Source organism: Clostridium amylolyticum (assembly GCF_900142075.1).
Taxonomy (GTDB): Bacteria; Bacillota; Clostridia; order Clostridiales; family Clostridiaceae; genus Clostridium_AA; species Clostridium_AA amylolyticum.
In genome coordinates, this window is the sequence record NZ_FQZO01000009.1 from 1 (window position 1) to 57671 (window position 57671).

General features: G+C 30.7%; 47 protein-coding genes, 2 tRNA genes, 1 other RNA gene and 1 pseudogene. 9 read left to right on the forward strand and 42 right to left on the reverse strand.

Features of this window, described 5'->3' with window-relative positions; genetic code table 11:
• Positions 1–200: 200 nt before the first annotated feature.
• The 10 genes from BUA82_RS16905 to glsA form a co-directional block, all read right to left on the reverse strand.
• Positions 201–2384: a type IA DNA topoisomerase gene (locus tag BUA82_RS16905; protein WP_073011093.1), complete on the reverse strand. Its 2184-nt coding sequence runs from the start codon at positions 2382–2384 to the stop codon at positions 201–203.
• Positions 2385–2403: 19 nt separating this feature from the next.
• Positions 2404–3558, reverse strand: a complete 1155-nt coding sequence (locus BUA82_RS16910) for an amidohydrolase (RefSeq protein ID WP_073011096.1) — start codon at positions 3556–3558, stop codon at positions 2404–2406.
• Positions 3559–3648: 90 nt separating this feature from the next.
• A complete protein-coding gene (locus tag BUA82_RS16915; protein ID WP_073011098.1) occupies positions 3649–5367 on the reverse strand; it encodes an ABC transporter substrate-binding protein in 1719 nt (572 codons plus the stop codon).
• 374 nt (positions 5368–5741) lie between these two features.
• Positions 5742–6239: a TspO/MBR family protein gene (locus tag BUA82_RS16920; protein ID WP_073011102.1), complete on the reverse strand. Its 498-nt coding sequence runs from the start codon at positions 6237–6239 to the stop codon at positions 5742–5744.
• Between the two features lie 315 nt (positions 6240–6554).
• Positions 6555–6636 (reverse strand) — tRNA-Leu (locus BUA82_RS16925).
• Positions 6637–6721: 85 nt separating this feature from the next.
• Positions 6722–7324, reverse strand: coding sequence for a lytic transglycosylase domain-containing protein (locus tag BUA82_RS16930; protein ID WP_073011105.1), 603 nt, complete (start codon positions 7322–7324; stop codon positions 6722–6724).
• A 17-nt stretch (positions 7325–7341) separates the two neighbouring features.
• The gene (coaE, locus tag BUA82_RS16935; protein ID WP_073011108.1) at positions 7342–7938 is read right to left on the reverse strand and encodes a dephospho-CoA kinase; all 597 of its coding nucleotides are present in this window, start codon (positions 7936–7938) and stop codon (positions 7342–7344) included.
• A 14-nt stretch (positions 7939–7952) separates the two neighbouring features.
• Positions 7953–10580, reverse strand: a complete 2628-nt coding sequence (polA, locus tag BUA82_RS16940) for a DNA polymerase I (protein WP_073011111.1) — start codon at positions 10578–10580, stop codon at positions 7953–7955.
• 2 nt (positions 10581–10582) lie between these two features.
• Positions 10583–11737 (reverse strand): chorismate synthase, encoded by a 1155-nt coding sequence (aroC, locus tag BUA82_RS16945; RefSeq protein WP_073011114.1) that lies wholly within the window; start codon positions 11735–11737, stop codon positions 10583–10585.
• Between the two features lie 161 nt (positions 11738–11898).
• A complete protein-coding gene (gene glsA, locus BUA82_RS16950) occupies positions 11899–12816 on the reverse strand; it encodes a glutaminase A (protein ID WP_073011404.1) in 918 nt (305 codons plus the stop codon).
• Between the two features lie 123 nt (positions 12817–12939).
• On the opposite strand from glsA, the gene BUA82_RS16955 reads away from it, so the two are divergent.
• Positions 12940–13021, forward strand: a tRNA-Leu gene (locus BUA82_RS16955).
• Positions 13022–13119: 98 nt separating this feature from the next.
• On the opposite strand, the gene BUA82_RS16960 is transcribed toward BUA82_RS16955, so the two are convergent.
• Complete coding sequence (locus tag BUA82_RS16960; RefSeq protein WP_073011117.1) at positions 13120–13533, reverse strand: hypothetical protein; 414 nt, start codon at positions 13531–13533, stop codon at positions 13120–13122.
• A 194-nt stretch (positions 13534–13727) separates the two neighbouring features.
• The gene (locus BUA82_RS16965) at positions 13728–14174 is read right to left on the reverse strand and encodes an N-acetylmuramoyl-L-alanine amidase CwlD (RefSeq protein WP_073011119.1); all 447 of its coding nucleotides are present in this window, start codon (positions 14172–14174) and stop codon (positions 13728–13730) included.
• A 140-nt stretch (positions 14175–14314) separates the two neighbouring features.
• Between BUA82_RS16965 and BUA82_RS16970 the strand changes: the two genes are divergently transcribed.
• The 4 genes from BUA82_RS16970 to BUA82_RS16985 all read left to right on the forward strand — a co-directional run bounded on the left by BUA82_RS16970 (position 14315) and on the right by BUA82_RS16985 (position 21953).
• Positions 14315–14791: a DUF4883 family protein gene (locus BUA82_RS16970; RefSeq protein WP_073011122.1), complete on the forward strand. Its 477-nt coding sequence runs from the start codon at positions 14315–14317 to the stop codon at positions 14789–14791.
• Between the two features lie 106 nt (positions 14792–14897).
• Entirely contained in the window at positions 14898–19808 is a 4911-nt protein-coding gene (locus BUA82_RS16975; protein ID WP_073011125.1) for a cytidyltransferase, read from the forward strand.
• A gap of 4 nt (positions 19809–19812) precedes the next feature.
• Positions 19813–21057 carry a lactate/malate family dehydrogenase gene (locus BUA82_RS16980; RefSeq protein WP_073011128.1) on the forward strand — a complete coding sequence of 415 codons (1245 nt, stop codon included), beginning with the start codon at positions 19813–19815 and terminating at the stop codon, positions 21055–21057.
• Between the two features lie 56 nt (positions 21058–21113).
• Complete coding sequence (locus BUA82_RS16985) at positions 21114–21953, forward strand: PHP domain-containing protein (RefSeq protein WP_073011131.1); 840 nt, start codon at positions 21114–21116, stop codon at positions 21951–21953.
• An 81-nt stretch (positions 21954–22034) separates the two neighbouring features.
• Here the strand turns inward: BUA82_RS16985 and BUA82_RS16990 are convergent, their stop codons facing one another.
• The 3 genes from BUA82_RS16990 to BUA82_RS17000 form a co-directional block, all read right to left on the reverse strand.
• Complete coding sequence (locus BUA82_RS16990) at positions 22035–23435, reverse strand: aminopeptidase (RefSeq protein ID WP_073011134.1); 1401 nt, start codon at positions 23433–23435, stop codon at positions 22035–22037.
• Between the two features lie 101 nt (positions 23436–23536).
• Positions 23537–24454, reverse strand: a complete 918-nt coding sequence (gene hprK / locus BUA82_RS16995; RefSeq protein ID WP_073011137.1) for an HPr(Ser) kinase/phosphatase — start codon at positions 24452–24454, stop codon at positions 23537–23539.
• A gap of 18 nt (positions 24455–24472) precedes the next feature.
• A complete protein-coding gene (locus BUA82_RS17000) occupies positions 24473–24649 on the reverse strand; it encodes a DUF896 domain-containing protein (RefSeq protein ID WP_073011141.1) in 177 nt (58 codons plus the stop codon).
• A 314-nt stretch (positions 24650–24963) separates the two neighbouring features.
• Between BUA82_RS17000 and BUA82_RS17005 the strand changes: the two genes are divergently transcribed.
• Entirely contained in the window at positions 24964–25221 is a 258-nt protein-coding gene (locus BUA82_RS17005) for an aspartyl-phosphate phosphatase Spo0E family protein (RefSeq protein WP_073011144.1), read from the forward strand.
• A 46-nt stretch (positions 25222–25267) separates the two neighbouring features.
• Here the strand turns inward: BUA82_RS17005 and ssrS are convergent.
• The 4 genes from ssrS to helD all read right to left on the reverse strand — a co-directional run bounded on the left by ssrS (position 25268) and on the right by helD (position 28667).
• A non-coding RNA gene (gene ssrS, locus BUA82_RS17010) (6S RNA) lies at positions 25268–25452 on the reverse strand.
• A gap of 43 nt (positions 25453–25495) precedes the next feature.
• Complete coding sequence (locus BUA82_RS17015) at positions 25496–25906, reverse strand: hypothetical protein (protein WP_143148654.1); 411 nt, start codon at positions 25904–25906, stop codon at positions 25496–25498.
• Positions 25907–25928: 22 nt separating this feature from the next.
• Positions 25929–26183 (reverse strand): DUF1292 domain-containing protein, encoded by a 255-nt coding sequence (locus BUA82_RS17020; RefSeq protein WP_073011148.1) that lies wholly within the window; start codon positions 26181–26183, stop codon positions 25929–25931.
• Positions 26184–26369: 186 nt separating this feature from the next.
• On the reverse strand, positions 26370–28667 hold the full coding sequence (helD, locus tag BUA82_RS17025; protein ID WP_073011150.1) for an RNA polymerase recycling motor HelD: 2298 nt from the start codon (positions 28665–28667) through the stop codon (positions 26370–26372).
• A 170-nt stretch (positions 28668–28837) separates the two neighbouring features.
• On the opposite strand from helD, the pseudogene BUA82_RS21270 reads away from it, so the two are divergent.
• Positions 28838–29603, forward strand: a pseudogene (locus tag BUA82_RS21270) (SDR family oxidoreductase).
• A gap of 22 nt (positions 29604–29625) precedes the next feature.
• Here BUA82_RS21270 and BUA82_RS17035 read toward each other — a convergent pair.
• From BUA82_RS17035 to BUA82_RS17115, 17 genes are all read right to left on the reverse strand, one after another.
• Positions 29626–30144, reverse strand: coding sequence for an ECF transporter S component (locus BUA82_RS17035; protein WP_073011151.1), 519 nt, complete (start codon positions 30142–30144; stop codon positions 29626–29628).
• 126 nt (positions 30145–30270) lie between these two features.
• Positions 30271–31443: a LiaF transmembrane domain-containing protein gene (locus BUA82_RS17040; protein ID WP_073011152.1), complete on the reverse strand. Its 1173-nt coding sequence runs from the start codon at positions 31441–31443 to the stop codon at positions 30271–30273.
• Positions 31444–31448: 5 nt separating this feature from the next.
• Positions 31449–32219: a hypothetical protein gene (locus tag BUA82_RS17045; protein ID WP_073011156.1), complete on the reverse strand. Its 771-nt coding sequence runs from the start codon at positions 32217–32219 to the stop codon at positions 31449–31451.
• Between the two features lie 127 nt (positions 32220–32346).
• Entirely contained in the window at positions 32347–32799 is a 453-nt protein-coding gene (locus BUA82_RS17050) for a hypothetical protein (protein ID WP_073011159.1), read from the reverse strand.
• A 93-nt stretch (positions 32800–32892) separates the two neighbouring features.
• Complete coding sequence (locus tag BUA82_RS17055) at positions 32893–33930, reverse strand: LCP family protein (protein WP_073011162.1); 1038 nt, start codon at positions 33928–33930, stop codon at positions 32893–32895.
• A 165-nt stretch (positions 33931–34095) separates the two neighbouring features.
• Positions 34096–34737 (reverse strand): V-type ATP synthase subunit D, encoded by a 642-nt coding sequence (locus tag BUA82_RS17060; RefSeq protein ID WP_073011165.1) that lies wholly within the window; start codon positions 34735–34737, stop codon positions 34096–34098.
• A 1-nt stretch (position 34738) separates the two neighbouring features.
• The gene (locus BUA82_RS17065; RefSeq protein WP_073011169.1) at positions 34739–36127 is read right to left on the reverse strand and encodes a V-type ATP synthase subunit B; all 1389 of its coding nucleotides are present in this window, start codon (positions 36125–36127) and stop codon (positions 34739–34741) included.
• Positions 36120–37895: a V-type ATP synthase subunit A gene (locus tag BUA82_RS17070; protein WP_073011407.1), complete on the reverse strand. Its 1776-nt coding sequence runs from the start codon at positions 37893–37895 to the stop codon at positions 36120–36122. Before BUA82_RS17070 ends, BUA82_RS17065 begins: the two co-directional genes overlap by 8 nt.
• Before the next feature lie 64 nt (positions 37896–37959).
• Positions 37960–38274: a V-type ATP synthase subunit F gene (locus BUA82_RS17075; RefSeq protein WP_073011411.1), complete on the reverse strand. Its 315-nt coding sequence runs from the start codon at positions 38272–38274 to the stop codon at positions 37960–37962.
• On the reverse strand, positions 38267–39268 hold the full coding sequence (locus BUA82_RS17080; protein ID WP_073011172.1) for a V-type ATP synthase subunit C: 1002 nt from the start codon (positions 39266–39268) through the stop codon (positions 38267–38269). Before BUA82_RS17080 ends, BUA82_RS17075 begins: the two co-directional genes overlap by 8 nt.
• A 14-nt stretch (positions 39269–39282) precedes the next feature.
• Positions 39283–39957 carry a V-type ATP synthase subunit E gene (locus BUA82_RS17085; RefSeq protein WP_073011175.1) on the reverse strand — a complete coding sequence of 225 codons (675 nt, stop codon included), beginning with the start codon at positions 39955–39957 and terminating at the stop codon, positions 39283–39285.
• Between the two features lie 17 nt (positions 39958–39974).
• Entirely contained in the window at positions 39975–40466 is a 492-nt protein-coding gene (locus tag BUA82_RS17090; RefSeq protein ID WP_073011177.1) for a V-type ATP synthase subunit K, read from the reverse strand.
• A gap of 16 nt (positions 40467–40482) precedes the next feature.
• On the reverse strand, positions 40483–42435 hold the full coding sequence (locus BUA82_RS17095; protein WP_073011178.1) for a V-type ATP synthase subunit I: 1953 nt from the start codon (positions 42433–42435) through the stop codon (positions 40483–40485).
• On the reverse strand, positions 42422–42748 hold the full coding sequence (locus BUA82_RS17100) for a hypothetical protein (RefSeq protein WP_073011181.1): 327 nt from the start codon (positions 42746–42748) through the stop codon (positions 42422–42424). Before BUA82_RS17100 ends, BUA82_RS17095 begins: the two co-directional genes overlap by 14 nt.
• Positions 42749–42950: 202 nt before the next feature.
• On the reverse strand, positions 42951–44630 hold the full coding sequence (locus BUA82_RS17105; protein WP_073011183.1) for a B12-binding domain-containing radical SAM protein: 1680 nt from the start codon (positions 44628–44630) through the stop codon (positions 42951–42953).
• Positions 44539–45141 (reverse strand): hypothetical protein, encoded by a 603-nt coding sequence (locus BUA82_RS17110; protein ID WP_073011185.1) that lies wholly within the window; start codon positions 45139–45141, stop codon positions 44539–44541. The genes BUA82_RS17105 and BUA82_RS17110 overlap by 92 nt, the downstream gene beginning before the upstream one ends.
• A 59-nt stretch (positions 45142–45200) precedes the next feature.
• Entirely contained in the window at positions 45201–45929 is a 729-nt protein-coding gene (locus BUA82_RS17115; protein ID WP_073011187.1) for a zinc dependent phospholipase C family protein, read from the reverse strand.
• Between the two features lie 329 nt (positions 45930–46258).
• Here BUA82_RS17115 and spoVB point away from each other — a divergent pair, with 329 nt between their 5' ends.
• Positions 46259–47761: a stage V sporulation protein B gene (gene spoVB / locus BUA82_RS17120; protein ID WP_073011190.1), complete on the forward strand. Its 1503-nt coding sequence runs from the start codon at positions 46259–46261 to the stop codon at positions 47759–47761.
• Between the two features lie 51 nt (positions 47762–47812).
• Here spoVB and BUA82_RS17125 read toward each other — a convergent pair whose 3' ends face one another.
• From BUA82_RS17125 to BUA82_RS17145, 5 genes are all read right to left on the reverse strand, one after another.
• Positions 47813–49423: a putative polysaccharide biosynthesis protein gene (locus BUA82_RS17125; protein WP_073011192.1), complete on the reverse strand. Its 1611-nt coding sequence runs from the start codon at positions 49421–49423 to the stop codon at positions 47813–47815.
• 10 nt (positions 49424–49433) lie between these two features.
• Positions 49434–50402 (reverse strand): RluA family pseudouridine synthase, encoded by a 969-nt coding sequence (locus tag BUA82_RS17130; protein WP_073011195.1) that lies wholly within the window; start codon positions 50400–50402, stop codon positions 49434–49436.
• Positions 50403–50427: 25 nt separating this feature from the next.
• A complete protein-coding gene (locus BUA82_RS17135; RefSeq protein ID WP_073011198.1) occupies positions 50428–51627 on the reverse strand; it encodes a M20 metallopeptidase family protein in 1200 nt (399 codons plus the stop codon).
• Between the two features lie 17 nt (positions 51628–51644).
• Positions 51645–53645 (reverse strand): cell division protein FtsA, encoded by a 2001-nt coding sequence (locus BUA82_RS17140; protein WP_073011201.1) that lies wholly within the window; start codon positions 53643–53645, stop codon positions 51645–51647.
• 122 nt (positions 53646–53767) lie between these two features.
• Entirely contained in the window at positions 53768–55768 is a 2001-nt protein-coding gene (locus BUA82_RS17145) for an ATP-dependent helicase (RefSeq protein WP_073011205.1), read from the reverse strand.
• A 132-nt stretch (positions 55769–55900) separates the two neighbouring features.
• On the opposite strand from BUA82_RS17145, the gene BUA82_RS17150 reads away from it, so the two are divergent.
• Positions 55901–57376: a nicotinate phosphoribosyltransferase gene (locus BUA82_RS17150; RefSeq protein ID WP_073011208.1), complete on the forward strand. Its 1476-nt coding sequence runs from the start codon at positions 55901–55903 to the stop codon at positions 57374–57376.
• Positions 57377–57426: 50 nt separating this feature from the next.
• Here the strand turns inward: BUA82_RS17150 and BUA82_RS17155 are convergent, their stop codons facing one another.
• A complete protein-coding gene (locus tag BUA82_RS17155) occupies positions 57427–57621 on the reverse strand; it encodes a hypothetical protein (protein ID WP_073011211.1) in 195 nt (64 codons plus the stop codon).
• Between the last annotated feature and the right edge of the window lie 50 nt (positions 57622–57671).

The window sequence follows — 57671 nt, forward strand, 5'->3', positions numbered from 1 at the left end:
GAACTCCTTATGGGTTCTATAATCTAAAAGATAGCAATTTTAAGAGTAAGTTAGTAATTCGAATATAAAGTCCCATTTGAAGGGGTCCATCCGAGAATGAAGGATAGTTTTTCTGAAAAAGAATCAGAAAAGCTTACAAATAAGCATAAAAACAAAGTAAAAAAGAAGCTTCGATGAAGCTTCTTTTTTAATAGATAAAGTTAATCAATAAATTCTATCTTCCAGTTAAAATATCCTGTTTCTTCGTCTCTTTCATATTTAAAATAAGCACTGAAGGTGTTGCCTTTTTTGCTTTTAAGATTTCTAAAGCCTACCTTACCGTTTTTAAGCAATAGCTTAACCATATCTTTGGATACTGTCTTGCCAAAGGAAGTTATATATTTATCATCTTTCCATATGGTAAATTTACATCCATTTTTCCAATTATTACAACCAAAACCTTTTCTACCTTCAATAACCGCATTGCCGCATATAGGACATTTCCCTATCTCTTCGGCCCCTTCGGGTATTTCCACATTGAATTTATGAAGCATAGAATTATCATTCTTTATTTTTTCTACGGATTGTTTTGTAAAATCAAAAATTAAATCTAGAAAGTCTACCTTTTTAAACTTTCCTCTTTCTATGTCTGAAAGAGTTTTTTCTAATCTACCGGTATACTCCAAGTCCAAAAGTTCTTTGGCTGGAAATATCTCAACTATAGTTCTACCAAGGTCTGTAGTGGTTAAGCTTTTACCTTTTGCAGTTATGTAGCCTATATCCTTTAGCTTCTTTATAGTTTCAGCCCTAGTGGCAGGAGTTCCAATACTAAATCCGCTTAAAATGCTATTCATCATTTCTTCTGAATTGCTTTCATCATCTTCTCTTTCTTCTTTAAACTCTTTTCCACAGGTTTCCATCACCCTTAAAAGTGTTTTTTCTGTGTGATACTTGGGAGGTTTTTTAGTAACCTTATTTACCTTACTATGAGTAACTTGTAATGTTTCCCCTTTTTCCACTAAAGGTAAAATAGTATCCTTTGTTTCAATCTTCTCTACGATTCTCCAACCTTTAATTATTTCAACTTTTCCCTTTGAAATAAATTCACCTGGGATATTTTCATCATTTACCTTTATGGTGATCTTTGTTTCTTCAAATTCTGCCACTGGCATAAATTGCATTATAAATCTATTCTTTATAGCAGTATAAACATTTTCCTCCTCAGAGCTTAATCCCTTAGGAATTACATAAGTAGGAGTTATGGCACTATGACTTTCTACCTTTGAATTATCAAAAACCCTCTTACTTTTAAGAAATTTGATATCATCTTCATAAGGCAAACCTTTTTTTAAATTATATAGCACCTTCTCAGCCCTGCCCATTAGGCTTTCTTCTAATACCACACTAGCTGTTCTTGGATAAGTAATGTATTTCTTCTCGTAAAGGTTTTGTGCCACCTTTAATACTTTATCCGAAGTCCATCCCTTATATTTGCTAGTTATATATCCTTGTAAGTTTGATAGATTAAATAAGGGCTGAGGATATTCTTTTCTCTTTTCAATTTCTTTATCTATTACCAATCCATTCTTATCAACTAGAGCCGTACTTATCTTGTCTAAATATTCTTTCTCATCAAACTTTTCACTGTTATTTTCATAATAAAGGCTTTCAAATTCAGAATTATCTTTTGACTTGAAGTTAGCAGTTAATTTATAGTAGGAGGTAGCTTCAAAATTTTCTATTTCTTTGTCTCTATCATAAATTATCTTAAGGGTAGGCAGTAATACCCTGCCTATATTTAATGTTTTTCTTTCTTTACCTGTGCCGCCATACCTTAAAGTTGCTACGGAGGTTAAATTTATTCCTATAACCCAATCTGCTAATTGTCGTCCTATGCCAGCATCTTGTAATGGTTGCATTTCCGAGTTTAACTTTAAGTTTTCCATTCCTTTTTTTACTTCGTCTTCAGTCCACTCATTAAGTAAAAGTCTATATATAGGTTTATTTACATTTAAATGAATAAACAATTCATCAGAAATAACCTGACCTTCTCTATCGAAGTCTGTGGCAGATATTATTTTGTGTACATCTTCTCTATGTATTAAACTTTTTATTATGTTTATTTGTTTTTCTGCACCTTTATCTATAGCAGCTCTATTATGACCATCCCCTTTGATTTTATACCTAAACTTCTCTGGTATAAAAGGAAATCTCTCCATTCTCCAAGAGGACATGCTTTTATCATAATCCTTAGCATCGTAAAGCTGAAGGAGATGTCCAAAGGCCCAAGTAACGATATATTCATTGCCTTCAATAAAACCATCTTTTCTGGATTTTATATTTAAAGCTTCTGCTATGTTTCTTGCTACGGAAGGTTTTTCTGCAATTATTAGACTTTTACTCATAAATAATATTCACCAACTCTTAAAGGTTTTTATATACAATTTCTCCATCTACAATAGTATATAATGTTTCAGTGAAATTGTCTAAAGGATTTCCATTAAATATAACCAAATCAGCATCTTTGCCCTCTTTAATGCTACCTACTCTGTGATCTATACCCGCAATCTCAGCAGCATTTATGGTAATAGCCTTTAATGCCTCTTCTTCAGACATCCCCGCCTTTACACAAAGGGCAGCGGATAATGGTAAATACTGAATTTCTACCACTGGGTGGTCAGTGATAATGGCCACCTTCACTCCCATTTTAGTTAATATAGCTGCAGCTTCAAAGCTTCTATTGCTTAGTTCTACCTTAGCGTTATAATGCATTCCTGGCCCCAAAAGTACGGGTTTACCAGAGGCCTTTATTTGCTCCTTCACTAAATGTCCTTCGGTACAGTGATCTAAGGTAATGTCCAAATCAAATTCTTTAGCTATTCTTAAAGCAGTTAGTATATCATCTGCTCTGTGGGCATGCGCCTTAAGAGGGATGCTTTTATCTAATACTGGAAGAATGGCCTCCATTTTTAAATCTTTTTCAAAAAACTCATTATTTTCTCTGGCTTTTTGCTTTTTATTCTTATAGTTTATGGCTTTGGTTAAAGTTTCTCGTAGTAGTGCTGCTGTTCCCATCCTAGTAATGGGCATCTTTCCTTTTGCATTATAAAATCTCTTAGGATTCTCACCAAAAGCCACCTTTAGCGCTACAGGAGCTTTAATGATCATTTCGTCTACAGATATACCGTAGGTTTTTATGGCTGCGAACTCTCCTCCCATAACATTGGCGCTGCCAGGTCCTGTTAACACTGAGGTTACTCCAGCTTTTACAGCTCTTTTAAAACATCCATCCATAGGATTTATACCATCTATTCCTCTAAGATGAGGGGTAATAGGATCAGAGGTTTCATTAAGATCATTACCTTCAAAACCCATATTTTCTTCCAGTATGCCTAAATGAGTGTGAGCATCTATAAACCCTGGATAAACTGAGGCTCCTTTTAAGTCTATGATGTCTTCTCCCTCTAAACAATAATTGTATTCTGTAATCTTGTCAATTTTCTTATCTTTTATATGTATACTACCCTTTTCAATAACTTTTCCTTCCATGGTATAAATCTTACAGTTAACTAATATCATAATAATCCCCCCAATTTTTATTCGGATAAATTAATAGTCGTTAAAAAAGACTTCATTCTTGAGAATGAAGCCTTTTTTATTATTTTAATACTATTGTGCTAATTCAACTTTATGAATATCTACTGTCCAATCTATATAAGATGCAAGGTTCATGTTCTTAACCCTTGAACTTACTGCCCACATATTCTTGTTGTTGTTTAAGAATAGGTATGGTAGCTCTTCATTTATTAAAGCGCCCCACTCTTTGTATATTTCAGCTCTCTTTTTAAGATCTGTTTCTACTAGGCCTTTTTTCATAAGCTCTTCACTCTTATCTGGATGCCAACCAACTGAGTTGAATCCACCCATAACGTCTTGTGAAGCACCAAATATTCCTGATGGGTCTGGATCTATAGATAAGGTCCATGCCATGTTGTACATTTCAAAGTCTTGTTTGTCATAAACTTTTTCAGACAATGTAGCAAATTCTACTAATTCTGGCACTACTTCTATGCCTAATTTACCCCAGTTATCTTTAACTATAGGAATCAAGTTGTCAACATATTTTGACCCAGTATAAGTTTTCCAGTGGATTACAAATTTCTTACCATCTTTTTCTCTGGTCTTTCCATCTGCTCCAACCTTCCAACCAGCTTCATCAAGTAATTTTTTAGCTTTTTCCATGTCATATTCATACTTATTAACTTGGTCATTATATGCCCATGAAACAATAGAAATTGGAACGTTACATGGCTCAGCATAACCGTTGTAGTATGAATCTAAGAAGGATTTTCTGTCAAGACCATACATAAGAGCTTGACGAACTTTCTTATCTGAGAACATAGGTAATCTTGTATTTAATCCAATATATCCATATCCATTATCTGGGAATAATTGCAAATCTAAGAAACCTGATTGTTTAAGCATAGTTATATTCTTGTTATTTGGAGGAATTCTGTCCATATCAACAGTTCCTGCTTGTAATTCTTGAATATTAGTTTGAGCGTTAGTAACCTTCATTATTATGTTAGGTATCTTTGGAGCACCCTTCCAGAAACCATCATTTTTAGCAAAGGAAACGGTGGAACCTGGTTTATAATCAGTAAGCTTATAAGCTCCAGAACCCATAGGTTTTAAGAAGTTATCCTTAAGTTTTTGTATTCCGCCTTTTTCAAAGCCATAATACTTTTTGCTCATTATACCATAAATAAAATCACCTAATATAGCAGGTGCTTTAACATCTGTTAAAGTAAAGCTAATGTTATATTTATCGATAACTTTTATACCTGAAACTGTAGTGGCACTACCTTCTTTGTACTCTTTGTATCCAACTAACTTTTCAACAGCATCCATTCTTGGTCCATCATATTTAGGATCGCAAAGCGCAGTATAAGTAAAGGCTACGTCATCAGCTGTTAGTTCTTCCCCATTTGTAAACTTTATGCCTTGATTTAATGTAAAGGTGTAAGTTTTGTTATCCTCTGAAACCTTCCACTCTTTAGCAACATTGGCAATTGGCTTACCTTCTTTATCGTTAGTCACTAATCCATCAAAAATAAGTGATGTAACATATGAATCATATACAGAATCACTATATATTGGATTGAACTTTCCTGAAGGTGCAGTAATACCAACTATTAAGGTATCCTTTCTTTCCTTAGCAGTAGCTGGAAGTTTGGAAGGATCCTCAGCCTTAATAATTTCATTTACCTTCTTGTCTTTATCTGGTTGTCCTGGTTTTTTACTATCGCCTTGAGGCTTTGAGCAAGCACTAAGAACCATAGAACCAGCCAATAAAGAACTTAATAAAGCAATTGACTTTCTCTTCATGTTTTTCTACTCTAAAGCTAAATAAAACTTAACCTCGAGTAGATTCACCCCCCTTTATTTATATATATTTTTATTTATATAGAACCTGAAGAAATTCTCCAGGTTTTCTACTCCGTAAATAATAAGACAGTTTTCATAACCGTTCTATTAATAATTGCAATATTTCATATATGAATATTAACAAATTTTTAATGTATATATATTATATATCATAAATTCCATACTAATACAACTATTTTTTTTAAAACTAATATTTTTTTTTACAATCCGATATTTTTTTTGAATGTTAAATTATCTTTTCTTTCACTTTTAGCATTTGCCATAATTATACAATGCATATTTTGCAACTTTCAAATTTGCTTTATTTCATTTAACTACATTTCATAAATAAACCAAATAAAAAAATTTAATACTCCGGCATAAATTAACCATAAAATATAGGGTATCATTAATATTCCAGAAAATTTATCTAATTTGATAAAAATTATCGCAGTGTATATTAAAAATACTAATAGTATCAAAAGTAGGAAAAAAGCTAGTCCATATAATTGAAAATGAAAGAATACAAATGGCCAGGCAAAATTTATTATAAGCTGTACACTATAAAAGGTTAAAGCCTTAACAGCATTACCCCCTTCGCTCCTAAGCATCCATATCCTATAAGATGCAATTCCTATTAATACATATAATACCACCCACATCACAGGAAATAAAGCTGCAGGAGGAAAAAAAAACGGTTTCTCAAATTCATTATACATTTCCACCATTTTAAAATTAAGTTTAGTAGAAACAAATCCCAAGGTAATGGGAATCATTATAGCAATAATTAAATCCCCCCAATTAAATTTACCCCTTACTTTAAAAACATTCATACTCTCACCCTCTATTATTCAATAATTCTATAATTTACTTAATAAAATATATTATAATAATTTAGAATTTAGAATGTAGAATGAAGGAACTTTTTTCTGAAAACCCACCAGAAAAAACCTCAATATATAAAAAAAGCTGATAATAAAATTCCTTTAGGAATTTTATTATCAGGATAAAGAAAAAAAGAATTGCCTTTATGAATTTCTTTTTTAACTACATTCTAAAGTTTTTCTGATGCTTTTTCAGAAAAACTGACCTTCATTTTAAATTCTAAATTCTAAATTAAAAACCACGGATTACTCCGTGGTTTTTTCTGGTGCGAAAGACGGGACTTGAACCCGTACGGTCTCCCACACGCCCCTCAAACGTGCGCGTCTGCCATTCCGCCACTCTCGCATATGGGCAAGCTAAATGTTACATGTGATATTATATCACTGAACATTTATATTTGTAAAGAGGAAAATAGCTATAGAGTTTATAGCTATTTTTCTCTGGTTACATATCTTATTGGAATTAAAGAGGGAAGCTTCCTATATAAAAATACATATACGTTATAATTTACCCTTATTCTCTTTACATACTTATCAGTTTCAGGAAAAGGTATGTAGTGAAGGGTCTTCCCATCTTTTGAATAATCTTTATTGTTAAGCCACTTTTTCACATTACCCATGCCTCCATTGTAGGAAGCTAATGCAAGTTCTGTATTTTTAAACTCCTTTATTAAGAAATTTAAATACCAGGTACCCATGCTTATATTAAATTCAGGATTATATAGCATATTAACTTCAAAATCATCTATTTTCATCTCTCTAGACGCCCATTTCCCTGTACTTTCTGTTATTTGCATCAAACCATAGGCATCTTTATGAGATAAAGCTTTTTCCTTAAAATTGCTTTCAGCTTTTATTAAAGCAAGTACTAACAGTGGATCTAAATTGTTTTCCATACTATACTTATTAACATATTCCTTATATTTATAAGGGTACATCTTTGTATAAGCAAAGTAAGGCACTATTAATACTGCAAATATTACAACAATAAATATTACAATCATTTTTTTTAACATAACTTTTTTAAATTTCATCCTTATCCTCATAATTATTAATACATATTTAAAATTTGAACTATATCATTAACTTGCTGCCTTGTACTTTCAAGATTACCACCATTATCGATGATAAAATCTGCATAAAGCTTTTTCTCTTCTAAGGAAATTTGAGAATTAATCCTACTCATTATTTCACTATGAACTAATTTATCTCTATTTTTCACCCTTTGTATTTGAGTACTTTTATCTACCCATACTAAAATCACATAATCCATTTCATCATGTATATTATTTTCTATAAGAGTAGGGGCATCAATGATGACTAAAGCTGTGTTAGCATCATTATATTTTTTTATTTCATTAAATATGTCCTGCTTTATATATGGCATTATCTTCTCTTCATATTTTATTCTTTCTTTTTGATACTTAAATATATAGTTTCCAAACTGCCTTCTTAAAAAATTCCCCTGCCAATCAAAAAATCCATCCCCAAACTCTTTTCTTATCCATTGAAGAATTTCAGGATACTTATCTAAAACCGTTCTAGATATTACGTCTGCATCAATAATAGGAAATCCTGCTCCTTTGAACATAGCGGAGACAGTACTCTTACCGGAACCAATACCTCCTGTTAATCCTATTTTAAGCATTTTAATTATCCCCCTTACTTAGCTTCGTACCAGTCCTTGCCTATATTCATGTCTATTTCCAATGGCACTTTAAGCTCTAGTACCTCTTCCATGGCTTTTTTAACTATGAACTTTACCTTTTCCAGCTCATCTTCATGTACATTTAAGATTAATTCGTCATGTACCTGTAGTATAAGTTTACTCTTAAGTTTCCTATTTTCAAGTTCTTCATATACTCTAACCATGGCTAGTTTAATAATATCTGCTGCGCTGCCTTGTATTGGCGCATTCATGGCTAATCTTTCCCCTAATGATTTTACTATTTTATTTGAAGAGCCTATCTCAGGAATGAATCTTCTTCTATTTAGTATGGTGTTAACGTATCCTTTATTCTTAGCCTCTTCTACTATATCGGTAAGATAAGATTTTATAGCAGGATATCTTTGAAAATAAATATCTATATATTCTTTAGCTTCCTTTCTAGGTACTTTTATATCTTTTGAAAGACTAAAGTCACCTATGCCGTAAACTATTCCAAAATTTACTGCTTTAGCTCTTCCCCTCATTAATTTAGTTACCTCATCTAAAGGAACTTTAAAAACCTCTGAAGCGGTTTTAGTATGGATATCAATTTTATCTCTAAAAGCAGAAATCATGTTTTCATCAGAGGCTATATGAGCTAGTACCCTTAATTCTATTTGAGAATAGTCAGCTGATAAAATCAAATTATTTTCATGAAAAGGCACAAATACTTTTCTTATTTCTCTCCCCATTTCATACTTAATAGGGATATTTTGAAGGTTAGGTTCTGTACTTGATAGCCTTCCTGTAGAAGTTACTGTTTGATTAAAGCTTGAATGTATGCACCCATCATCATCTATAACATTTTTTAAGCCTTCTATATAGGTAGAATTCAATTTAGTAAGCTGTCTATAATAAGTTATTTTATCTATAATAGGATGTTTTGGGGAAAGTTGTTCCAAAACCTCAGCATTAGTGGAATAACCGGTTTTTGTTTTCTTTATAACAGGTAAATCCAGCTTTTCAAAGAGTATTTTACCCAATTGCTTAGGTGAATTTATATTAAATTCTTCATCTGCCATAGAATATATTTCTTTTTGAGTACTTTCTATCTCTAATTTAAACTTATCTCCTAATTCTTCCAACTTGCTTCTATCTACTTTAAAGCCTAAAACTTCCATGGATGACAGCACTTCCGTTAATGGAAGCTCTACATCATAATATAGCTTTTTCATATCATCCTCATGAATTTTATTGCTTAAAATATGGTATAGCTTTGGTAAGTAATAATTTTCTTCTGCCATAATTTCATTTTCATTTCCCTGTGGGTCTTCTCCTAAATACTCATTGATAAGCGTAATAAGAGGATATTGGCCTTTAGATGCATCTACAAGATAAGCTGCTACCATAACATCAAAAATTACCCCTGATAGCTTAACTCCAGCTTTATGCAAAGCGGTAAAAGCATTTTTCGCATCATAGCATACCTTCTTGTAGTTATCATTTTCAAGGTAGCTTTTTAATAAATTCATAGCTTCATTACTTTTTAAAATAGTTTCTATTTCTAATACGTATACTTTTTCCTTATAGGTTACATATATTTCATGAATTGCTGTCTTTGTATAAAATTCTTTGTTAGAAATATCAAAATTTAAATAGCTTATTTCATTAACTTCTAAGGATTTTATAAATTCATCTAAATCTTTACCATTATTTATTCTAGTAATATCTATTTCTTTATTAGGCTTAATACTAACTGTATTGGTTTCTGCCATAGCTGGTTGTGGTATTTTATCCACTAAAGACTTAAATTGAAGTTTAAAAAATAACTTTTTAATTCCTTCTATATCAAATTTTTCTTTAGATTTAATATCTTCTAAATCCATTTCAATAGGTACTTCTGTCATAATTGTTGCTAGTTTTTTGCTAAATATTGCTTGTTCACTATAATTTTGCAAGTTTTCTTTTACTTTCTTTCCACTGACTTCATCAATATTCATTAATAAATTTTCTATACTTCCATAACTTTGTATAAGTTTAAAGGCCGTCTTTTCACCTATTCCTGGAACTCCCGGTATGTTATCTGAAGCATCTCCCATAAGTCCTTTAACATCAATAAATTCAGCGGGAGTGACCCCCATATCTGAAATCATTCTATTTTTATCATAAATTTCTTTTTCTGAAACACCCTTTTTAGTTATTATTACCTTAACATTATCAGTGGCTAACTGAAGGGCATCTTTATCTCCAGTTAGGATATATACTTCCATACCTTCCTTTTCTGCAAAGGTAGATAAGGTTCCAATGATATCATCTGCTTCAAAGCCATCTATTTCAAATATATTTATTGCTAAAAGTTCCAGAAGCTCCTTTACCACTGGAAATTGCTCCGCTAGCTCTGGAGGCATCTTTTTCCTGCCAGCTTTATAATCTGCATATTCAGTGTGCCTAAAGGTTGGTGCTTTTCTATCAAAAGCCGCCACTACATGATCAGGTTTTATTTCTTCATACATTTTTAGCAGCATATTAGTAAATCCATACACTGCATTAGTATGTAATCCCTCACTGTTGGTAAGAGGGGGTAAAGCATAAAAAGCTCTATTTAGTAAACTGTTACTATCTAACAATAATAATTTTTCCATTACTACTCCTCCATATATTTCTTAATGTAATTTCTATGTTTGTTAAGTGCTTCTTTTAAAGAATTAAAATCACAACATGGAAACACCTTAAGTATTTCATTTAAAATTTCATAAGCACAAATATTTTCTATCACCACGGAGGCAGGAACTACAGCACACACATCAGACCTTTCATATCGGCTGGTAACATTAATCTTTTTATTTAAGTCTATGGTGCTTATACCCTTTTTAACAGAAGGTATAGCTTTCATATAGGCTGTTATTTCAATATTTTCACCATTGCTAACTCCTGCTTCTATGCCTCCACAGTGATTGGTTTTTCTCTTAACCATGGCTTTATCTAAATATATTTCGTCGTTGAAGTTGGTACCTTTAAGGCTTGTGCTTAGACCATCACCTATTTCTACTGCTTTAATACCTTGTAATGACATAACGGCACCACACAATATGCTATCTAACTTTTTATCCCATTGGGTATAGCTGCCAAGTCCAATAAACATACCTCCAATGGATACATATATACTTCCTCCTAAAGTTTCTCCTTCTTTGGCGGCTTTATCTATATTATACTTTATTTTCTCTTCCATATCCTTGCTAAAACATCTAACTTCACTATTTTCTATGATTTTATAGGTTTCTTCATGAAATAAATTTTGTTTACTGTCCTTTATTCCACCAATATCTATTACCTGACTTCTAATTTCAATATTAAGCTGTGCAAGCATTTGCTTACATAATGCTCCTACTGCAGTTCTTATAGCAGTTTCTCTAGCAGAGGTTCTTTCTATTACATCCCTTATGTCACCAGTTTTATATTTAAAAAAGCCCACTAAGTCGCCGTGTCCTGGCCTTGGAGTAAAGATAGCTTCCTCTTCTTTAGGTTTATTATTTATTAATTCTTTCCAATTTTCATAATCCTTATTATAAATTATAAAAGTTAAAGGATTTCCAGTGGTGATGTTTCCCCTTACCCCTGACCATATGTTAATGTTATCCTTCTCTATATTCATTCTCTTTCCACGACCATAGCCTAATTGCCTTCTATATAATTCATTATTTATTTCTTCAATATTAATGTCAAAATTTGAAGGAAATCCATCTATTATGGCAGTTAAAGCTTTTCCATGAGATTCTCCTCCATCAAGAAATCTAAGCATAGTTTACTCTCCTTTGCACTTTCATACCTATATCATATCAAATATAACTTATTTTTATTAAATTAGCTAAAATTTTTTTATAATGTTAACAAAAACTTTTAAACCATTTAAAAAGGTGGAAATCTTCCACCTTATCTTTAAATAATATATTAAATAAGCATCTAGAATATACTTAAATCTAGCTCTTTGGATAATTCCTGAAGCATTTTTATCCCTGCGATGCTATTACCTTTTTCATCTAAGGAAGGTCCAAAAACCCCTATGCCCATTCTCTTTGGTACAGAGGCCATAATACCTCCTCCCACACCGCTCTTAGCTGGTATTCCAATATGTACAGCAAACTCTCCAGATTCATCATACATGCCGCAAGTTACCATAATAGTCTTTACAATCCTAGATACTTCCCTAGATATTACCCTTTCCCCTGACCAAGGAAGAACACCATCATTAGCCAGCATAGCTGCTATTCTTGATATATCCCTGCAGCAAACTTCCATAGAGCATTGTTTAAAGTAAACCTCTAGTACATCATCTACATTTCCTTGTAATATTCCATTACCCTTCATAAAGTAAGCTAAAGCTCTATTTCTATCCCCTGTATTTTTCTCTGATAAATATACCCCTTGATTTATGTCTATACTATCATTTCCAGTGATCTTTCTAGTAAAACTTAATACCTTTTGAAACTTTTCTTCTACATTTTCCCCTTCAATTAAAGAGCAAGTTACTATGGCTCCAGCATTTATCATGGGGTTAAAGGGTTTATTATAATTTCTTACTTCTAAGTTAACTATAGAATTAAAACCGTCCCCTGTAGGTTCCATACCCACTCTAGAAAAAACATTCTTAGTTCCTTTATCCAGCATAGCCACCATTAAACTTATCACCTTAGAAATGCTTTGCATGGTAAATTTAACTTCACAATCTCCAGCTGAATACTCTTTGCCCTCTAAAGTAGTGACACATATACCTAAATGATCTGGATTTGCACTACTAAGCAGCGGTATGTAGGAAGCTACTTTTCCATCTTTAGTATAGGGCATATTGTTTTCTATTACACTTTCTAACAATCCTCTCATAATTACACCATCCAAAATCAAATTTAATACATCCTTACTATAATAATAAACTGAAAACCATATAAATAAAACAATTTTTTATTGCATTGTTATAAACTTTGTGCTAATATTATTTTTGTACTTGCCGATGTGGCGGAACGGCAGACGCACACGACTCAAAATCGTGCGGGAAACCATATGGGTTCAAGTCCCATCATCGGCACCAAAAGAAATTTTAATCCCATTAACCATTGAAAACACTAAGTTTTGTGGTTAATGGGATTTTGTTTTGTGTGCAGTACATTTAATTAAAAACTTAATTTACTATTTATTTTTATAGTAGTCTTTTACGGGCCTTAATTCAATATCATATATTTCATAAGCGTTTGAATATTCTTCAAATGACAAAGGACCTATAACCTTATCATTGCTTAAATCTATAACCCAATACTTATTTGCTATTTTAGAATTTTCACGAGAATTTCTTTGCTCTGCAGAAATATAATTATTTGATATTCCTACTTTCTTTATAAAACTATTAATAATAATCATGCCACTTTTGTCTATTATACTATAGTCCTTGGAAGAAGATTTAATAAGAGTATAATTAAAACTTAGAGGTACTCTGGTATTACTGAAATCACCCTCATCTCCCCAAAATGACATGCTGAAAATTTTTATAATAACACCAATAATAATTAAAGAAATAATTGTTATCAAAGCATATTTATTTTTCATTATATTTTTCTCCTTTTCTCTATCAATTACACTAATACCCATATATGTTAATATACTATTGTAATATATTATTAATAATTAAAGAGGAAAAAATAACAATATGAACGCTCCCTTGTCTGGTCATCGGCACCAAAAGAGACTCAAATATTTTGAGTCTCTTTTTATTTTATAAACTTTAAGTTTAAGGAAGTAATTTAATTTATACCATATAATTCCAAGGCTTTTAGTATTAACTCAGAAATCATATTATAAAACTTATCTTCTTCATCAAAAAGTGTAATATTAATAATATAACTTTTTGTTAAAACATTCTTTATAATATAGTATTTTCCACCATCCTTTATCCCTTTATTATCAAAACCTTCTTTTTGAAATCCACTTAAAATAGAATTAATAAAATCTAAGCTTTCATTGAGCTTACTATAAACCAAAACTGAATTTTCCACACCACTCTCTATGTTTATAGATATAAACATATCCACCTTGGAGTGATTTGCCATTAAAACTCTTTTATAGATACTTTCCCCTAAATTATTTATTCCTTGAGGTGTACAGTATATTACAGTATGTCCTAAATGTCTTATTTTGTTAGAAATAATAGTAAATAACTCTGGGTTATGGGTATCAAAACCTATTTTCATTTTAAACCCCTTAAAATATTATTGCGCTAGGAAACCTTTATCGTATTATATTTTATTCTAAAAACTTCATAATGCTATTAAAAGTTATAATTTAATAAAATATGGAATATTCTAATATAAGAAAATAAGAGGTGATATGCATGAGAAGGTTTTTTAGATTATGCTTTATATTATTAATTTGCTTATTATTTAATGGATGTAAAATAAATTATTCAGAATATCCTAAAATAAGTGAAAAACCAAACATTAACTATTACACTTTATTATTAGCCTCAGAACTTAACGATAATGATAATTATAATGTATCTTTATTAGAAACTAACCTTTATAAAGAAGTTACTATAGACAAGGATGCCAAGGACACCATAATTAATTTTTTAAGCAGTTTAGAAGCTAATAATTTTATAAAATTAAAAGAAGAGATAAAAACTACTCCTGAATATAAATTTTTCATAAAAATTGATTCCAGAAAATATATAATAAATGTTTATAATGAAAATTTAATTTCAATACACCCTTGGGATGGAACATACAGTGAAGATTTTATATCTATGAATAACATACCAAAATCCTATAATCTTTATGGTCTTTGCAAATATATACTAAATAAAAATTAAAAATCGCTTTGGCGATTTTTTTGTTTAATTTTATAATTTATTCTCTTTCTTATTGTTAATAGTATCTTTGAAAGGATATAATTTTAATTATAGAGAGGTGAGAAATTTGAAGAAAAAATCAATTTTTAGCTACTATACTAAATTTACCAAAAGGATCTTAAGCTTAAGATTCTTAAGCAAACTTAATTTACATAAAAACATAATAGAAAATGCTATTAAAAGCAACAAATTCGTAAAAGAATTTGGAGATATTTTTTATAATGAGGATCTTAGCTGCAAAAATGTATGCAATCTTTTCATAATGGTATTCAATGATGGTTCTGAAGGTGACTTTCCAAATTGGTCCACAGATGAATGGCTACAATATATTTATGGATACACACTTTTTAAATCCTTTCCTGACTCCATAAGCATGGAAATCAACACTAAATTAAATAAGTACTGCGATTTTTATCTAAGGTTATTAATGATATTTAATGACTTTGAGAAAGAACTGAGCCTAGATACTTTTGTATCAAAATATCCTCTAACTTTTCTAACTGAAAAAGAAAAATTAGAACTGGAATATCCTGAAGAATACCTAAAATTCGTTAGTGCCTTTGAAAATGAAAATATCTATGAGCTAATGAAAATAAATAAAGAAATAACTGGATATAATACCTTAGATCATATTTGTGGAGTGCATTATCTCGCCCTAAATATTGCAAGGCAGCTAAAAGATAAAAATTTATCTGTAGATTTAGGCAGAGTTTCTGGTGCAGCTGCAGGTCACGATATAGGAAAATTCGGATGCAAAACTCAAGAAATTAAAAGGGTTCCATATTTACACTATTATTATACAGATAAATGGTTTCTTAAACATGGCATAAATTATATAAGAAATATAGCCATAAACCATTCCACCTGGGACTTAGAACTAGAAAACCTTCCTTTAGAAAGCTTGATACTCATATATTGTGACTTCAGAGTAAAAAATACAGAAAATCCACTGAATAACTCCATGAATATATTCTCATTACAAGATTCCTTCCAAATAATACTTAACAAACTAGACAATTTAGATGCCTCAAAGGAAAAAAGGTACAAGAATGTGTACTCTAAGCTTTTGGATTTTGAAAATTATTTAAAGAATATAGGTATAAATATAAATCCTTATTTAAAGGATTTCAATGAAAGCAGCTTATCTTCTTATAATAAAGAATATGCCCTTCTTCAAGGCAGTGAAATTACTAAAAGCATAAAGAACCTAGCCATTAATCATAACATAAGCCTAATGTATCATTTAAGGGATGAGTACTCCTTAGAGGGTATATTAGAGGTAGCACGCAGTGAAAAAGATTGGAAAAAGCTAAGGGAATATATTCGTATCTTTGAGGAGTATTCCACCTATTTAACCCAAAGACAAAAGATCCAAACCTTAAACTTTCTTTATGATAATCTAATACATCCTGAAGACGATATAAGAAGGCATTGTGCTGAAATAATAGGAAGCTTAATAGGTTATTTCGATGAAGATTACAGAAAAGAAATACCTAGTAATGTATCTTTACCCTCCTCTAATATAAACAGTTATACGCTATTTGATGAATACATAACTAAGCTTTTATATCCTTCACATAAAGTAATACCTCAGCATAGATACTGGATGGGATATAATTTAAGCCTGGTTTGCAAATCATTATTTAATAGTTCTAAAGGGGATTTTACCACTTATAGAGACATTTTAATCAAATATTTTGATACAAAAAGAATTAAAAATTCTGATATGCATTTATTTTTATTGGAATGCATTAAATATATCCCCCTTAAACCTCTAGACCATAATATTAATATATTAATAGATTTTATTTTTAACAGCATAAATAAAAAGAATACATCTATTAAACTTTGCGCTGTAGAAAGCTTAATTCACATACTTAAAACTATAGAAAATGATGAAAATCTTAATAATAGAGCGAGAAAACTACTGAAGGGAAATAATAATTTAACCCTGATTCCTGCTGAGCACTTTTTAATTAATAAGCTGAATTCAATAATTAATAAAGAGTCCTATAGTAAGTTTTCATACAATAAGAAACTTATTCCAAATATTTATTTAAACAATCTTAAAAGCGCTACAGAATGGGTGGTTAAAAAAAATAATATACTATTGCTTTTAGATTATACCTTAGAAAATCCTAATACAAATGCCTTACAAACAGCCATTCATTTTTGTAACATATTAAAGGTTAGCGCTGTAGAAAGTGTAAGGAATCAAGCTGGTACTGCCATCATTAAACTAATGCCTCACCTTAACAGCTTTGAAAAAAATGAAGTAGCCGTAGAGCTTTTAAGAGCCTTAGAAATTGAAGGTCACAAATTTACTGAATATATACCCATATATCTGGGTCAGGTTTTATTGTTTTTGGATGATAATGAATTAGAAGAAATCATAGATGACTTAATAATAAAAATTAAAATTGCTACCCCTAATGTAAAGACTTTAATATTAAAGACGGTTTCTATTACTTTGCAGTATTTAGTATCAAAAACTGACTTTAATGCTGTAACTAAAGAATCAAAGACTAAGTTTGTCAAGCTCTTAGGAATACTATTTAATGGTCTTGGAGATTATAACTCTCAGGTAAGCATGTCAGCTTTTTCATGCTTTGGAAAAGGAATATTTAACTCTTCTTTTCTTAACCTTGAAAAAAAACAATATATATATACACTAATAGCTAAAAAAATATTAAATTTAGTATCTAGGGACAAAGAAGATGATTTGTTACTGCTTTCCAACGCTGCTGCCTTAAATCATATATATAGATTTATATCAGATTATAACTTTCATCTTGGAGAGATTATCATTGAAACTCCAAAGAAAATAGCATTTTTCCCAGGAACCTTTGATCCTTTTTCCATTAGTCATAAGGAAATAGCATTAGCCATAAGAAATTTAGGCTATGAGGTTTATTTAGCTGTGGATGAGTTTTCTTGGTCTAAAAGAACTCTACCTAACCAAATAAGAAGGAACATAATAAATATGACTATGTCCAGTGAACTTAATATTTATATTTTTCCTGACAACCTTCCAATAAACTTATCTAATGCTAAAGATTTAAAAATACTAAGAGAGAGCTTTCCTCTTTCAGAAGTGTTTATTGTAATAGGTAGTGATGTAATATTAAATGCTAGTTCTTACAAACAATCGCCAAGCCTTAACACTATCCATAGCTTTTCCCACATAATAATAGATAGAGGAAAATATTCTGACCTTAAATATAAGTTTCAAGAAATAAAAGGTAATGTAGAAGTTATAAACCTCTCCACCAGGTATAAAGATATAAGCTCTACACAAATTAGAAATTATATAGATGATAGTAAGGATATATCCAGCCTCATAGACCCAATGGCTCAACAGTTTATTTATGAAAATGGTTTTTATCAAAAAGAGCCTCTAGATAAAAGTCACTTTATATCCCCTAAGCTGGAGACTGTGATATTAAATCATATAGAAAATGAACAGTTAATCCACATATGTAATGTTTTAGAGCTGGGGGATGAAGCTAAAAAATCTATACTTTTAAATAATTCAAATAATTCATCACGAATATTATTACTAAAAGAAATAGGTTCTGATGTTATATTAGGTTTATCACAATTTCATTGGACACGCTCCGAAATGTTATTTAAGGAGCTAAAAGACGTAGAAGCATCTCAAAATATAAGAGAAAACAGTTCAGGAAGATTAATCACTTTAGATGCTCTATTAGTAAAAAACTCTGATAAATCAAGATATTTTGAACAGCTTATCCTTTCAGAAACCTTGGCATATTGCTTATCTAGAGATTATCAGTATGCTATGTGCAACTTTAATAAAAAGATGCATAGTTTCCATTTACCTGAGCTACTAAAAAACTATGGATTTAAGGCTATTATTACCTCTAGGAAAGATATCGCCCTTTGGCTGGTTAATATGAGTACACCTTGTGTAATAAATTATGATATTGAGAACTTTATTAAAGAACCTTTTAAAAGTAATACAAAGGTGAAGCAAGGAATTTTACTTTCTAGAAACAAGCTCCAACAAGCTTTATGCAATTTATATCCTGGAGAGCTTATACTACCTATTGATAGCAATATGCTTCATTATGGTTTAATAAAAAAAATATGCACCTTAAATAAAGTGCCAATGAGTGAAAATACTCTTTCAATACCTGAAAAGGAAATCTTAAAAAATAAAACTTCATTAAATAAAACTAATTCAAAGGTATTGGGAGATTATATGTGTGTTCCTTATGGTGATATACTAGATAAATATGTAATACCAAACACAGTAACAAAAGCTCTCCATACTGAAAAATACTTTAATCCAGATATGGATAGTTTTAGGGTGGATGCCTCCCCATATTTCCTAAACCTTGCCAATCAAGTTAAGATGATTAAGTCTTTTAATAGATCAGTTATTTTAGTAGATACTATCTTGCATAAGGGATATAGGATGAAAGCTTTAGATCCTTTACTTAAAAAAGAAAACATCCATGTAGAAAAGATAATCGTAGGTATCTTATCCGCTAGAGGAAAGGATTTAATGGAGTTTCAAAATAGAGAAGTGGAATGCGTTTACTTCATCCCTAGGTTAAGATTATGGTTTAACGAAAGCTCCATGTATCCATTCATAGGTGGAGATGCTTTATGGAGAGGAAAGTTTCCTAAAAGGAATATAGTACCTTCCATTAATCTTATATTGCCCTATACCTCACCAACTTTCATTAGAGGCGCAAGTAAGGAAAGTATTTTTCAGCTTTCTAAAACCTCCATGGAAAACTCTATAGATATTTTGTCTACTATAGAAACAGTGTTTCATAAATTATATGAAAGAAATCTATCCATGCTTTCCTTAGGTCAAGTTATTACCATTCCTAGGTATCCTGACCATGGAAAAGATATGCACTTTGACTTTAATCTAACACCTACTCATTATCTTAAAAATGATTTAGAGCTTTTAAATAGGCTTAATTACATTATAAGGAGCTGATACTATGTATTTTTACAATATAGATAACCATATTGTAATATCTGAAGAGCTTATCCCTGATGCTCTAGAAATATCAAAAGAAGAGATTAATAATAGAAAAGATAATATATTTCTAGCTTATAAAAAGGATCCTTTAAAATATAGAAGTCTTTTTAAAATTGTAAATGAGGACATATTAAATTATGCTTCTGAAAATGTAAAACTCTTTCAAAGAGAAAAGAATCACTTAGAAAATTATCCTAATTGGCTTAAAAGTGCTATCCTAGAAGGAAGAGCATACTTTATAAATACTAGCTATCCTAATTGGCGTTGCTTTTTAGATAAAAGATATGAAAAAAAGAGATATAAAATCCATATAGTTGGACTAGGCGATGTAGGTGGAATATTAGCTACTGGTCTTAAGATACTTGGAAATAATATTATCTCTTCCCTAGGTGTTTATGATAAAGATGAAAATAAGGCTAAAAGATGGAAATATGAGCTTTCAGCTATAAAAGATGTTAATTCACTTAACTACCCAGAAGTGAAAGTGTTAGAGGAAGATGAAGTTTTTAATTGTGATATGTTTGTATTTTGTGTATCTGTGGGAGTGCCTGCCATTAATGCAGGAGTTAAAGATGTAAGAATGGCTCAATTTCAAGGAAATCAAAAGATCATTTCCTATTATGCCAAAAAAGCAAGAGAAAATAATTTTCAAGGGATTTTTGCAGTGGTGTCTGACCCTGTAGACTTACTTTGTAAAGCTGTGTTTCTAGAAAGCAATAAAAATTCTAAGGATGAAATGGACTTTAAGGGTATACCTTCACATAAAATACGTGGGTATGGTCTAGGTGTGATGAATTCAAGAGCCAGTTATTACGCAAAGGATGAAAATATCTATGGTAATTATGATACTGAAGGGAGGGTCTTTGGTCCTCATGGCGAAGGTCTTATAGTTGCTAATAGCATTAGTAACTATAGCCCTATTTTATCAGAAAAACTAACTGAAAAAACTAAAACCGCCAACCTTGAAGTTAGAGCCACAGGCTTTAAACCCTATATAGCTCCAGCTATTTCTTCAGGATCTATCTCCTTAATAGCTACTTTAAATGATAATTGGCATTATTCATGCACATTTCTAGGTGGTATATTTATGGGATGTAAAAGCCTTTATAGTAATTTGGGTACGGTTTTAGAAGATTATTATTTACCAGATTCTCTTTACCAAAAGCTTGTAGAAACCGAAAACTATTTGCATGATATATATTAAATAGTACTTAAACTATAATTGTTAACAAATATTAACAAAGGAAGAGAGGTGATTATATGAGTTTTAAGGTAGAGTTACACTGTCACTCTACTGCTTCGGATGGAAAGTTATCCCCTTCTGAATTAGTTGCTTTAGCTTATAAAAATAAAGTAAATATTCTAGCTTTAACGGATCACGATACCACTGAAGGTGTGGAAGAAGCTATTAATAGAGGTGAATTATTAGACATTAAGGTTATACCTGGTATTGAACTATCCACCATATATAATGATGAAAGTATACATCTATTAGGCTACTTTAAGGATGAAAGTTATAAAGATATAAGGTTTCAAAATTATCTTCAAGAATTAAAAGACTATAGAGTGTATAGAGCTAAGAAAATCATAGATAATTTAAAAATCTTTTTTCATATTAATCTAAGCTATGATGAAGTGTTTAAAATAGCTAATGGAGTAATTGCAAGACCTCACATAGCTAAAGCCATAATAGATGCTGGATACCCTTATAGCTGGGAATATATCTTTGATAACATCATTAGTAAAGATTCTCCAGCCTATGTTCATAATAAGAATATAATGCTAAAAGATGGTATAGAGCTTCTTAAATCAGTAAATGCAGTGGTTATCCTAGCTCATCCTATACTAATAAAAAATACACCCTTTAAAGAAATAGCAGCCTTTGATTTTCATGGTATAGAAGCGGTATACTATCAAAATACTCCAAAGGATACTGAGTACTTCATTAATTATGCTAGGGACCATAATTTACTCATAGCTGGAGGCTCTGACTTTCACGGTAATGGTAAAGGTGACTTAAAGCATGGACATCTTGGAGAAATATGCCCCAGCATAGAGGATATAAATGCTCTTCTTACAAAATTAGGATTAAATGAATAAACAAAACCCTTAAGGCATTTATTAAACATTTTGCCCTAAGGGTCTTTTCTTTTTTACTATGCTACTTTTCTATTTTCAATCTTATTCTTCTATTAGGAAAGCGTGGTATCCTTTAGTGGTTTCATATATATCCGCTTTACTTGCTACTTCCCATGGGGCATGCATGTTATGAAGGGCTACCCCACAATCTATAACTTCCATGCCATATTCTGCAAGGATATAAGCTATAGTACCACCACCGCCTTGGTCAACTTTTCCTAGCTCAGCTGTTTGCCATATTATATTATGTTTGTCCATTATTCTTCTAATATCAGCCATATACTCAGCATTAGCATCATTACATCCAGATTTTCCTCTTGCTCCTGTATATTTATTAAATACTATACCTCTTCCAAAGAAGGCTGCATTTTTCTTTTCCATCACAGAAGGATAATTTGGATCAAAAGCCGCACTTACATCGGAAGATAACATCTTAGAATTGGCTAAGCATCTTCTTAACTTCAATTCGTTATAGCAATTTCTTCTATCCATAATTTCTGCTACTACATTTTCAAAGAATTTTGACTGCATTCCTGTAGCTCCTACACTACCTATCTCTTCTTTATCCACAAAAATGGATACTAATGTTTTCTTAGGAGCTTCTATATCTAAAAGAGCTTCAAAGGATGTATATGCACAAATTCTATCATCATGACCATAAGCCATAATCATACTTCTGTCTAAACCATAATCTCTAGCTTTTCCAGCTGGAACTATCTCTAATTCTGCTGAAGTGAAGTCTTCTTCTACCACTCCATATTTTTCATTTAAAAGTTTTAGTATATTATATTTTACTTTTTCCTTTACATCTTTATCTTTTACTGGAATGCTACCCACTAAAATATTTAAGTCTTCTCCTTCTACCACCTTATCACCCTTTTTACCTAACTGGTCTTGGGATAAGTGTATTAATAAATCAGAAACTCCAATAACAGGATCATTATCCTCTTCTCCAATAACAATTTTAACTGTACTACCATCTTTTTTTGCAATAACTCCATGAATAGCAAGAGGAATAGTAACCCACTGATATTTTTTTACACCGCCATAATAATGTGTTTCCATTAATGCAAGATCAGCATCTTCATAAAGTGGATTTTGTTTTATATCTAACCTTGGGGAATCTATATGGGAACCTAAAATCCTCATTCCCTTTTCCATATCCTCAGTTCCTAGAATAAACATTATTAATCCTTTACCTTTGTTATTTGCATAAACTTTATCACCAGGTTTTAAACTGATATTATTTTCAATTATGCTTTGTAAATTCTTAAAACCGTTTTCTTCAGCTCTCTTAACAAATTCATCTACACATTCTCTTTCGGTTTTGCAAAGTGAAATAAATTCTTTATACCTCTCCCCTAATGCTTGTACTTCTTGAATCTCACCGTCACTATAGGTTTCCCAAGCATTTACTATTTCCTTTTTAATGTTACTGTCCATTTTATAGCCCTCCTTTTAATTTAGAATGATCTTATATTAATAATAATTCAATAAAATGAATTAAGTATAACAAAAATGGATTGAAAGCAGCACCTTCAATCTTATTCTGTCTCTTTCATTATTTTTTCCATTCTCCTATCTATGATGTCTACAGGTGACACATCAGACATTAAGCTATATCTATAATTTGCAGCCGCAGCTTCTATTATCACCGCTACATTCCTACCAGGCCTAATGGGTACTGTTATTTTTTTTACTTTTACATTTAATATATCTAGATAGTCATCATTTAATCCTAGCCTATCATAATTGCCATCATCTTTCCAATGTTCCAAATGTACCACTAAGGTGATGGTCTTATTGGGTAACACAGAGCTAAGTCCATACAAAGCTGACACATCTATTATGCCCATGCCCCTCACTTCTAACATTCCAAAGGTAATTTCAGGCGCAATCCCCTTTAATACCCCGTCAATTTCTTTAATATCTACAGCATCATCAGCTACTATTCTGTGACCTCTTTTTATAAGTTCTAATGCCGTTTCACTTTTACCTATGCCACTTTCCCCTGTAATAAGCATACCTATACCATATACATCTACTAATACACCATGTAATCTAGTTTCTGGTGCCATTTTATCAGCAAGATATATGGTAAGTTTACTCATAAATTTTGTAGTAATCATATGAGTTCTAAGCACCCAGGTTTTATTTTTTACAGCATTTTCTATCAAATCACTGTGAGGCTCTAAGCCACGTGTAATAATTAAACAACTTGTTTTAAAAGAAAAAAACTTTGTAAGTCTTTTTCTTCTTATTTCTGGAGACATATCATCTATAAAGCTCCATTCAGCTTTACCAATTACTTGTATTCTTTCAGGAGCAAAATAATTATAAAATCCTGCTAACTGAAGCCCAGGTCTATTTATATCAGAGACGTTAACACCTATGCCTTTCTCTCCTTGGACTAAAACCTCAAAGTCAAAGTCCTTTATTAATTTTTCTACGGTTACTGGCATTTTAATCTTCTCCTTGTACTAGTTTGAGTCTTTTCTTTCTATTCCTTGGAGCTGTGCTCTAAGATTACTTTTAACACTATCTATGTATATCTTTCTAAGCCTTTGTTGTTCTTCTTTTTCTTCTAAAGTTAAGCCTTCTTGTTGACTTTTTTTATAAAGAAAATTTATTTTTTCAATTACTCTTTCTATATCCATTTTATACTCTCCTCATTTTGTAAATCAAGTATTATTGTATCTTTCTAACGTTGAAATATCAACTATTAATAATTATTATGGTTTTTCTGATACAATTCGTCATGGTTAATATTATAAAATAATGTACTTTCAACATTATAAGCCATTTTACATATTTTTACATATTCATAAATTATATAAATTTAATTGTATTTTATATAATCCTACACTTTTATGTAGCATCTTGACGCATAAATGTTTTTTCTTTCTTTGCCAACATTTGCTAGAATATACTTAACAAAGCTAAAATCTAACGAGTACAAAGGAGGTAACTAATGAGCTTAAATTACTTAAAATACAAAATAAAATTAAATAGAAAAGTAATATATTTTCTCTTAGAATTCCTAGAACCTTCTAACAAATATGTAGTACGTTGCAGCCAAAACTTAGACAAATTAATAGTAGAATACCAAATTGCAGCTATAAGTGCTAATCATAAAAGCATTTTAAAAAACAACCATGAGAAAAAATCTTTCCATGAAAAAAAACTTAAAAAAACATTCAAAAGAAAGAAACTCAAGAGAGTTTCTTAGTAAATTAAAAATTGCCTCACAAAAGTGAGGCAATTTAATAAACTATTTTTATCCCAACATGCCGTCACGCCCATAAATTCATACCTGCACTTAGCAGGTGGGTTTTTCTCATCTTACTTCTGCCTACTACATCTAATAACCTGTGCAGCTTGACATCTGTAAAAATGTTGAAAATCCCGTATCAATTCTGTAGGTTGAATACTACAAGCTTCGCGGACATCTCAGGATTTATATTTTTATTATAGCATATATTTTTAATTTTTCAAGTTCAAAACTAAAGTCCAATTTCTTCTAATACTTCTTCTATATCCATATCTTCATTATTAGAGAATGCTAATATAAATTCATTGAACCCATAATTATTCATGTCTATTTCATAAGATACAAATTGAGCTTGTATCTCGAAGTTTTCCATAACTTCTTCTAAAATTTGTCCTACATTATCTACTGCTATGTCGCTGAGATAAGGTAAAAAGAATTCATCGAACCACTCTTTACTTTCTGCTTCATAATCGCTCTCGTCAGAGGAATAAGCTTTTGCTGCTTTAATTTCATCTTCATCAAAGTCATAAAAAGCCCTAAGTACTAAAGCTTCCCCGGAATATTCTATTTCTTCTACTTCGGAAAATTCACTATCTAATAAATATTGTTTTATAGCATTTTTATCCATTATATCGCTAATCAAAAAAGATTAGCTACACCTCCTCTTATTTATCTTTTTTATAGAGTAAATCTTTATATTCCTTTTTAACAAGGATAAATTCTTCATCATCTTCCACTAAGTTATATTCTGTGTTACCCTCTACATTATCCACTCTAAATACAAAGGCATCCTCTTCTGATCCTTCTAATGGTGCAAGTATAAGATATTCTATTTCACCTAAATAAATTCTAGCTACAGCCTCGAACTCTACAGTATTCCCCTCTTCATCTTTAAACTTCATTATCTCCCTATCATCCACAAAATTCTCTTCCTTTCAATATATTCTATTTGTTTATGATATTACCATAAAATATATATTATATTCAATATTTATTATTTCTATATGGATAGAAAATAATAAATTGTAAAAGTTTAAGTTACCGTAACATTTTAACATAAAGACTAAAACAATCCAATATATAAATTAAAGATTTGCAGGCTGTGATTATTCAAAGTCCTTTATTAGTACTGAAGGTGTATCTTTATATATTATATATTCCTCATGAAGTGCTCTTGTTAAGGCTACATAAAGAAGCTTAATATCTTCTTCATTGAGAGTATAATTTTTGTCACTACAATCATATATGATGGTAGCATCAAATTCTAACCCCTTAGTCATATAACATGGTATTATCATATTATTCATATTTATATCCTTATGATTATCCCCTATAGTCTCCCAGGTATATTTACTGTACTTACTTAAATTATCCTTAAGCTGTTTGCAATCTTTTTTAGTCTTACAAATTATGGCCACGCTATTTTTCTCTGATGTATGAATATTATCTACTATAGAATCAATGACTTCAGCCATATTTTTATAACTTACAAATTTAATTACCTCAGGCTTTTTACCATGTCTAAGTACTGGTATAGCAGGTTCAATTTCATTTTCCTGCTTTAATAGTACCTTATTAGCTAAATCTATTATTTCAATGGTAGATCTATAACTTTGTGTAAGTGGCATATATGTAGCATTACCCTGAAATATATCTTTTATAACTTTGTTCCAAGAATTTATTCCTTTATAAGAATATATACCTTGACCTATATCTCCTACTATGGTTAATGAGTTTAAATTTGTGAAATACTTCAATAAGAAAAGTTCAAAAAAACTATAATCTTGTGCCTCATCAATTACTATATGAGAAAACTTATCTTTATCATTTATACCTTGAAAAACAATCTGTAAATAAAGTAGTGCGCATAAATCTTCACTATCTATTATTCCGCTTTGAAGATTATCATTGAAGGTTTTTTTCATATAATCAGCTAAAGCCTTGGGTATTTTACCAGCAGTAACTTCATTAAACACTTCCTCTTCATTGTAAAACCTATTATACAAGTCTATTACATCAATGTTATCCCATTTAAAAAAGTAATCATTGAAGTCCTTTATTATATTTTCTTTTAGGGTAGCCTTTGATTTATCTCTTTCATTATATAAATCTATAAGCTTCTTTCTTCTTTCTACTCCATCTTCCATTATTCTCTTTGTTCTAGCAATGCTGTACTCATATTGGAAATCGGTTTTTTCTTGTATTTCTTTTATCCTATTATCTAATTTAGCTGTTAAATACCTCTTTATTTCTTCTTTTCTCTTTTTTAATGAGAGATGGCTTAAATCTTTAAAAAACAATCTTTTTATTTCTTTGCCCTCAAAAAGTACAGTGTTTTGAGAAATCATATCTTCATTAAATCCACTGGTTCTTTCCACAATTTTTATAAGCCTATCCATCATAGTTTTATATGTTAGTGAACCCTTTACTTTACTTGCATTTACTACAAACTTGTACTCTTCACTTTGTCCATTTTCCAATATCCAAGATAATTTTTTATCTTTTGAATACACTTTTAATTTTATCCCTAATACCTCTTTTGCTAAGGTTTCAAAAGTACATTGTTTAACATTTTCTACTCCTAAACTTGGCAATAAATCAGATATGTAGTCCAAAAATATCATATTTGGAGCTACCACCATAATATCTTTTCCTTGAAGGGTGTTCCTATATCTATATAATAGGTATGCTAATCTATGAAGAGCTACAGTGGTTTTTCCCGAACCCGCTGCCCCTTGTACTATTATAGGGATATTTTTCTCAGCTCTTATAATCTCATTTTGTTCTTTTTGTATAGTGGCCACCACATCTTTAAGCTTTTTCCCAGTACTAGCTTCAAGATTAATCTTCAAAAATTCATCTACTAACGCTTCTTCCCCTGAAGCAGATTTAATTATAATTTCATTTAAGCCTTCATCAAATATATCTAAAATATTATCATCTTTATATAAAAACTTTCTTTTCAGTGAAAGCTCTCCGCTTACAATACCTGATGGTGCCTTATAGTATGACTCTCCTTGAGTTCCACTATAATACAAATCTGCAATAGGAGCTCTCCAATCAATAACTATTTCATCTCCTGTGTTCTCATCTCCTAAAGAAAATTTTCCAATGTATATAGATTCCTGGATACTTTTATATTCTCGAAAATCAATTCTTGCAAAGTAAGGTTGGGCTATGGATTCATTATAATTATTATAGTTTTTATCAGCAATGCTATATATACCCTTAATAGTTTCTAGTTCTTCACTATAACTTCCCCTAGAAGCTTTTTTTAGTTCCTTTAACTTAGTTTCTAACTTTCCTCTGTGATCTTTTAATATTTCTATTTTATCTTTAACCCATGTGCGAACAAATATTAGATGTTCTCTCTCTTCCTTAAGTTGTTTTTCCTTTGAATTCATACTATGCACCTCCATTCTGGCTATACCACAAAATATAATTATAAATTTACTATAAAAATATGTCAATTAAGTTTATAACTTATACATATACTTTATTATAGAAATAAAATAATGAAGGTGATAAAATGAATATTCTCATTACTGGTGCTAAGGGTAATCTAGGAGAGTATATGTCAAGATATTTTAGCAAGGACAATCATGTTATTTCCTTAGGGAAAAATGAGTTAAATGTTTTAGAAAGAGAAAAGCTATTCAATACCATAAAATTAATTAATCCTAATATAATTATTCATAATGCCGCCATAAATGATATTGATTTTTGTGAGAAGGATGAACATGCCGCTTATACTACAAATACTATAGGTACATTGAATGTAGCCTATATATGTTCTCATCTTAATATACCTATCATCTATATATCTTCAAGTTATGTATTTAACGGTAAAAAAAAGAGCCCTTACTATGAAACTGACTTTTGTGAGCCCATTAACACCTTTGGAAAAACTCATTAGAACTGTATGCAAAAAATATTTTATAATAAGAACCAGTTGGGTTTTTGGTGGTACGGATTGTTATATAAAAAAACTTCTTAATAACCCCTCTAAAATAATTATGAGCAATTTAGAAATAATTAATCCTACTTATATAAAAGATTTATGTTACTCTATAAACAAAATAATGAAAACAGATTTTTACGGTATTTATAACTGCGTTAATGACAACTATTGCACGAAAAAGGATGTGCTTCAGTATATTTTAGAAATAAATGGCATAGAAAAGAAAGTAGTAAGTTTACCGGAAACCTATTTAGATACTATAACACCCAGGCCCTCTTTTAATGCATTAAATACTTCCTTAATTAATAATTGCTTTGATATTCATTTGCCCTCTTGGCAAGAAAGGGTAAATGAGTATTGTGGTATATCATTAAAATAATAAAGCTTCCCTAGGGAAGCCGTTATTTATTGATAGATATATTCTCATAAAATTTTTTTCCTGTAGCTTTAGATAAAGTGTTAGATAATGCATAGGTGATAGTACCATCTATACCATGATGAATTACAGTTCCTAAAGCCACTACCACTAAAAGCTTGTATAAGTTTAATCCATACCAAGGAAGCACAGCTAAGAGCTCTAACCCTCCATGTATGGGGGCAGTTATGGCAATTATTGTAGGGAAGCTTATACCTTTCTTAAAAAGTTTTGCTCCAACAAAACCTACCACTATATGGGTAGAAGCTCTGGCTACTATCCAAGGAGCACTCCCTGCTAGGAAAAATCCTAATGTAGAACCAACACCTACTATTAATGCAGAAAAAGGTGAAATCATCATAGATAGAAATAAAGGTAAATGAGATAATATAGTTGCAGAAAATGGTCCTATTTCTAACCTTAAAAATCTAAATTGAATTGGTATAACTATAGATATAGCTATTAATAATGCAGAATAAGTTAATATTTTTATGTTGTTTTTCATTTTAACCCCTCGCTTTACTTCTGTATATACACCAGTATATACTCATACTTCTTTGTTGTAAATATATAAAATAAAAAAGCTGTATTAAAATAGAGATTTTTTCTATTTTAATACAGCTGCTATTTATTAATTTATTATATCAATACTGCCATTGCTATTTATTAGAGTAATATTAGCCTTCCCATCACCGATCTTCCCTTTAAGTGAATTTTTGTTTTCATCAGTATTAACCTGTAGATTAAAATCATTTTTTATACTTCCAAATTTTGTTTCACCATTAAAAGTACCCTGTTGTGTTTTAGGAAGCCTTACTGTTATTTTACCAAAATTACTAGTAACTTTTAAGTTATAATTAATAACTTCATTACTACTAAAATTTACAGAACCATTAGCATTGTCTATGGTGGTATCACCTTTAATATTTGAAGCTTTTACAGCTCCAAACTTACCCTGCAATTCTGCCTTACCGCTTATATTATCTACATTTATTTCCCCATTACTATTATCTATCTTTATATTTCCTACAATATCAAAGCATTCTGTAGCCCCAAATTTGTTATCTACAGATACATTTCCTTTAACCTCTTGTACCGTTACCTTACCAGCTGAACTGTCTACCTTAACTTCGGCAGAAATACCCTTTATAATAGTTACTCCAAATTTATTATCAATTTCTAATGGGATATTATTAGGCACTTTAATTATATAATCCACTGAAACAAAATTTATGTTGTTTTTAGAAAAACTGCTTAAGTGATTTATACTAAGCACTTTTTTATCATCGATGTTTATTATATTATCCTCGTTCTCCAAAGAAGAATTCTTATGGTTACCTTTTAAATTTACTACTGCATCTATAACTATCTTATCATTTTCTGACTTTTCAATCACTATCTTTCCTACAGCATCATTGATTTTAATTTTTTCCCTATTATTACCCTCTAACTCATAATGTTTACTATATGATATTGAGTTTTTAAAAGGTATAGATATATCCTTTCCTAAAAAATTCAACCCATATGCTACCCCTTTATTAACAATTTGAGCTGATGCCATAAATATCATTATTAGTATAATTACTAGTATACTTATACCATCAAACTTAACCTTCGTATTTTCCTTTTTGGGCATTAAAGAATATATCAGTACCTCTATACCCAGCATAATGAGAATTATGGGCCACCATTTAAATAATGTGGACACAAGAGGAATTCCCGTAATAGTAGAATAAATCCATATAACCCCCATTAATATAAGTAAAATTCCTAGAGAAGTAGTGCCTACTTTCCATTGGCGCATATACTTTATACCTTCTTTCTAAACTTATTTGATACAATTAGCTTAACACCTAAAAATATTAATACTAAGGATAATATTCCTTCTTTTAAATAGGAATAAATTTCTCTTAATATTCTTTCATCTACAAATTCAAAGGCAATTCTATTACCAATTATTAGAATTCCACTTAGGATAAGAATCACTCCAATATACAGCATATAGGAATTTTTAAATTTACTAAAACCACTTTCCATATAAGTTTCAATTTTCCCTTCAGTGTCTGTACTTTTTGTATATTCTGATAAATTCATGATACTATATAATATTATTAAAGCCAATACTAGTGATAATATTTGAAAAGGAAGAATAGCATTTAAAATGTATACTAATAAGAATAATGATAATATCCTATATCCTTTTTCATCTCTTCCTAGATAAATATGCCCTAAACCTGGCACTATACATAATATTATAGCTAAAGTTTTTTTGTTCTCACCGTTATGCAGTTCTTCATAATCTTTATCTATACCTTTCTCCATATTATTTCTTATAAGGAAAGCATCATAAATAGAGTATAGGTATAATAAAACCAAAGCAAAGTGAATTATTTCATTATAAGGTCGTCCAATATTGCTAAACAAATAGCTATTATGATAATTATTGGTGAAGCTCTCTAAAAAAATAAAGCTTATAAATGAGAATAAAAATAGAAGTCCTCGGGTAGGAGCACCCAAATACAAGTGACCCCCACCTGGTATTATAGAAAATATAAATGTTTTAAACTTACTTAAACGCATACTTTTCTCCCCTTATTTTATATTTATAATATAATATTATAGGAAGAATCTTAATATTTATTAACTATATATCTTAATAATTTCTTAAAAAGGTATAGATGTAAACATCTATACCTTTTTAACCTTATCAGTTATTATTAATATTTATTAAAAGCATTTTTAATATAAAAATGTTTTTACGTATATCCTTTTCATCACTGTAAACATACATAGCACATTGTGACTTTTCACTTTTTATTACTCCATAAATAATGGTTTTATCCTGGTTATTAAGTGTCTCTAACTGATATATTTTAGCTTTTCCTATGGCAGTATTTATGTCCTCTACATACTTATAATCTTTTAAATCTATTTTCTTAGCTTCCTGAATAAATCCGCCGGTTAAGATATCTCCCTTATAAAATTCCAAGTTATTATTTTTATTGCTACTGCTTTTAAATGTCCAATCCTTAGGCAAATCCATAGAATAATTACATCCATCTATAGAAAACTTATAAGTTTCTTTTATTGTAGCATTAACAGTAATTTGAGTAAAAATAATTATCAAAATCATCATTAAAGCGCACTTTGTTTTTCTCACTATTTTCATCCCTTCTATATTTTAACAATAGTATATACATAATATTATTAATTAATACAAAAAGCCCCCATTTTTTTATGGGGACTTTTTCTATTACTTGATATTAATTTTATAAGGTGCCATAGCTTTTCTAAAAGATGCATAATCTAGCTTACTGGTGTCAACTTTTTTATCATCAAAGATAAATTCTTTCATAATTTTGGCATTTTGCTCTTTATCCATTATAAAGACCCAGCCTTTATTACCATATACGCCCCCCCAAGAAATCTGCTCAAGGGGTATTGATAGACTTTCTATGTTTGTATTATTTATAGAATAAGTAGTATAAGCTAAATTTAATATTGTGCTCATTCCTAAATTCGTTTTAATATAAGGAAATATACTAGATAAAATTGATGGATATTTTAAAGGATTGGTAGACTTTAATTTATCCACTAATTTAGATACTACAAGTCTCTGTCTCTCATCTCTTTCATAAGTAGTACCATTTCCAACTTTCCTTATCCTAGAAAAACTTAGACTCTGAGAACCATTTAGATGCTGATCTCCTGGTTTTTTAATAAAATCACTTTCACTTCCTCCAGCATCCAAAATATATTTATTAATTTCATTAATTTCATAGTCCTTTATTTCAACATCTATACCGCCTATAGCATCTATAATATTCTTAAAACCATCAAAATTAATAATAACATAATTATCAATTTTTAATTTAAAGTTCAGCTCAAGTGTTTTTTCTAAAAGTCTAGCTCCACCATAAGCAAAAGCTCCATTTATTTTTTGTTGAGAATGCCCTGGTATATTTACATAAGAATCTCTCTGTACGGAAGTTGTTTTAATTTTTTTATGCACATTATCTATGGTAAGTATCATTATACTATCTGACCTTGAAGTATCATCACCTGGCCTTGCATCGCTTCCAATGAGGAGTATATTGGTAATACCCTTTACCTCTTGTAAATTCAACTTTTCTCCATTTTCATCTTTTTCTTCATCAATATTGGAGATAGTATTGGGTTCTTGAGCCACATGAGAATCCCTATAAAAAGCATATATATAATAACCTACAAACGACGATATTAATAGTAAAAAAACTAATAAAATTATTATTACAATATTTCTTTTTTTCATATTGACTTCCTCTTTCTATATCTCAATATTATCTATAAAATTAATGTTACTCGAAATTAAGTAAATTTTCAATTGATATATAAATATTACCATTATATTATTCGAATTAAAACTAAAATAGACTTAAATTTTAAATAAATTTTAAAAGCTGCCTTTCGGCAGCTTTTAAGCTCTCTCTTCTATCATTGACTTAACTTTCATAAGCCTGGTTAATGCGCCTCTTTCATTTTCATCCAGCTTCATTCTAATATATTTAATAGTTTCCTGAAGCTGTGGTATAGTCATATACTCTAAGGCATTAACCCTTCTTCTTGTCTTTTCAATTTCATCAGCCATAAGCTGACAAGCTTTTTCTACCTCAGCTAGTTCTAATAGCCTGGGTAATATATCATATAACTTTCTAATAGCATCATCCAAATCAGATGAGGTATTAGCAAAACCATAAGGATAAATACTACCTTCGTCTCCCTCTAATTTCCTTTTAAAGTTCATAACAGGGACATTTACGCTCATAATATTTTTTTTAGATACCTCTACATCTATATGCTCCTTTGGCATAGCTATAGCCTCTTCTAGGAACTCAGAGCTCATAACAGCTCTAGCCATAACAAAATCTTTTAGAGAATCTTGCAGTTCCTCTTCAACGGATTTTCTGAGTTTATTATTATGTTTAACCATATTAATAAATTGTCTCATAAGCTCATCTTGTTTATCCTTAAGAAGCTTATGACCTCTGGTAGCTGTGGCTAATCTCTTTTTGAGCCTTGTGAGTTCCATCCTGGTTGGATTCACATTTAGCTTTGCCATATTACTCTTCCTTTCCGTTTTCTATTGTCAAATACTTCTCTAAATATTCATCACGTATTCTCTTAAGTTCTGTTCTAGGTAATATCTTTAATAGCTTCCATCCAAGATTTAAAGTTTCATCTATAGTCCTATTTGTATTAAACCCTTGGGCAACATATTCTTTTTCGAAAGCTTCAGCAAATATTGCATACTTCTTATCGGTATCAGATAAAGCGGATTCACCTAATATAGCTGCAAGTTCTTTAGCCTGTTTACCCTGTGCATAAGCGGAGAATAATTGGTTCATGGTATCTGCATGATCTTCTCTAGTTTTACCTTTACCAATACCTTTATCCTTTAATCTAGATAGGGATGGCAATACATCTATAGGAGGCATAATCCCTTTTTTGTAAAGTTCTCTTGAAAGTATTATTTGCCCTTCGGTAATATATCCTGTTAAGTCAGGGATTGGATGAGTTTTATCATCTTCTGGCATGGTAAGTATAGGTATTTGAGTTATGGAACCTTCTTTACCTTTTAATCTCCCTGCTCTTTCGTATAAAGTAGATAAGTCAGTATAAAGATAACCTGGATATCCTCTTCTTCCTGGAACTTCTTTTCTAGCTGCAGAAACTTCACGTAAGGCTTCACAATAGTTAGTAATATCAGTCATAATAACTAATACGTGCATGCCTTTTTCATAAGCTAAATATTCCGCAGTGGTTAAAGCCATTCTTGGAGTAGCTATTCTTTCAATAGCAGGATCATTGGCCAAATTCATAAATAATACTGATCTATCTATAGCTCCGGTTTTTGTAAAGTCATCTACAAAGAATTGAGCTTCTTCAAAGGTAATTCCAATAGCAGCAAAAACTACCGCAAATTTAGAATCTGAACTTAAAACCTTTGCCTGTCTTGCTATTTGTGCAGCTAACTGAGCATGAGGAAGTCCTGATCCGGAGAAAACTGGAAGTTTTTGTCCTCTAACTAAAGTATTAAGTCCATCAATAGCTGAAACCCCTGTCTGAATAAACTCAGAAGGATAGTTTCTAGCTACAGGATTTATTGGCTCTCCATCGATATCCAGTTTCTTTTCTGGTATTATCTTAGGTCCATTATCCTTAGGCCTTCCTAGTCCATCAAAGACTCTTCCTAGCATATCTTCTGATACTCCTAGCTCAAGAGGCTTTCCTAAAAATCTAGCTTTTGTGCCTTTTAAGTTAATACCTGATGAGCCTTCAAATATCTGAACCATGGCTTTAGTACCGTTAACTTCTAGTACCCTACCTCTTCTCATCTCTCCATTTTGAAGTTCAATATCTACAAGTTCGTTATATTTTACTCCTTCAACACCTTCAACGATCATCAAAGGTCCAACTACTTCTGTTACTGTTTTATATTCTTTAAGCATCAAGCACTCCTCCTTCACTGATGAGTGTATCAACTTCTGAAGTTAATTCAGTAGTAATTTCATCTATTCTGCTTATTTCACTCTCAGCTATATATTTACTTCTGGCTATTTTATCTCTAACCTCCATAGCTAAGATCTTTTCTAGGTAAACTCCAGTTTTAAGAGCTCTTTCTGCTTCTTTATGAAAGCCTAGTATAAGTTTTAACATCTTATACTGCTTATCTAATGATGCATATGTATCTACATCATGGAAAGCATTTTGTTGTAAATAGTCTTCTCTTAAGGATTTTGCAACTTCAAGTTTAAGTCTATCTTTTTCAGACAGAGCATCTATACCAACAAGTCTTACTATTTCTTCTAAATTTGCTTCTTCTTGAAGCAGTGTCATGGCTTCAATTTGAAGTTTAGTCCAATCTGATGCAATATTCTTATTCATCCATTCGCCTATTCTATCTAAGTATAATGAATAAGAGTTTAGCCAGTTAATAGATGGGAAATGCCTCTTATAAGCTAGCTGTGAGTCCAATCCCCAGAATACCTTAACTATTCTTAAAGTTGCCTGGGAAACCGGCTCTGATATATCTCCCCCTGGAGGAGATACAGCTCCTATAGCTGTAACAGCTCCTTCTCTTCCTTCTTCACCAAGGCATACAACTTTTCCAGCTCTTTCATAGAATTCTGCTAGTCTAGAACCAAGATATGCTGGGTATCCTTCATCTCCTGGCATTTCTTCTAGTCTACCAGACATTTCTCTAAGGGCTTCTGCCCATCTAGAAGTGGAGTCTGCCATAATAGCTACGGAATAACCCATATCTCTAAAATACTCAGCTATGGTTATACCAGTGTAAATAGATGCTTCTCTAGCTGCCACAGGCATATTAGAGGTATTGGCTATAAGCACTGTTCTTTTCATCAATGATTCTCCAGTTTTAGGGTCTTTAAGCTCTGGAAACTCATTAAGAACGTCAGTCATCTCATTACCACGCTCACCACAACCAACATAAACAACAATTTCAGTATCTCCCCATTTTGCAATCTGGTGCTGAACTACTGTTTTACCTGCTCCGAAAGGACCTGGTACAGCAGCTCCTCCACCTTTTACTACTGGGAAGAAAGTATCTATTACCCTTTGACCTGTTACCATAGGCTCCTCAGGGGTTAGCTTGGTTTTGTATGGTCTACCTTTTCTTACAGGCCATTTTTGTAACATGATTATTTCTTTTAAGCCATTACTGGTTTCCACAGTACATATGGTTTCCTCTATAGTATATTCTCCGGACTTGATTTCTTTAACAGTTCCTTCAATACCATAAGGAATCATAATTTTATGATTAACTACAGTGGTTTCTTGTACAGTACCTATAACGGTACCTGGAGATACTTTATCTCCTTCCTTTAATACAGGCTGAAAATCCCACTTCTTTTCTCTATCTAGCGCCTTAATTTCTATACCTTTTTTTAAAAAGCTACTATTAGCAGCTTCCATATACTTATCTAAGGGTCTTTGGATACCATCAAACATGGATTCAATAAGTCCTGGTGCTAATTCAACGCTTAAAGGCTCTCCTGTGGTATATACTGGATCTCCAGGTCCTATACCAGAGGTTTCTTCATATACCTGAATAGATGCTCTGTCATTTCTCATTTCGATGATTTCACCGATAAGACCTTGAGCTCCAACCTTACAAACGTCATATATATTAGCTTCATCCATATTTTCTGCAACCACCAATGGACCTGAAACTTTAATTATTCTACCGGTTTTCAATTTATCCAACCTACCTTCCTTTCAAAACTATCTGTGTGTTTATAAAATATTGTATAACCAGGTACTAGTCTGATAATATGTTTACACCCACAGCTTTTTCAACATTATCACTTATTCTTTGCATTCCTATGTTAAGTGTTCCCTGGTTACTAGGGATTAATATCACAGCCGGAAGCAGCTGTTTATTATATCTTTCAATGGTTTCTTCTATATCCTTAGCTACTTGTTCTGTAACAAATATTACACCATATCCAGTAAGTGCTAACTTATCGACGGTTTTTCTAGCTTCTTCTTTTTCTATTACTGGAAAAACCTCAATACCTAAAGCTTTAAATGCAAGAACTGAATCCTTATCTCCTACTACTCCTATCTTATGCATAATTATCACGCAGCCTTTCTCTTATAACTTCTGGAGGCACGTTGTTTAACTTTCCAACCATTATTATCCTAATAAGCTTAATTTCATTTTCTTTAGCGTAGATATATGCTATAACAGGCTCTACACCAAAGGTTATGTATTTAGCTTTTTTCATAAAATTAATAATGAAATTATCCATATTTTTTTCCAGGCTTCCTAAGGATCCTGTACGTAAATATTCTTCAATTCCAGTTCTTAAAATACTATCATAATCCGTAAAAGACAATCTTCCTGCAAGGTTTTCCGCGGAATCTGCATACAAATTGTTTAGTCTTTCATTATCTAGATTTCCTCCAGATATAAGAGTTTCGTTGAAAAAGTCCCTGCTCTTATTCTGACTCTTCACTCTTAAAAGAGTTTTTATATTAGTTAAGTCTATTAAAGTTTCTAAATATTTCTCCATAGATTTATCATCCATGGCTTTTACCAATTGATGCATGTGTTCAAAAAGGTATCTATCAAGAATAATATCTATATTTTGAGGATCTGAAGTTGCAGCATAGTCTTCTAAAGTGCTTTCCACAGCCCTTCTCATTATAGGATTCAGATCCCTGTAATATTCTGATTCTATATAGTATTTAAGCTTATTAACATCTATAGATCCTACAGATATTAAAAGGTTTGATAAATCTATACCTAATATTTTTCCTTTAATAATTACCTTTAAATTATGATAATCATATTTTAAACTCATAAAGTCCACTACTGATTTTACTGGAATCATCTGATAGAACATATCATATACTCTTTTTAGCTCACTGCTAAGCATAACCTCATAGTCTTCAGGTCTTTTTACATTATTAAGATGAATTGAATATTCACTTTCCTGAAGTACCTTTAATGCTTCTAAAGGTGTATCTGAATCCACCATTCTATCTAACTTTGATTTATCCAAAAGTCTTGTTTCTAGGACTCTGAGTCTTGGGATTACCTGATTGAACATCATTTTATCCATAGGTTATCCCTCCTTTAATTAAAAAGCACTTTAGCTATATCATACTCAAGTTCATCCCTTAAACTTCTTACTAATGCTTCAAAGGTATTGTTGATTTCCACACCATTTTTCTCAAGTATGAATCCGCCTTTAAAATTTCTTCCTTCAGCGCTTAATTTAATATTTCCTTTTTTGCCTTGAGCAATAAGTTCTGTATTTATACTCCTTATTATCTCAGGTTGATTTTCTTGTAAATGCAATTTCTCTTTTACCATTTCTACAAAATCATTTTGTAATGTTTTATTTTTGTTATCTAACATAGCTTTTAAGTAATCATTACTTAATATTAAGGTTTCATCTCCATCAATATCCATACTTTTTATTTTTGAAACTAAATACTCATGAAAAGTTTCTATAGGCATATGGGATAATTCTTCTATAGCCTTGTGAAATACTTCATCAATAACCTTCTGCTTTGCTTCAAGCTTTTCATTTCTTACTTTAAGCACCGAATTAGATATTATCCTATCTTTTTTTGTTGCGCTTTCTCTTGAAGCCCTATCTAAAATTTCTTTTTCTAAGTCCTTTGCTTCTTGGATCTTTTTAGCTATAACTTTTTCTTCCTCTTCATGGGCATTTTTTATTATTTCTTCACTTTTGATTTTAGCATCTTCAAGTATTTTATTTATAATATTATTTAAATTTGACATTTAGGCAACACCCCAAACTATTTTATGTTTAATACCATGAATAAGGAAGCAACGAAACCAAGTAAAGCATATGTCTCAACCATAACTGCGTAGATAACGCCTTTCATAACATCATTAGGTCTTTTAGCTAATATCTGGATTCCTGCAGCTGCAGCTTTTCCTTGTGATATAGCTGATCTCCAACCTGCTAAAGCTATTGGAAGTGATGCCATAAAGTATGCACAACCTTTATATAAGTCTGGTGTACTTCCACCTAATATTCCTACGTTTAATAAAATCATAAGGGTTATAACAAATCCGTATAAACCTTGTGTACCTGGAAGTGCAACTAGAATAAATGTTTTACCAAATTTCTCAGGTTCCTCTGTCATTAACCCTGCAGCAGCTTCACCAACTATTCCAATACCTTGTGCAGATCCAATTCCTGCAAGTCCTGTGGCTAAAGCCGCACCTAATAGTGCAAATATTAATCCTCCGTTGTTTTCTACTAACCATTGAATAAATGTCATTTATATTTCCTCCCAACTATTTTGTTATTTTTATATATTCATCAGACAGCTTATAAGGTATAAATTTTTTACCGCCGCCTTCATAAAACTTATTAAAGAATTCTAAGTACTGCAATCTAGCTGCATGTACATAGGAACCTAAAGCATTTACTAAAAGATTAAAAGTGTGTAGTGGTATAAAGAGTAATGGAGCTACAATATACCCATAAGGTTTAGGAATTAAATTAACTATTAAGTTTAATGCATTAGCTATAAAACCGGTGGCAAGCCCTAAGGCTAATAGCCTTGAATAAGATACTATATCACCTAAATAGCTTGTTATACCATAAACACCATATATGCCCCAACCTATCTTTCCAGCAAGGGTAGGATAACTTCTTCCTTGAGTTAAAAGAAGACCTACTAAACCTATAATTAGTAACACTTTTCCTAATGCTCCAATACCTAAAAACATCAATATTGCTCCAGTTAAGGTAGCATACCAAGTCCCCACATCATATATAGCATCTTTCCAGTCACCATTTCTAATAAGGGTATAAGCCTTTATACCAAGACCTATATATATATGCAAAAGTCCAAATATTACAGAAAGAATAAGTATCTGAGTTATATTTTGAGGTGGATCAATGACATAAGGTATATTTATACCAAAATAAGTTTTAAACAGATCACCGAACCAACCACCATAAATGGCACCCCAAATTACTGTAGAAATACCTGCATAAAAAAACAATTTAAAATTCTTCTTTTTTTCAGGATCTTTTATTATCTTCATAGCAATAGCTGAAACGATGACCATTATGAGACCATAACCTGCATCAGATAGCATCATACCGAAGAAGATAAAGTAAAACACCGATAATATTGGAGTAGGATCCACCTCTTTATATAGAGGTAAACTATACATTTCCACAATATTTTCAAAAGAAGAAGCAAAGGCATTGTTTCTAAGCTTAATAGGAATATCTTCTACCTCCTCCTCTGAAGCTTCTTCAAAGGTTAAGTGGTAATCTTCACCTACAGCTTTTTTAATATGCTCCTCTAACTCCCTATTATTTTCCGTAGGCACCCATCCAATTATAGTTACTACATTATTGGTCTTTAAGAAATTATTAGAAGCTTCCATACGGGTTAATATATTGTTGTAATATTCATAAACTAGCTGAAGATCTTCTACTTTATCCTTAAAACCTTCTATAGTTTTACCTATTTTAATTTCTTCCTCATGAATGTTATTAATTCTTGTTCTAAATTCTTTAATGACATCAGAAGGTTTGCCATCATATGCTAAAGTAAAACTTGTAAAACCATAATTTTTAAGCATATCATCTATGGCTTCCCTTTGATGCTTACTTCCTAAAACGAAAAAGTAAGTGTCTTGATTATCTCTATTTACTATTTCCAAATAGCCTTCTGAAATCTTTTCATTAAATTCATTTATAAACCTGACTTCATATTGCTTTGATATAGATCCGATAAAATAAACTGAACTTTTAAGCTCTTTTAAATATTGAAAAGGAGCATCGAAGCTACTCCAAGTCCTAAGACTCTGTATTTCTCCTTCTAGCTTATTCTTTTCATTTGCCAGCTCACTTAAGGTGGCATCAAGCTTCCTTAACTCTTTCCAATGGTCTTCCCAGCTTATCTGAGATGCTATTTTATCTAAATCTTCATAGCTTAAAGTTCTTTTATTGTTCAATAGAGCCAATAAACCAGATTTTGAAGGCACGTAATTATTGATTAAATCTAGAGAAAATCTTAACTTTGAGAGATTCTCTTCATACTCTGCATGCTTACTTCCTAAAGAATCCTTATGTAAATCTTGAATTTCTTCATGATTTTTTATAAATTCTTCATCCTGAAGATTTATAAATTGTACTCCTTCAAATAGCTGAAGTTCTTTAAGAATGTTTTCCTTTTGTGATTCAAAGGCCAGCAAAGTAAATTTATTCATGTTAATTATGGCCATAATTTTTCACTATCCTCTCAACCACTAATTTTACTGCTTGTTGTAACTTTTCCTGAGATACATTTAATAATTCTTCTGTCTCTTCTCTGCCTAATTTTAATATAGGTTCGGATGCTAAATTACCTTCTGTCTCAGCTTTTTTAAAGTAATTATCAGACTGTGATTTTGCAGACTTTATTATTTCATCATAACTCATTTCAGCCTTTAGATTTCCTTGCTTTATAATCTCTCGACTTTCTTCCTGAGCATTTTTAATAAGCAAATCTGCTTCCTCTTCTGCCTTTCTAATTTCATTTATAGCTTCTAATGCCACATATCTCACCACCTTACCGCAATAATTAAAAAACTATGAATAAAATATGAATTAATACTTTATATAGTATTAAATACTTTTTACTACAATAATTATACTTACTTATTATAAATTTTTCAACTTTTTACTAGAGATTAATATAACTTTTACACTTTATATTAATATTTACATTAAAAAAACCATTAAAGGTTTAGCGTTTTAGCTAAACCAAATGTAAAATATCAATTATATTATCTGTATTTTTCAAATCAAATATTATATATGTATCTTTATATTTTATTTCGTTATTAATAACAAAGTTCATAATATCTATACTAAACTTTTCAATATAAATATCATTAATCTTTAGATTATCCCTAAACATCGTCTTAATTTGAGATTCTTCTTCTTTTGATATTTTTTTTACTATAAAGTCTGGTATACCTCTTTTTTTATTAAATCTAAGATAATCGAACTTTATTATATCTTGTATCTCTAATAAATTGTTACTTATTAAAACTTCTTCGTTAAATTCTAGAAAAACTTTATAGTATTCTGTATTAGAAATACTTCTTGCAAAATATCCTTTTTTATTAAAGAATTGTCCTAAACTTAAGAAAAAATCAAAAGGAGTGGGAAACTTTTCAATAAAAAACTTAATTATATTATTAAACTTTCTGCTATTATAATATTTATCTACCATGGCTTCTATTTTTTTTAACTCTAATAATTCAAAATAGCTCATAGTATTGGTTTTTAAAATTTCATATGGAGGATAAGGTGAATATTCCATCCCCCACTTTCCAGCCTCATCTCTCATGGAAGATCCTTTTAAAAGCTTTAAGAATCCAAGTTGTATTTCTTCAGGCTTTATTTTAAATACCTCATTAAAGGAATTTTTAAAAGATGAATAATCCTCTCCTGGAAGTCCCGCAATAAGGTCTAGATGCTGTTTAATATTATCTATTTTTTCTAGTTCTAGTACCTTCTCCTTTATATCATTAAAGTTCACATATCTATTTATGTTATTTAATATTGTATTGTTAGTGGTTTGAACTCCTACTTCAAACTGAAATCTTCCTTTAGCTGCTTTTCTTAATAATTCAATTTCATCCTTTTTTAATAAATCCGCAGAGATTTCAAAATGAAAACAAGTATTAGTATCTTGTTCAATGAGAAAACTCCATATACTCATGGCAAAATCGTGTTTGCAGTTAAAGGTTCTATCTACAAATTTAACCAATTTGACTTTTGAATCTATAAAAAACTTTAAGTCTTTTTTAACCCTTTCAATATCTAAAAATCTTACTCCGTGCATGGTAGAGGAAAGGCAATATTTGCAGTTAAATGGACATCCTCTTGAAGCTTCATAATACACTATCTTATTGTCTATATTCTCTTCATATACATAGGGAAATACTATATTATTTATGTCCATTAATGGTCTTTCCCCGTTATATAATATTTTTCCTTCTTGTCTATAGTACAATCCTTTTATGGAATCTAAAGCGCTTCCTTCTATTTTAGCATTTAAAAACTCTTTAAAGGTCTCTTCTCCCTCTCCTTGAATAACATAATCCACCTTATGGTCTCTCATAGTTTCCATACTATCATAGGAGACTTCCGGTCCTCCATATAAAATCTCTATATTAGGATTTACTCTCTTAATTAATTCAGTAAGCTTTGTTACATATTCAATATTCCATATATAACAGGAAAAGGCTACTATATCCGGGGAGGATATTATAATGTCTTCAAGGATATTTTCTACTCTATCATTAATACTATACTCCTTTAATATTCCTTCATAATTAAGATTTCTTGAATATTCCTTTAAATATCTTATTGCTAAGTTGCTGTGAATGTATCTTGAGTTTATTCCTACTAGTAATACTTTTAGCATTAGTTAGTTCTCTTCCCTTCTTTTTAGCTCTTATGAAGTATATTCCATCCCAAGCTTTATACTCTTCTAATTCAAAAAATGGCTCTAAAATATTAATGGTGTTTTTAAGTGATGAATCTTTAAATATATTATAATCTTTTAAAGTGAACTCTTTACTATTTCCTTGGGGTAAAATAACCTTAATATTATTCTTATAACTCATATTTAACTTTTTATCAATATCCCAAATATAAAGCGTACCTTTTTCTTTTAGATATTCATATATTTCTTCTATAAAAATAACTTTTGACTTATTCCCCATCATAGAGTTTAAAAAGAAAAAAATCACAGCATTATCGTAACTACTTTTCTCCATTTTGTGTTTTTCGCCATTATCTATATAGTCTATCTCAGAAGAACTTTCGTTACTCTTAAAAATATTATATATAATTCCCATATTGTCATAGCTTATATCTAATACATCCCCTTGAAAACTAAAGCTTTCAAGATTGATAATAGCACCATTACCCATATTGTATCCCCCTTATCTTCCCTTAACTAAATAACTTCTACACAAAGAAAAAAACTCCTCTATATAGAGGAATTTTTATAATACTTTTTTACATAATTTTCATAAAAATCTAACAAAAATCCAGCGGTGGTAATTTGAGCTTGTTTTAATATAACTTCTGATATTTTGTAATAGCGCTCTTCCAGTTCCACTATGCTGTCATACTTTTCATGGGTATCAAATGCTACTAAAGCATTGTTTTTGATATAATCATCTATTTTGTCATATCTTAAGGTTCCTCTTTCTATGGCAAAAGAATAGTCGCTAAAAAGTCTTCTTATTATCCAGAGTTCAAATTTTCTATGTTTTTTTAACAATTTATTATTAACGTGATGGGGTACTGTAGCATCTTGAATTAAATGGCAGGAAGCCCCTAAATAAAACATTGATTTTGTCAAATCTTCTTCTACATTTAGAAATTTCCCAGCCATGTTATGATACTTTTTAGCCTCAGCCAAGGCATTGGAAAAACCATATAACCCCTTTTCCTTTTTTATATGATAAAAGTGATTTGAACTTTTAAAGTCTTGATCTGCCCAAGTTACTCCTTCATTTAAAGCCTTAACATTTTTCCTATAAAACTCTGCAGCTTCTTCATACCCATCATTATGAAGAATCTGAATTGCTTGTATATTAATAAATTTATGAACAATGCAGTGAGTTTTTACAGCAATCTTTTTAACTGGATTTACCACTATCATTGCTCCTCTTATCATCTTTCCATAAGTAAATTCTAATCTTCTTGTCATAGGTTATCACTTCCATTTAGAATTTCGTTCAATATAGTCTACATCAACTTTATATTATTAATATGTTTCTTTAATATATTTTTATACTAAGAAATACATCTTTATAATATCTATTAGGAGACTATAATTGAATCTCATTATCATTTTCTCTTAGTTTTATCACAAATATTTATTTTTGTCTAGTGATTAATTGTAAACTTTTATGTTAGGTTCCAGACACTTGACAAGTGACAAATATCTATATAACACATCATTACTTTATAGATATTAGAATATACCCATGACCTTTAGAATACTTATTTATTGATAGTAAAATTAAGGAGGCCTATATGGGTAAAGATAACTTTTATAAAAACACGTTTATTCTAACCCTTTCTAACATCACCACTGGAATATTTAGCTTTATTTTTTCTGTTACTCTTTCTAGAAGCCTTGGTGCAGAAGGAATGGGATTATATAATTTGGTTATGCCTGTTTATAATTTATTTATATGTATAATGTCAGCAGGAATGCTTGCTGCAATATCTAAAATATCTGCCATTTATAATGATAGTAAGGATTATGGAAATTTATATAAGACTATTAAAACTACCATAGTATTTAATTTAGCATGGTCTATTCTTATTGCATCTATGGTTTTTGTATCTAATGATTTTATAAGTTTTAACATATTAAAAGATAGCAGAACTTCTATGGCATTAAAAATAATTTGCCCTGCTATGGTTTTTATTACCCTTTCCAATATTTTAAAAGGATATTTTTATGGAGTATCAAAGGTTATGATACCAGCCATTATTGATATATTTGAAAAAGGTATAAGAATCTCAGTGGTGCTTATAATTTTAAGTAAAATCGGGACAAGCTCTATGACTTTAAGCTTAACCGCTTCCTACATCTCCCTATGCTTAGGTGAACTAATAAGTCTCATCTTATTATATATTTATTATAAAATTGATAAGAAAAATAAACTGTTTTATAGAAAACCCTCAGAAGGGAGAGCACAATTATTATTTAATGTACTAATTATATCCATCCCCCTTTGTATAAATGGCATTATTACAAATATTCTCTCTACAGCCTCAGCCTTGATAGTACCTAGGAGACTAGTAGCTTCTGGTATACCTTATAGCACAGCATTGACACTTATAGGTAAATTTACAGGTATGGCCATGGTTATAGTGTTTTTTCCCATGGTTATTATAGGCTCTATAAATACAATACTCATCCCCGACTTATCAAAGAGCGTTAGCAAGAAAGACTATGCTTCCTCTGAAAACAGGATAAAAGACGTTTTAAGACTTTCTTTTCTTCTTGGTATATGTACCATTATGATATGTACTACCATACCTAATTCACTAGGTATAATGCTATTTAAAAGAAATGATCTAGGTACCTTTATTAAGTTTGCCTCTTTATCAGCTCCGCTTTTTTACACCTCTATAACTAGTTATGGTATATTAAACGGTATTGGTAAGCATAATATACTTTTAAGAAATTCTGTAATTATTTCTGTAATTGAGATTATACTTTTATTCTTTCTAACTTCTATTTCTTACATCAATATATTAGGCTATGGAATAACCCTAATTATTACTTCTTTATTAACGGTTATTGTAAATATTGTAGAAATTAAAAAATATTATGAACTTAAAATATCTTTTACCAATGTTTTTATTTATTTTCTTTTTTCTATGTTTATTTACTATTTTTTAAACCTTAGCAATAAACTTATACCAGATTATTTATTTGTTCTAAAGAATTGTATTATTATTTTTCTTGGCTTCTCTCTTTTTATTTTTTCTATTTACTATACCAAAAAAGCCTCTAGCTAAAAAGGTATACCTCTTAGAATATTATTTCTAAGAGGTATACCTTTTCTTTTATTATCTCATTCTACTTTTTACAAAGTTAGGAATCTTGTTATACAGCCTTGGAGACATGTTTTGCACCTCTGCCTTGGTAATAATACCTATAAGTATCAATCCATATCCATAAACTAAAACTCCCATTAGTATAGACAAGAAAGTGGCAATTCCATAAATCATCCTTGAAGGACTTGTTCCTCCTAATATTAAAAGTGTGTATTTGTTAACAAAGAACACCACTAAACCCATTAAGCTAGAAGCAATAGCTGGCCCTATAAACAGTGAAAAATATCTTATTTTTTTTCTTATGGTTTTTCTTAATATTATGCTATTTAATAAAAATGTAATAAGATACCCTACATAACCACCTATAATTGCGCCATATATATTTATATCTGGATTTGCTATAAGTGCATAGTTTAAAAGTATCTTAACAGCTAAACCAGCTAAAAGAGTATATATTACTATGTAAAACTTATTTAAGCTTTGAAGTATGGTGGTTTGCAGTTGAACCACACCCATTAAAACCATAATAAAAGAACCATATATCATAAGCCTAAATCCATATGTATCCCTAAAATATAATAATTTGTATATACTTTCACTTAAAACTGCTAGTCCTACCGCTGAAGGAATGGTAATTATAAATCCTAGTTTAAAGGCAAATCCAATCTTTTCTTTTATTGTCTCTTTATTTTTATTTATCACAGCTCTAGATATGTCAGGAAGCACTATGGTAGTTATAGCTACAATAAATACTAAGGGCACATAAGCTAAGTTTTGATATTGACCTAAATAGCCCGCTAGTTTATCTATATTATCCGCAGAAAACCCAGCAAAGGATAATCTAGTTCTTACGTTAGTTGCATCAATTACAGTACCAAAATTTTGAAGACCAGCACTTAGTGTTATGGGCATACCATATTTAATAACCTTTTTAACTAAATATTTGCTGCTATATCTTCTCTCTGCTGTTTGTGCTCCCTTGGGTATTTTAAAAAGCTTCTTTGAGTTATATATGTATATCATATAAATAATAGATATAAAGGCTCCCGCAGAGGTACCGATGGTTCCCCCAGCTACTCCAGCCTCAAGGCTTACCTTCATTAATGCATATGCAAAAGTTAAGCTTATGATTACATTTGCAAATTGCTCTATAACTTGTGACACACCAATGGGAGCTATAATATTTTTACCTTGAAAATATCCTCTATAAGCCACTAGTACAGAAGTAACAGCTATAGTAGGTGCTAAAGTAATAAGAGATAAAACAGCTCTTGGGTTCTTTGTAGCAACACTTATAGGTTTTGCAAAGACCATAAGTAATATCGTGGCTACAGTTCCTACTATAAATAATAAAGTTCTTGATATCTTAAAAGCTTTTAGTGCATCTCTAGGATTACCCGATTCATCTAGCTCTGCTACTAACTTTGCAATGGCTGGCTGCATTCCTATATTAGTCATAGCATAAACCCAGGTAAATACCGCATAGGTATTAGTGTAAACCCCAAAGCCATTGGTATCAATTATAGATATCAATAATGGAACATATAACAAAGATAATAATTTTACTACTATGCCTGCTATTGAAAGTATGGCCATCCCCCTAGTGGTAGATTGTTTCTTCATAATCCTCTCCCTATCTAATCACTACTTTAAACACATCATTCTTTATTTTCTTAAATATTGGAGGAAGACTTTCTGCAATAGTCTTATTTTCTAGATATGCAAGCTTTTCTCCACAATTTCTAAATATAACCTTATATGCATATAAGAATTGATAATTCAATCCATACTTATTTATAAAAAAGGTATTAACTTTACTATCTCCATACTTAGCATCACCTATTATAGGATATCCTAAATGTGATAAATGCGCTCTTAATTGATGGCTTCTCCCTGTGATTAATTCAATTTCTATAAGAGAATATAGCCCATCAGTTTGAATAACATTTATGTCCATGGCTATTTTTTTGCTGTTTTTAACATTATCATTATATATCTTTGATACATTATTAGCTTCATCCTTTTTTATATATCCCTCATATATGCCAGGTTTAATTTTACCTTTTACCAAAGCCATATAATATTTTTTTATTTTTCTTTCTCTAATCATTTCATTGAGTATCTTTAATGAATCAAAGTTCTTGCCAAAAATTACAATACCTGATGTATTTCTATCTAATCTATTACAAGATGCTGGGGTAAAGGTTACTTCCTTTTCAGGTAAATAATCTCCTTTTTCATTTAAATAAGTTAAAACAAAGTCTGTTAAAGTGGGTTCTCCGCCTTTTTTATCTGAGTGCACAAGGATATTTGGCCACTTTTCCACTAAAAGCATATTTTCATCTTCATAGGTAATTTTTAAGTGATCTGCATTTACCTTTTGAAAATTATATTCTTTCTTTCTTGAGGTGGTGATATCTCTAATCACCACTTCATCCCCTAGCTGAAGTTGATATTTTTCATTTTTTTTACTTCCGTTTATTTTTACATCACCTTTTCTTAATGCCTTATAAATTGCACTAAGGGGTACATCTTTAAGAAGCTTTCTTAAAAACTTATCTAACCTTTGGCCTGCTTCATTGGATCCTATTTCAATATTCATAATAACTCTCCTATTCTAATTAGTTTTAATCTTTAGTATTATCCTTAAGGTAATTGTAAGCTGCAGCTGCCTGTAGTGCAGCTCCTATATGAAGGCTATTTTCATCTATATCAAAATAGCTGCCATGGGCAGGGTTATTTATTCCTCTTTGTGCATTTGCAGTCCCTAAAAAGTAAAATACCGAAGGCCTTTCATTGGAAAAATACGCGAAGCTCTCCACTCCCATGCTTGGAAACTGTTGTTTTAACACATTATCTTTACCTATTATATCTTTGGCAGTGCTCTCCATTCTATAAACCATATTATCATCGTTGTAAAGACAAGGATAGCTTTCTTCAATTTCTAAATCATAGGACACCCTAAAGCTTTTGCAGATTCCTTCAAGTATATCAACAAATCTTTCTTTAACATAACTTCTGTGTTCATTAGTTAATGTTCTCATGATACCTTTTAAGGTTACTTCTTCAGGTATTATATTTTGAGCAGTTCCTCCTTGAATGCTTCCCACTGTAATAACCGCAGGATACACTGGAGGTATTTCTCTGCTTACTATGGTTTGTATAGCCACTATAAAATGACTTGCAGCCACCACTGGATCTATGGTAGCTTCAGGATGAGCTCCATGCCCTCCCTTACCCTTTATTTTTAAGGTAAAAGGATTGGAAGCTGCATTTACCACTCCGGTTTTTATGGATATTTTACCGCACTCTACATCTTCTGATACATGTAGTCCTATTACGGCATCTACCTTAGGATTTTCTAAAACCCCTTCATTAATCATGTATCTAGCACCACCTACAGTTTCTTCTGCAGGTTCAAAAATAAGTTTTACCTTTCCCTTTAGCTTATCCTTGTTATTATTTAATATCTTAGCTGCACCTAATAATATAGTAGTATGTGCATCATGACCACAGGCATGCATTTTACCTGGCACTGTAGAAGTATAGTCACATACTTTTTTATCTACAAGAGGAAGAGCATCCATATCTGCCCTTAAAGCGATGGTTTTACCTTGTTCTACTCCTTCTGCTTCGCCATTAATAATAGCACAAATTCCTGTCTTTGCCACTTCTTTATACTCAATTCCTTGAGATTTTAATATTTCCTTAATCTTTGAGGATGTTCTGTATTCCTCAAATCCTAGTTCAGGATGTCTATGAAAATCTCTTCTTAATTCTATAAGCTCATTCTCTAAACTTTTTGCTTCTTTAATAAAATCTATCATAAAAATTATCTCCTTTACTATTTCCAATAAACTTTTATATTATCCCCTTCTTTTAACTCATCATAATAACTTGCACTTTTACCATTCAGCTCTAAGGTAATTATCCCTTTTGCGCTGGATAAATCAAAATCTATATAATTAAATATATCTATAAAAATATAGCTGTTCTTTCCCTTTAGTATGCATTCATTATCATTAACTGTTACTTTTATAGTTTTTTCACTTATATTATTATCACAAATATTTTTTGTACTATTCATTTGATGGTATTCTTCTTTATTAACTACTTCTTCACAGCTAATATGGTCTCCTTCTCTTATATTATACTCAAGGGTATACTTATTACCATTAACTTTTATTCTATTTAGTAAATTGCTATCTTTAATATAAATATTAAAGAAATCATTTAAAGTGGTTATATTGTTTATTTCTATTATATCCCCTTGCTTAATCACATAATTAATATCCTCCTCTTTGCCATTTACATTTATATGAGGATCTAAATATATATTTTCGCCATTATATATAACCATTTTAGAATCATACTCTACCATATACTCTGATATTCTTGGAGAAGCATCCTGGCCATCTTTGGCAGAAATAAATGAAATATCATCTTCATTTTTAATTAAAGTATCTAATGTAGACTGCTTACCATTCACATAAATTTCTGCGCTTTTCCCTAGCTCCCCAAAAGCTATTCTCTTATTATTATTTAATGTAAATCTAATATTGTTACCGTTTTTATACACTAGCAATTTAGGGTTAATACCACCATTAAGTAGTACATCTTTTACAGTATTATTTCTAGTATTAAATAAACTTATTATATTATTATTTAGATATATATTCAAAAAATCTTTTCCAATATTTTTCAAAGCGGACAATGCTATTCCTAACACTGTTACCCCTATACTTCCAGCGGATAGATCTTCACAAATACAATCTTCTACAGTTTCTCTAGTTTTTATGGCTATCCTTTTAGGGGAAATATTTAAAACTTTAGAAAGCACTTCAGAAATAGTAGGTGTATAAGACCCTCCTCCGATTAAAAACACCGCTCCAGGTGATTTTCCATTATTTAGTTCTATAATCTTATTTCCTACCTCTTCTGCGATTTTAATTATTATAGGAGACACTACTTTCATTAAGTCACTGGGATCTACTTCATTTTCAAGCCCTAGTACATCTGTATATATTATTTTTTCTTTAAAGTTTAACTTTTTTTTGATTTCTTCTGCCATGGCAAAATCCACCATTAAATACTGTGCCAAAACTTCTGTAATTTCGTCCCCGGCTTTGGGTACCATACCAAAAGCACTTATGGAGGCATTACTAGATATGGCTATATCCGAGGTTCCAGCACCTATGTCCACCAATGCGATATTTAAAAGCCTCAGCCTTTTTGGAATAACTGCCTCCATGGCAGCTATAGGCTCCAAGGTCATATTAATAACCTTTAAGTCTACCTTATTCATAACGGAGTAAAGGCTTTCCACCACCGACTTTGGTAAAAAGGTCGCTATAACTTCAACTTCTATATTTTCTCCTTTATGCCCTATTAAATTAGAAATTATATAACCGTTGAGATAATAATTTTTAACACTATATCCAACGCAGTATAATCTTCCAGTATTATCTTTATTAATGGTTGTCTCCCCTAAAGATACTGCAGAAAGCTCTAGAGCTCTTATTATTTCATTATTTATTTCTTTATTTTCTTCTAACTCCATACTACTTTTAGATAATACTGTTTTTAAGAACCTTCCTGCAGCCGCAATAGCAGCTTCTTTAATTATTATACCTGTTTTACTTTCCATATATTTTTTTATTTTTAAAACTACCTGAGCTACTTTATTAATATCATGAATCTGACCATCTATCATAGCCCTTTCTTCATGCTCTATTATCTTTTCACATATCACTTTAAACTTTTCATTTTCTACCTTACCCAAAACTCCCTTTACAGATCTAGTTCCAATATCTAAAGCAAATAAATATTCATTATCACTTATCATAAAAACCCCTCTTAACCTTAAGTTATTTCAAATGTAGCTTTAAAGCTCATATCCTTTTGAACATGAGCCTAATAAAATTATATATTATTAAAAAACATGTTTCAATGTAAGCTGTAATTCAGCTATATTTTCTTTATCAAATCATTTTTCACAAGAATATCCATATCAAACTTTCTACAATTACCATCTGAAAACCTTATTTCTATAACATTATCTTCTATTTTTAGGATTTTACCTTTATTAAAGGCCTTATGGCATATATAATCATCTTTTTTAAAAGTATTTTCCGCCTCTGCTAATCCTCTAAAAGAACTTTCTGTTATAAATCGTGAAGGTTCTTTATTTTTACCTAATATATTTTTAGGCACATATAGATTTAGTTTATTTATAGCTCTTGTTACCCCTACATAAAAAAGTCTTCTTTCTTCTTCTATATTATTGTCCATACTATTTCTATGAGGAATAAATTCCTCACAGCAATTTATTATAAAGACACTGCTAAACTCCATACCTTTTACCCCGTGTATGGTGCTTATAATTACAGAATCCCCTTCCCTTTTTCTCGCATTATTCCTCACTTCTTCTGTATAAACTTCTACATGAGCCAGAAAAGATACTATGCTTTTATATTCTTCAGCAGATTGGATAAAATCCTCTAATAATTCCTGTAAATCTTCAAAAGGCACTTTATATTTTACGCTATATTCTTTAAGATAATCCAAATATCCTAGCTCCATAATTATCCTATTAATAGCGCTTTGCAAAGAAGTTTTATTTAACGCCGCAATGTCCTTTTGCAGATTATCTAAATTTTTAATTTGAAAAGCTGGCATATCTTTATTACTTTTAAGTATTTCAAAACAATCTGAATAATAAGTATAGTTTTTAACTTCCAGCAAACTATTTTTACTTATATATCTAAAGGGTTTATTTATTATTCTAATAAAACTATCTCTATCTTTATTATCTATGCTTAGCTTTAAATATGCCAGTATATCCTTGCATATAAAATGTTCAAAAAAATTATATTCCTTGTCTAACATAATAAATGGAATCTTTCTTCTTATAAAGGCATCTATTAAACTTCTTGCTTCTTGATTGGTTCTAAAAAGCACAGCGTGGTGAGAAAAATTAACCCCTTTACAATTCTCATTATATATGTAAGATGCTATAGCATCCGCTTGAAGTGCCTCATTAAGAACATAGTTTACCTTTATTTCACCATAGTCTTGTCTATACGCTTTTATCTCCTTCTCATACCTTTTTTTATTATTGGTTATTAAGCTCTTAGATCCTTCAACTATATTATTTGTACTCCTATAATTATAGTTTAAAAAGTATTTTACTCCTTGGTTAAAATGCTTTTGAAAATCCACCATACACTCTGGCTGAGAACCTCTAAAGGTATAGATACATTGATCTTCGTCACCTACAGCAAAAAGAGTATTTTCTTTTGATAGCATTTTAATTATTTCTATTTGAAGAGTATCACAATCTTGGAACTCATCTACTAAGATGTGCTTAAATAGCCTTCTATAACTATCCAATAAGGCTGTATTACTGTTAAAAAGTCTTTTAGTCTCTATCTGAATATCATCAAAATCCCATAGGTTATTCTTCTTTTTATAACTTTCATAATTATTTTTACAATGTATAAATACCTCTTTGTCTATAGAAGGATTAAAATACTCTATATCCATGCCACCGCATTTAAAAACTGATATATTGTTTAACACTTCTTTAACTTTGTCTTCCCCCACCTCATCTAAGTAACCAAGGAGGGTATTGTTTATAATACTAAAAGTAATACCAGGTTCTATTATTTTTATATCTCCCACATGTCTTTTTAGTATTTTATAAAATAAAGCATGAAAGGTTCCAAAGAATGGAAGCTTGTCATTACCCCAAAGTTTTTGAAATCTCTTTTTCATGTTTTGTGCAGCTGCCCTGGTAAAGGTAATTACTATGATATTATCACCGCTGATTTTTTTATATTTCATTAAATAGTATACCCTATTAATAATTACAGTGGTTTTTCCCGATCCCGGTGCCGCCACTACCAAAACTTTATTTTTTTCAGTTTTAACCGCTGCTTGTTGACACTTGTCTAAATTAACACTCATTTTTTTCTCCTTTTGTAAAATACTATATATATGATTATTAACTTATTATATGACTAAAATAACTATATTGTAATAATTTTATTGTGAGGTTACAATATTATTATGGTATTTCACTTATAGAGGAGAATAATAATGGAAAAAACCAATTTTGATGTTACCAATGAAAGAAATCTTACCATGCTGGTGGATTTTTACGAACTCACCATGGGAAATGGCTATTACAACGTAGGTGTAGGAGATAAAATCGCATATTTTGATATGTTCTTCAGGAGAGTTCCTGATGGCGGTGGTTATTGTATAATGTCTGGGGTACAGCAGCTAATTGAATATTTAAGTTCTCTAAAGTTTACTGAAAAAGACATAGAATATTTAAGGTCTAAAGATACTTTTTCCGAAGAATTTTTAGATTACCTTTATAATTTTAAGTTTAGCTGCGATGTGTGGGCAATACCGGAAGGTAACCCCGTTTTTCCTAACGAACCCTTAGTTTCTGTAAGAGGACCTGTAATTCAGGCTCAGTTTATAGAAACCATGATACTTTTAACCATAAACCATCAAACTTTAATAGCTACTAAGGCAAACAGAATATGCAGAGCAGCTGAAGGCAGGCCTGTTATGGAGTTTGGTTCTAGGAGAGCACAAGGTTATGATGGAGCTATATATGGTGCTAGGGCAGCAGTAATAGGAGGTTGTTCTTCTACAGCATGCACTATAGCTGAAGAAATGTTTAACATTCCTGCAGTAGGTACTATGGCTCATAGTTGGGTACAGCTTTATCCTACTGAGTATGAGGCTTTCAAGGCATGGGCAAAAATATATCCAGATAATTGTGTATTTCTAATAGATACATATAATGTACTTAAGTCAGGAATCCCTAATTCCATTAAGGTTTTTGATGAAGTTCTAAAACCAATGGGCATAAGACCTGTGGGGGTAAGAATAGATTCTGGAGATATTACCTATCTTTCTAAAGAATGTAGAAAAATGCTAGATGATGCGGGTTATCCTGATGTAAAGATTGTGGTTTCCAATTCTTTAGACGAACATATAATCACTGATGTTTTATCACAAGGGGCCGCGGTAGACAGTTTTGGTGTAGGTGAAAGATTAATCACTGCTCGTTCTGAACCTGTATTTGGTGGTGTGTATAAACTAGTAGCAGTAGAAGAATCTGGACATATAATACCTAAGATAAAAATTAGTGAAAATGAAGAAAAGATAACAAATCCAGGTTTCAAGAAAATTTATAGAATCTTTGATAAGAAGAGCAAAAAAGCAGTAGCGGATTTAATAACACTAAATGGAGAAACCATTGATGAAAATAAGCCTCTTGAGTTATTTGATCCTATATATACTTGGAAGAAAAAGAAGCTTACAAACTATTATGCAAAAGAACTTATGGTTCAAATATTTAAAGAAGGTAAACCTGTATATGAAAGTCCCGATGTAATGTCCATAAGGGAATTTGCTTTAAATGAAACTGAGAGGTTATGGCCTGAAGTTTTAAGGTTTGAAAACCCACACACTTATTATGTGGATCTATCTTATAATCTTTGGAACATGAAACAGGAATTGCTTCATAAGTATTCTGAAAAATATAAAGAGTAAAAAAAGGTATTGGTTTAAACCAATACCTTTTTTACATCTTAAAAATATATTTACCAGTTAGGAGCAAATGCAAACCCTTCTTCATCATCCACATTAAAATCAATAATATCTTTTATGTTCATTTTACTACTTTCAAGATAAATTTTAAAAGGACAGCTATCCCCATCTTCTCTGGAATAAAAAACACAATCCTCAAAGCAATTAACCTTTTCTTTTTTATTAGACCAAAAAGGACATTGACTCATATTCCATCCCCTCCACCCTTTATAACATTTCCAATAATATACCATAGATT

Coding starts and splice junctions, on each gene's coding strand:
- BUA82_RS16905 (WP_073011093.1), bottom strand. CDS start 2,384: ATGAGTAAAAGTCTAATAATTGCAGAAAAACCTTCCGTAGCAAGAAAC.
- BUA82_RS16910 (WP_073011096.1), bottom strand. CDS start 3,558: ATGATATTAGTTAACTGTAAGATTTATACCATGGAAGGAAAAGTTATT.
- BUA82_RS16915 (WP_073011098.1), bottom strand. CDS start 5,367: ATGAAGAGAAAGTCAATTGCTTTATTAAGTTCTTTATTGGCTGGTTCT.
- BUA82_RS16920 (WP_073011102.1), bottom strand. CDS start 6,239: ATGAATGTTTTTAAAGTAAGGGGTAAATTTAATTGGGGGGATTTAATT.
- BUA82_RS16930 (WP_073011105.1), bottom strand. CDS start 7,324: ATGAAATTTAAAAAAGTTATGTTAAAAAAAATGATTGTAATATTTATT.
- coaE (WP_073011108.1), bottom strand. CDS start 7,938: ATGCTTAAAATAGGATTAACAGGAGGTATTGGTTCCGGTAAGAGTACT.
- polA (WP_073011111.1), bottom strand. CDS start 10,580: ATGGAAAAATTATTATTGTTAGATAGTAACAGTTTACTAAATAGAGCT.
- aroC (WP_073011114.1), bottom strand. CDS start 11,737: ATGCTTAGATTTCTTGATGGAGGAGAATCTCATGGAAAAGCTTTAACT.
- glsA (WP_073011404.1), bottom strand. CDS start 12,816: ATGAGAGGATTGTTAGAAAGTGTAATAGAAAACAATATGCCCTATACT.
- BUA82_RS16960 (WP_073011117.1), bottom strand. CDS start 13,533: ATGAAAAATAAATATGCTTTGATAACAATTATTTCTTTAATTATTATT.
- BUA82_RS16965 (WP_073011119.1), bottom strand. CDS start 14,174: ATGAAAATAGGTTTTGATACCCATAACCCAGAGTTATTTACTATTATT.
- BUA82_RS16970 (WP_073011122.1), top strand. CDS start 14,315: ATGAGAAGGTTTTTTAGATTATGCTTTATATTATTAATTTGCTTATTA.
- BUA82_RS16980 (WP_073011128.1), top strand. CDS start 19,813: ATGTATTTTTACAATATAGATAACCATATTGTAATATCTGAAGAGCTT.
- BUA82_RS16985 (WP_073011131.1), top strand. CDS start 21,114: ATGAGTTTTAAGGTAGAGTTACACTGTCACTCTACTGCTTCGGATGGA.
- BUA82_RS16990 (WP_073011134.1), bottom strand. CDS start 23,435: ATGGACAGTAACATTAAAAAGGAAATAGTAAATGCTTGGGAAACCTAT.
- hprK (WP_073011137.1), bottom strand. CDS start 24,454: ATGCCAGTAACCGTAGAAAAATTAATAAAGGACTTTGACTTTGAGGTT.
- BUA82_RS17000 (WP_073011141.1), bottom strand. CDS start 24,649: ATGGATATAGAAAGAGTAATTGAAAAAATAAATTTTCTTTATAAAAAA.
- BUA82_RS17005 (WP_073011144.1), top strand. CDS start 24,964: ATGAGCTTAAATTACTTAAAATACAAAATAAAATTAAATAGAAAAGTA.
- helD (WP_073011150.1), bottom strand. CDS start 28,667: ATGAATTCAAAGGAAAAACAACTTAAGGAAGAGAGAGAACATCTAATA.
- BUA82_RS17035 (WP_073011151.1), bottom strand. CDS start 30,144: ATGAAAAACAACATAAAAATATTAACTTATTCTGCATTATTAATAGCT.
- BUA82_RS17040 (WP_073011152.1), bottom strand. CDS start 31,443: ATGCGCCAATGGAAAGTAGGCACTACTTCTCTAGGAATTTTACTTATA.
- BUA82_RS17045 (WP_073011156.1), bottom strand. CDS start 32,219: ATGCGTTTAAGTAAGTTTAAAACATTTATATTTTCTATAATACCAGGT.
- BUA82_RS17055 (WP_073011162.1), bottom strand. CDS start 33,930: ATGAAAAAAAGAAATATTGTAATAATAATTTTATTAGTTTTTTTACTA.
- BUA82_RS17060 (WP_073011165.1), bottom strand. CDS start 34,737: ATGGCAAAGCTAAATGTGAATCCAACCAGGATGGAACTCACAAGGCTC.
- BUA82_RS17065 (WP_073011169.1), bottom strand. CDS start 36,127: ATGCTTAAAGAATATAAAACAGTAACAGAAGTAGTTGGACCTTTGATG.
- BUA82_RS17075 (WP_073011411.1), bottom strand. CDS start 38,274: ATGCATAAGATAGGAGTAGTAGGAGATAAGGATTCAGTTCTTGCATTT.
- BUA82_RS17080 (WP_073011172.1), bottom strand. CDS start 39,268: ATGGATAAAATGATGTTCAATCAGGTAATCCCAAGACTCAGAGTCCTA.
- BUA82_RS17085 (WP_073011175.1), bottom strand. CDS start 39,957: ATGTCAAATTTAAATAATATTATAAATAAAATACTTGAAGATGCTAAA.
- BUA82_RS17090 (WP_073011177.1), bottom strand. CDS start 40,466: ATGACATTTATTCAATGGTTAGTAGAAAACAACGGAGGATTAATATTT.
- BUA82_RS17095 (WP_073011178.1), bottom strand. CDS start 42,435: ATGGCCATAATTAACATGAATAAATTTACTTTGCTGGCCTTTGAATCA.
- BUA82_RS17105 (WP_073011183.1), bottom strand. CDS start 44,630: ATGCTAAAAGTATTACTAGTAGGAATAAACTCAAGATACATTCACAGC.
- BUA82_RS17110 (WP_073011185.1), bottom strand. CDS start 45,141: ATGGGTAATGGTGCTATTATCAATCTTGAAAGCTTTAGTTTTCAAGGG.
- BUA82_RS17115 (WP_073011187.1), bottom strand. CDS start 45,929: ATGACAAGAAGATTAGAATTTACTTATGGAAAGATGATAAGAGGAGCA.
- spoVB (WP_073011190.1), top strand. CDS start 46,259: ATGGGTAAAGATAACTTTTATAAAAACACGTTTATTCTAACCCTTTCT.
- BUA82_RS17125 (WP_073011192.1), bottom strand. CDS start 49,423: ATGAAGAAACAATCTACCACTAGGGGGATGGCCATACTTTCAATAGCA.
- BUA82_RS17130 (WP_073011195.1), bottom strand. CDS start 50,402: ATGAATATTGAAATAGGATCCAATGAAGCAGGCCAAAGGTTAGATAAG.
- BUA82_RS17135 (WP_073011198.1), bottom strand. CDS start 51,627: ATGATAGATTTTATTAAAGAAGCAAAAAGTTTAGAGAATGAGCTTATA.
- BUA82_RS17140 (WP_073011201.1), bottom strand. CDS start 53,645: ATGATAAGTGATAATGAATATTTATTTGCTTTAGATATTGGAACTAGA.
- BUA82_RS17145 (WP_073011205.1), bottom strand. CDS start 55,768: ATGAGTGTTAATTTAGACAAGTGTCAACAAGCAGCGGTTAAAACTGAA.
- BUA82_RS17150 (WP_073011208.1), top strand. CDS start 55,901: ATGGAAAAAACCAATTTTGATGTTACCAATGAAAGAAATCTTACCATG.
- BUA82_RS17155 (WP_073011211.1), bottom strand. CDS start 57,621: ATGAGTCAATGTCCTTTTTGGTCTAATAAAAAAGAAAAGGTTAATTGC.